Annotated in this window: 63 protein-coding genes and 1 riboswitch (1 of these 64 only partly in view); of the genes, 29 read left to right on the top strand and 34 right to left on the bottom strand. The window is 46.3% G+C overall.

Annotated features, from left to right (window positions below; translation table 11 throughout):
• The first annotated feature begins 139 nt into the window (after positions 1–139).
• Positions 140–1099 carry a D-2-hydroxyacid dehydrogenase gene (locus AC3WTJ_RS21890; protein WP_492523622.1) on the top strand — a complete coding sequence of 320 codons (960 nt, stop codon included), beginning with the start codon at positions 140–142 and terminating at the stop codon, positions 1097–1099.
• A gap of 59 nt (positions 1100–1158) precedes the next feature.
• Here AC3WTJ_RS21890 and serS read toward each other — a convergent pair whose 3' ends face one another.
• The 5 genes from serS to AC3WTJ_RS21865 all read right to left on the bottom strand — a co-directional run bounded on the left by serS (position 1159) and on the right by AC3WTJ_RS21865 (position 5796).
• Entirely contained in the window at positions 1159–2442 is a 1284-nt protein-coding gene (gene serS / locus AC3WTJ_RS21885; protein WP_492523621.1) for a serine--tRNA ligase, read from the bottom strand.
• 315 nt (positions 2443–2757) lie between these two features.
• Complete coding sequence (gene pfkA, locus AC3WTJ_RS21880; protein ID WP_127454602.1) at positions 2758–3726, bottom strand: 6-phosphofructokinase; 969 nt, start codon at positions 3724–3726, stop codon at positions 2758–2760.
• A 35-nt stretch (positions 3727–3761) separates the two neighbouring features.
• Positions 3762–4787: a tetraprenyl-beta-curcumene synthase family protein gene (locus AC3WTJ_RS21875; protein ID WP_492523681.1), complete on the bottom strand. Its 1026-nt coding sequence runs from the start codon at positions 4785–4787 to the stop codon at positions 3762–3764.
• Between the two features lie 31 nt (positions 4788–4818).
• On the bottom strand, positions 4819–5451 hold the full coding sequence (locus AC3WTJ_RS21870; protein WP_492523620.1) for a hypothetical protein: 633 nt from the start codon (positions 5449–5451) through the stop codon (positions 4819–4821).
• Positions 5452–5481: 30 nt separating this feature from the next.
• Positions 5482–5796 (bottom strand): hypothetical protein, encoded by a 315-nt coding sequence (locus AC3WTJ_RS21865; RefSeq protein ID WP_492523619.1) that lies wholly within the window; start codon positions 5794–5796, stop codon positions 5482–5484.
• 182 nt (positions 5797–5978) lie between these two features.
• Between AC3WTJ_RS21865 and AC3WTJ_RS21860 the strand changes: the two genes are divergently transcribed.
• The 12 genes from AC3WTJ_RS21860 (at position 5979) to AC3WTJ_RS21805 (ending at position 19060) form a co-directional block, all read left to right on the top strand.
• Positions 5979–7313, top strand: coding sequence for a multi antimicrobial extrusion protein MatE (locus tag AC3WTJ_RS21860; RefSeq protein ID WP_492523618.1), 1335 nt, complete (start codon positions 5979–5981; stop codon positions 7311–7313).
• Positions 7314–7335: 22 nt separating this feature from the next.
• Positions 7336–8514 (top strand): MFS transporter, encoded by a 1179-nt coding sequence (locus tag AC3WTJ_RS21855; protein WP_492523617.1) that lies wholly within the window; start codon positions 7336–7338, stop codon positions 8512–8514.
• A 25-nt stretch (positions 8515–8539) separates the two neighbouring features.
• Positions 8540–9232, top strand: a complete 693-nt coding sequence (locus tag AC3WTJ_RS21850; RefSeq protein WP_181646688.1) for an ABC transporter ATP-binding protein — start codon at positions 8540–8542, stop codon at positions 9230–9232.
• Positions 9229–10578: an ABC transporter permease gene (locus AC3WTJ_RS21845; protein WP_492523616.1), complete on the top strand. Its 1350-nt coding sequence runs from the start codon at positions 9229–9231 to the stop codon at positions 10576–10578. Before AC3WTJ_RS21850 ends, AC3WTJ_RS21845 begins: the two co-directional genes overlap by 4 nt.
• A 13-nt stretch (positions 10579–10591) precedes the next feature.
• On the top strand, positions 10592–11695 hold the full coding sequence (locus AC3WTJ_RS21840) for an efflux RND transporter periplasmic adaptor subunit (protein ID WP_492523615.1): 1104 nt from the start codon (positions 10592–10594) through the stop codon (positions 11693–11695).
• Between the two features lie 80 nt (positions 11696–11775).
• Complete coding sequence (locus AC3WTJ_RS21835) at positions 11776–12423, top strand: nitroreductase family protein (protein WP_492523614.1); 648 nt, start codon at positions 11776–11778, stop codon at positions 12421–12423.
• A gap of 557 nt (positions 12424–12980) precedes the next feature.
• Positions 12981–14081, top strand: coding sequence for an amidohydrolase/deacetylase family metallohydrolase (locus tag AC3WTJ_RS21830; protein WP_492523613.1), 1101 nt, complete (start codon positions 12981–12983; stop codon positions 14079–14081).
• Complete coding sequence (locus AC3WTJ_RS21825) at positions 14059–15162, top strand: DgaE family pyridoxal phosphate-dependent ammonia lyase (protein WP_492523612.1); 1104 nt, start codon at positions 14059–14061, stop codon at positions 15160–15162. The genes AC3WTJ_RS21830 and AC3WTJ_RS21825 overlap by 23 nt, the downstream gene beginning before the upstream one ends.
• Before the next feature lies 1 nt (position 15163).
• The gene (gene dagF, locus AC3WTJ_RS21820; RefSeq protein ID WP_315954190.1) at positions 15164–15919 is read left to right on the top strand and encodes a 2-dehydro-3-deoxy-phosphogluconate aldolase; all 756 of its coding nucleotides are present in this window, start codon (positions 15164–15166) and stop codon (positions 15917–15919) included.
• Positions 15912–16928, top strand: coding sequence for a sugar kinase (locus AC3WTJ_RS21815; protein ID WP_492523611.1), 1017 nt, complete (start codon positions 15912–15914; stop codon positions 16926–16928). Before dagF ends, AC3WTJ_RS21815 begins: the two co-directional genes overlap by 8 nt.
• 11 nt (positions 16929–16939) lie before the next feature.
• On the top strand, positions 16940–17653 hold the full coding sequence (locus AC3WTJ_RS21810; protein WP_492523610.1) for a GntR family transcriptional regulator: 714 nt from the start codon (positions 16940–16942) through the stop codon (positions 17651–17653).
• Positions 17654–17734: 81 nt separating this feature from the next.
• Positions 17735–19060 (top strand): GntP family permease, encoded by a 1326-nt coding sequence (locus AC3WTJ_RS21805; RefSeq protein WP_492523609.1) that lies wholly within the window; start codon positions 17735–17737, stop codon positions 19058–19060.
• A gap of 133 nt (positions 19061–19193) precedes the next feature.
• Here the strand turns inward: AC3WTJ_RS21805 and AC3WTJ_RS21800 are convergent, their stop codons facing one another.
• Positions 19194–19391, bottom strand: a complete 198-nt coding sequence (locus tag AC3WTJ_RS21800; protein WP_028556542.1) for a cold shock domain-containing protein — start codon at positions 19389–19391, stop codon at positions 19194–19196.
• 127 nt (positions 19392–19518) lie between these two features.
• Complete coding sequence (locus AC3WTJ_RS21795) at positions 19519–20235, bottom strand: class I SAM-dependent methyltransferase (RefSeq protein ID WP_492523608.1); 717 nt, start codon at positions 20233–20235, stop codon at positions 19519–19521.
• Positions 20236–20489: 254 nt separating this feature from the next.
• Between AC3WTJ_RS21795 and AC3WTJ_RS21790 the strand changes: the two genes are divergently transcribed.
• The 5 genes from AC3WTJ_RS21790 (at position 20490) to AC3WTJ_RS21770 (ending at position 24473) form a co-directional block, all read left to right on the top strand.
• Entirely contained in the window at positions 20490–20681 is a 192-nt protein-coding gene (locus AC3WTJ_RS21790) for a hypothetical protein (RefSeq protein WP_492523680.1), read from the top strand.
• Between the two features lie 272 nt (positions 20682–20953).
• Positions 20954–21790, top strand: coding sequence for a YjbE family putative metal transport protein (locus tag AC3WTJ_RS21785; RefSeq protein ID WP_492523607.1), 837 nt, complete (start codon positions 20954–20956; stop codon positions 21788–21790).
• Between the two features lie 88 nt (positions 21791–21878).
• On the top strand, positions 21879–22061 hold the full coding sequence (locus AC3WTJ_RS21780; protein WP_127454635.1) for a hypothetical protein: 183 nt from the start codon (positions 21879–21881) through the stop codon (positions 22059–22061).
• 248 nt (positions 22062–22309) lie between these two features.
• Positions 22310–24100, top strand: coding sequence for an oligoendopeptidase F (pepF, locus tag AC3WTJ_RS21775; RefSeq protein ID WP_492523606.1), 1791 nt, complete (start codon positions 22310–22312; stop codon positions 24098–24100).
• A gap of 64 nt (positions 24101–24164) precedes the next feature.
• The gene (locus tag AC3WTJ_RS21770; protein ID WP_315954197.1) at positions 24165–24473 is read left to right on the top strand and encodes a LapA family protein; all 309 of its coding nucleotides are present in this window, start codon (positions 24165–24167) and stop codon (positions 24471–24473) included.
• A gap of 60 nt (positions 24474–24533) precedes the next feature.
• On the opposite strand, the gene AC3WTJ_RS21765 is transcribed toward AC3WTJ_RS21770, so the two are convergent.
• The gene (locus tag AC3WTJ_RS21765) at positions 24534–25352 is read right to left on the bottom strand and encodes a DUF92 domain-containing protein (protein WP_492523605.1); all 819 of its coding nucleotides are present in this window, start codon (positions 25350–25352) and stop codon (positions 24534–24536) included.
• 175 nt (positions 25353–25527) lie between these two features.
• Between AC3WTJ_RS21765 and AC3WTJ_RS21760 the strand changes: the two genes are divergently transcribed.
• Complete coding sequence (locus tag AC3WTJ_RS21760; RefSeq protein ID WP_492523604.1) at positions 25528–26718, top strand: HD domain-containing phosphohydrolase; 1191 nt, start codon at positions 25528–25530, stop codon at positions 26716–26718.
• 52 nt (positions 26719–26770) lie between these two features.
• Here AC3WTJ_RS21760 and AC3WTJ_RS21755 read toward each other — a convergent pair whose 3' ends face one another.
• Together AC3WTJ_RS21755 and AC3WTJ_RS21750 are read right to left on the bottom strand one after the other, a co-directional pair.
• Complete coding sequence (locus tag AC3WTJ_RS21755) at positions 26771–27394, bottom strand: fumarylacetoacetate hydrolase family protein (protein ID WP_492523603.1); 624 nt, start codon at positions 27392–27394, stop codon at positions 26771–26773.
• A gap of 17 nt (positions 27395–27411) precedes the next feature.
• Complete coding sequence (locus AC3WTJ_RS21750) at positions 27412–28659, bottom strand: CapA family protein (RefSeq protein ID WP_492523602.1); 1248 nt, start codon at positions 28657–28659, stop codon at positions 27412–27414.
• Positions 28660–28812: 153 nt separating this feature from the next.
• Between AC3WTJ_RS21750 and AC3WTJ_RS21745 the strand changes: the two genes are divergently transcribed.
• Positions 28813–29586: a metallophosphoesterase family protein gene (locus AC3WTJ_RS21745; RefSeq protein ID WP_492523601.1), complete on the top strand. Its 774-nt coding sequence runs from the start codon at positions 28813–28815 to the stop codon at positions 29584–29586.
• 82 nt (positions 29587–29668) lie between these two features.
• On the top strand, positions 29669–29887 hold the full coding sequence (locus AC3WTJ_RS21740; RefSeq protein WP_492523600.1) for a hypothetical protein: 219 nt from the start codon (positions 29669–29671) through the stop codon (positions 29885–29887).
• A 79-nt stretch (positions 29888–29966) separates the two neighbouring features.
• On the opposite strand, the gene AC3WTJ_RS21735 is transcribed toward AC3WTJ_RS21740, so the two are convergent.
• Positions 29967–30602 carry an O-methyltransferase gene (locus tag AC3WTJ_RS21735; protein WP_492523599.1) on the bottom strand — a complete coding sequence of 212 codons (636 nt, stop codon included), beginning with the start codon at positions 30600–30602 and terminating at the stop codon, positions 29967–29969.
• A gap of 115 nt (positions 30603–30717) precedes the next feature.
• Between AC3WTJ_RS21735 and AC3WTJ_RS21730 the strand changes: the two genes are divergently transcribed.
• Entirely contained in the window at positions 30718–31857 is a 1140-nt protein-coding gene (locus AC3WTJ_RS21730) for a THUMP domain-containing class I SAM-dependent RNA methyltransferase (protein WP_127454649.1), read from the top strand.
• A 306-nt stretch (positions 31858–32163) separates the two neighbouring features.
• Here the strand turns inward: AC3WTJ_RS21730 and AC3WTJ_RS21725 are convergent, their stop codons facing one another.
• The 13 genes from AC3WTJ_RS21725 to AC3WTJ_RS21665 all read right to left on the bottom strand — a co-directional run bounded on the left by AC3WTJ_RS21725 (position 32164) and on the right by AC3WTJ_RS21665 (position 42778).
• Positions 32164–32940, bottom strand: coding sequence for a metallophosphoesterase (locus tag AC3WTJ_RS21725; protein ID WP_492523598.1), 777 nt, complete (start codon positions 32938–32940; stop codon positions 32164–32166).
• 110 nt (positions 32941–33050) lie between these two features.
• Entirely contained in the window at positions 33051–33290 is a 240-nt protein-coding gene (locus AC3WTJ_RS21720; RefSeq protein WP_492523679.1) for a lysozyme inhibitor LprI family protein, read from the bottom strand.
• 305 nt (positions 33291–33595) lie between these two features.
• Positions 33596–33994: an SMU1112c/YaeR family gloxylase I-like metalloprotein gene (gene gloA2, locus AC3WTJ_RS21715; protein ID WP_492523597.1), complete on the bottom strand. Its 399-nt coding sequence runs from the start codon at positions 33992–33994 to the stop codon at positions 33596–33598.
• 70 nt (positions 33995–34064) lie between these two features.
• On the bottom strand, positions 34065–34979 hold the full coding sequence (locus AC3WTJ_RS21710) for an exopolyphosphatase (RefSeq protein WP_492523596.1): 915 nt from the start codon (positions 34977–34979) through the stop codon (positions 34065–34067).
• A 132-nt stretch (positions 34980–35111) separates the two neighbouring features.
• A complete protein-coding gene (locus tag AC3WTJ_RS21705; RefSeq protein ID WP_157322706.1) occupies positions 35112–35411 on the bottom strand; it encodes a hypothetical protein in 300 nt (99 codons plus the stop codon).
• A gap of 103 nt (positions 35412–35514) precedes the next feature.
• Positions 35515–35607, bottom strand: a riboswitch (cyclic di-GMP riboswitch).
• Positions 35608–35707: 100 nt separating this feature from the next.
• Positions 35708–36934 (bottom strand): MDR family MFS transporter, encoded by a 1227-nt coding sequence (locus tag AC3WTJ_RS21700; RefSeq protein ID WP_492523595.1) that lies wholly within the window; start codon positions 36932–36934, stop codon positions 35708–35710.
• A gap of 188 nt (positions 36935–37122) precedes the next feature.
• Entirely contained in the window at positions 37123–37812 is a 690-nt protein-coding gene (locus AC3WTJ_RS21695; RefSeq protein WP_492523594.1) for a carboxymuconolactone decarboxylase family protein, read from the bottom strand.
• A gap of 232 nt (positions 37813–38044) precedes the next feature.
• A complete protein-coding gene (locus tag AC3WTJ_RS21690; protein ID WP_492523593.1) occupies positions 38045–38473 on the bottom strand; it encodes a MarR family winged helix-turn-helix transcriptional regulator in 429 nt (142 codons plus the stop codon).
• An 86-nt stretch (positions 38474–38559) separates the two neighbouring features.
• Positions 38560–38691: a hypothetical protein gene (locus AC3WTJ_RS21685; protein WP_492523592.1), complete on the bottom strand. Its 132-nt coding sequence runs from the start codon at positions 38689–38691 to the stop codon at positions 38560–38562.
• Positions 38692–38825: 134 nt separating this feature from the next.
• Positions 38826–39614 carry an ABC transporter ATP-binding protein gene (locus tag AC3WTJ_RS21680; RefSeq protein WP_492523591.1) on the bottom strand — a complete coding sequence of 263 codons (789 nt, stop codon included), beginning with the start codon at positions 39612–39614 and terminating at the stop codon, positions 38826–38828.
• A gap of 21 nt (positions 39615–39635) precedes the next feature.
• On the bottom strand, positions 39636–40868 hold the full coding sequence (locus AC3WTJ_RS21675) for an MFS transporter (RefSeq protein WP_492523590.1): 1233 nt from the start codon (positions 40866–40868) through the stop codon (positions 39636–39638).
• Positions 40869–40924: 56 nt separating this feature from the next.
• Entirely contained in the window at positions 40925–41626 is a 702-nt protein-coding gene (locus AC3WTJ_RS21670; protein ID WP_492523589.1) for a FadR/GntR family transcriptional regulator, read from the bottom strand.
• Between the two features lie 126 nt (positions 41627–41752).
• Positions 41753–42778: a UCP032817 domain-containing protein gene (locus tag AC3WTJ_RS21665; RefSeq protein WP_492523588.1), complete on the bottom strand. Its 1026-nt coding sequence runs from the start codon at positions 42776–42778 to the stop codon at positions 41753–41755.
• Positions 42779–42911: 133 nt separating this feature from the next.
• Between AC3WTJ_RS21665 and AC3WTJ_RS21660 the strand changes: the two genes are divergently transcribed.
• On the top strand, positions 42912–43802 hold the full coding sequence (locus AC3WTJ_RS21660) for a TIGR01777 family oxidoreductase (protein ID WP_492523587.1): 891 nt from the start codon (positions 42912–42914) through the stop codon (positions 43800–43802).
• A 24-nt stretch (positions 43803–43826) separates the two neighbouring features.
• Positions 43827–44321, top strand: coding sequence for a glutathione peroxidase (locus AC3WTJ_RS21655; protein ID WP_492523586.1), 495 nt, complete (start codon positions 43827–43829; stop codon positions 44319–44321).
• A 45-nt stretch (positions 44322–44366) separates the two neighbouring features.
• On the opposite strand, the gene AC3WTJ_RS21650 is transcribed toward AC3WTJ_RS21655, so the two are convergent.
• Together AC3WTJ_RS21650 and AC3WTJ_RS21645 are read right to left on the bottom strand one after the other, a co-directional pair.
• Positions 44367–44588 (bottom strand): YuzB family protein, encoded by a 222-nt coding sequence (locus AC3WTJ_RS21650; protein ID WP_127454674.1) that lies wholly within the window; start codon positions 44586–44588, stop codon positions 44367–44369.
• The gene (locus tag AC3WTJ_RS21645; RefSeq protein ID WP_127454676.1) at positions 44588–44890 is read right to left on the bottom strand and encodes an iron-sulfur cluster assembly accessory protein; all 303 of its coding nucleotides are present in this window, start codon (positions 44888–44890) and stop codon (positions 44588–44590) included. Before AC3WTJ_RS21645 ends, AC3WTJ_RS21650 begins: the two co-directional genes overlap by 1 nt.
• A 249-nt stretch (positions 44891–45139) precedes the next feature.
• Between AC3WTJ_RS21645 and AC3WTJ_RS21640 the strand changes: the two genes are divergently transcribed.
• From AC3WTJ_RS21640 to ytvI, 3 genes are read left to right on the top strand one after another with little or no spacing between them, the layout of a single operon-like run.
• Positions 45140–45499: a winged helix-turn-helix transcriptional regulator gene (locus AC3WTJ_RS21640; RefSeq protein ID WP_127454678.1), complete on the top strand. Its 360-nt coding sequence runs from the start codon at positions 45140–45142 to the stop codon at positions 45497–45499.
• 32 nt (positions 45500–45531) lie between these two features.
• The gene (gene map / locus AC3WTJ_RS21635; protein ID WP_492523585.1) at positions 45532–46278 is read left to right on the top strand and encodes a type I methionyl aminopeptidase; all 747 of its coding nucleotides are present in this window, start codon (positions 45532–45534) and stop codon (positions 46276–46278) included.
• Positions 46279–46302: 24 nt separating this feature from the next.
• The gene (ytvI, locus tag AC3WTJ_RS21630; RefSeq protein ID WP_492523584.1) at positions 46303–47415 is read left to right on the top strand and encodes a sporulation integral membrane protein YtvI; all 1113 of its coding nucleotides are present in this window, start codon (positions 46303–46305) and stop codon (positions 47413–47415) included.
• Positions 47416–47462: 47 nt separating this feature from the next.
• On the opposite strand, the gene AC3WTJ_RS21625 is transcribed toward ytvI, so the two are convergent.
• Entirely contained in the window at positions 47463–48245 is a 783-nt protein-coding gene (locus AC3WTJ_RS21625; protein ID WP_492523583.1) for a helix-turn-helix domain-containing protein, read from the bottom strand.
• Positions 48246–48366: 121 nt separating this feature from the next.
• Here AC3WTJ_RS21625 and AC3WTJ_RS21620 point away from each other — a divergent pair, with 121 nt between their 5' ends.
• Positions 48367–50613, top strand: coding sequence for an FAD-dependent oxidoreductase (locus AC3WTJ_RS21620; RefSeq protein ID WP_492523582.1), 2247 nt, complete (start codon positions 48367–48369; stop codon positions 50611–50613).
• Between the two features lie 197 nt (positions 50614–50810).
• On the top strand, positions 50811–50990 hold the full coding sequence (locus AC3WTJ_RS21615; RefSeq protein ID WP_127454688.1) for a hypothetical protein: 180 nt from the start codon (positions 50811–50813) through the stop codon (positions 50988–50990).
• A gap of 287 nt (positions 50991–51277) precedes the next feature.
• On the opposite strand, the gene AC3WTJ_RS21610 is transcribed toward AC3WTJ_RS21615, so the two are convergent.
• The 7 genes from AC3WTJ_RS21610 to AC3WTJ_RS21580 form a co-directional block, all read right to left on the bottom strand.
• The gene (locus tag AC3WTJ_RS21610; RefSeq protein WP_127454690.1) at positions 51278–51487 is read right to left on the bottom strand and encodes a hypothetical protein; all 210 of its coding nucleotides are present in this window, start codon (positions 51485–51487) and stop codon (positions 51278–51280) included.
• Positions 51488–51576: 89 nt separating this feature from the next.
• The gene (locus AC3WTJ_RS21605) at positions 51577–52467 is read right to left on the bottom strand and encodes a M14 family metallopeptidase (protein WP_157322745.1); all 891 of its coding nucleotides are present in this window, start codon (positions 52465–52467) and stop codon (positions 51577–51579) included.
• Positions 52468–52596: 129 nt separating this feature from the next.
• Positions 52597–53406: a glutamate racemase gene (gene racE, locus AC3WTJ_RS21600; protein WP_492523581.1), complete on the bottom strand. Its 810-nt coding sequence runs from the start codon at positions 53404–53406 to the stop codon at positions 52597–52599.
• 114 nt (positions 53407–53520) lie between these two features.
• A complete protein-coding gene (locus AC3WTJ_RS21595; protein WP_492523580.1) occupies positions 53521–54516 on the bottom strand; it encodes a polysaccharide deacetylase family protein in 996 nt (331 codons plus the stop codon).
• Positions 54517–54600: 84 nt separating this feature from the next.
• Positions 54601–55020, bottom strand: coding sequence for a disulfide oxidoreductase (locus AC3WTJ_RS21590; RefSeq protein WP_492523579.1), 420 nt, complete (start codon positions 55018–55020; stop codon positions 54601–54603).
• A gap of 113 nt (positions 55021–55133) precedes the next feature.
• Positions 55134–56303: a glucose 1-dehydrogenase gene (locus AC3WTJ_RS21585; protein WP_492523578.1), complete on the bottom strand. Its 1170-nt coding sequence runs from the start codon at positions 56301–56303 to the stop codon at positions 55134–55136.
• Positions 56304–56381, bottom strand: partial view of a glycoside hydrolase family 15 protein gene (locus AC3WTJ_RS21580; protein WP_492523577.1) — the end only. It continues 1959 nt past the right edge of the window; the window shows 78 of its 2037 coding nt (coding positions 1960–2037); the start codon falls outside the window, past its right edge; it ends in the stop codon at positions 56304–56306. It abuts the gene before it with no gap.

Here is a 56381-nt window from a genome sequence, read left to right as displayed (position 1 = left end):
AACACCCCGAGGCTATATACCTCAGGGTGTTTTGTCGTATAATCAAGAATATGTTACCAGATTTGATGCTAAGCTGTACACAAAAAGTTACACAAAAGCGAATAGCACTAACAAGAGATACTCTGAAGGAGTTGAAGTAATGAAAATTGTCGCCGTTACGGATATGGATCTGTCCCTGATGCAAGAGCAGATACCGCAAGATCTAAAGGGCCGCACTGAGTTCCATTGGTTTAGATCTTCAAAAGATGCTCAAGAGCATATTGCTGATGCTGAAGTCATCATCACGGCGGGCCGAATAAATCCGGAATACGCCACCAAAGAAAGAGCCCCTAAACTCAGATGGATGCAAACCTTATCCGCCGGGGTGGACAAGCTGCCACTACAGGAGTTGGCAGAACGCCAAATCCCGCTGACGAACGCGCGCGGAGTACATACGATTCAGATGAGTGAGTTCACGCTCAGTCTTATGCTTCAGTGGGTGCGCAAGTCCAACAAGCTGTATGAATGTCAGCTTCAGAAAGAATGGTATCAACGCATCTCCGTCGGCGAGCTTGCCGGTAAAACGCTAGGCATTGTTGGGGCCGGCGCCATTGGTGAAGCCGTCGCCCGCAAAGCGAAAGCTTTTGATATGTCGGTCATCGGTTTAAATCGTTCAGGTACGCCACAGCCTGGTTATGATCAAACGCTCAACGGCGATGAGGGGCTCCGCAGTCTGCTTGCCCAGAGCGATTTCGTCGTTCTGCTTCTTCCTAGCACTCCGAAAACACGAGGTTTAATTACGAAAGAACATTTAAGCCTAATGAAGGAGAGCGCCTTTCTGATCAATCTTGCTCGAGGCGATGTGATTGATGAAGGCGCATTGACGCTTATGCTGCAGGAAGGCAAGCTCGCCGGAGCAGCGCTCGATGTTTTCGAGCAAGAGCCTTTGCCAGCAACTTCTCCCTTGTGGAGCATGACAAACGTAATCGTCACTCCGCATATTGCAGGTTCATCCTCGCATTATACAGAGCGTGTATCCGCAATCTTTTATCATAATTTGCGGGCGCTCTTGGATGGTGGAGAAATGATGAACTTGGTGAACATTCACGAAGGCTATTAAACCACAAACGCACCTTCATCTAGCGGAATTGCTTCCGGAAGATAAGGTGCGTTTTATCGTTATTTGGCAGTTATCGCTGCCAAACCTCTCATATAGGGACGAAGAGCCGCAGGAAGATAGATCGAGCCATCCGCCTGTTGATGGTTTTCAAGTAGGGGAATCAGAATACGCGGTGTAGCTACAGCTGTATTGTTAAGTGTGTAACAGTAGTGAAGTTCGCCATTCTGATCCCGGTAACGCAGTCCGCTGCGACGTGCTTGAAAATCAAGCAGGCTTGACGACGAGTGCGTCTCGCCATAGGCATTACGGCTTGGCATCCATGTTTCGATATCGTACTGCTTATAGTTTTTGGCCCCCATATCCCCGGCACACACGGCAACGATTCGATATGGCAGCTCCAACAGATCCAGAATGTCTTCCGCATTTCGCGTGATCTGCTCCAACATAAGATTCGCCGTCTCCGGATCATTTTTGCAAATAATGACCTGCTCAACCTTCGCAAATTGATGAACGCGATACAATCCACGCACATCTCTCCCCGCCGAACCAGCCTCCTTACGAAAACAATTCGATACGGCTGCCAGCTGAACAGGGCCTTCCGAGAGATCTACAATTTCATTCGCATAGTACGAAACAAGCGGGCCTTCCGAAGTACCTGCTAACCATTTGTTCTCATCCTGCAGCTCATAGGTCTGATCCTTGCCTGTCGGAAAGAACGCTGCGTTCACCAGCGTTTCTTCACGGACCATCAAAGGTACATCCATGACCGTAAAACCACGATCCGTTAACAAATCGATGGCCAGCTGTTGAACCGCCCGGTGTAAATACAACCCCATACCTTTAAGGTAATAATTGCGGGTTCCTGCTACTTTTACGCCTCTTGGTATATCTAGAATGTCTAGATCTTCCCCGATTTGCAGATGATCGCGAGGCTCGAAAGGAAATGATGCAGGCTCTCTTACGATTTTCACGACGACATTGTCTTGATCCGTAGCGCCCTCAGGTGTGTCAGGCGAAGCAAGATTCGGCACTGCCAGCATGAGCACTTTGAACCTTTCCTCATAATGCGCAAGCTCCTCTTCGTCCGCTGCCAGGCTTACATTCCAGCTTCGAACCTGCTCCTTCAGCTTATCGGCCTCCGCTCGGTTCTTTTCAGCCATTAACGTTGCAATTTGTGCTGTAGCTCGATTACGCGCTGCTCGAAGCAAATCAACACGATGCTGCATCTGCCTCTTCTTCTCTTCTACTTCGAGAAGCTCTTCCAAGGGACATGCCATTCCCTTACGCTTGGCAGCTTCTTTCACCTGATCTTCATTGTTGCGAATCCATTTGATATCCAACATTTTCCGTCACCGCTTCCTTTTCGATTATGAGAAAAAGACAAAGAACGCCCCTGTCCGAATTGGGACGAGGAGCGTTCTGCTCGCGGTGCCACCCAACTTGATGACGGCCATATCTTGCCATCATCCGCTTGGTTCCGCGATAACGGGCGGTGCCGGTTTACTTAGAGAGAGTCGATGCTTATTCAGTCATCAGCCGTTCCGATCATAAACGTCTCCGAGTTGGATGCTCTTCATAGACATAATGTCGCTTTGTACGTTGTTGGCTATTATAGACGAAGTCAATCCTCAGGTCAATAGGCTCTCTGCTTACCGAGCTTATTGGGATAAACGACTTGCCAATTCATATAACTCTGTGTTGAATTCACGTTTCGTATTAACAACTAAGTCGATATCCGTAGCGACTAACTCGCCTTTGATAACGCCGCAAGCTTTGGAAGAATCGCCTTCCATCAGTCTGCGAACGGCAAAATCCCCAAGACGGCTTGCCAAGATACGATCGTTATGCGTTGGTGTTCCACCACGTTGGATGTGACCAAGAACCGTAACACGCGGCTCAATACCGACTACCTCATTGATTTGTTTCGCAACTCCTTCGCCAGTACCTGCTCCTTCAGCGATCAGGATAATACTGTGACGTTTGCCATGAGAGAAGTTGTCTTTCATACGGTTAGCCACTTCGCAGATGTCAACTTCAACCTCTGGAACGATGATGGTTTCCGCACCGCTGGCTAATCCCGCGTAAAGCGCAATTTCTCCGCAATGACGGCCCATAACTTCTACAACGGATGAACGCTCGTGGGAGGTCATGGTGTCGCGAAGCTTATTAATCGCGTCCACGACGATACTTACCGCTGTATCGAAACCGATCGTAAAGTCTGTAAACGGAATGTCATTGTCGATTGTCCCTGGCAGACCCATCGTTTTGATACCCAGTTTACTTAGTTTGTTGGCCCCTTGGTAGGACCCGTCCCCACCGATAACAACCAAGCCGTCAATCCCACGTTTACGCAGGTTATCCGCCCCGATTTGTTGGCCTTCCGGAGTCAAAAATTCTTTGCAACGTGCTGTCTGCAGGATCGTTCCGCCACGTTGAATGATATCTCCAACGCTTCTAAGATCCATTTTGCGAATATCATCGTTGATTAAACCATGATAGCCACGTTGCACGGCATAAACTTCAAGTCCATGGAACAATGCGCTTCTGACAACCGCACGAACCGCTGCATTCATTCCCTGGGAGTCTCCACCGCTTGTTAAAACTGCAATTGATTTTACTGCTGACATTTCAATTTCCTCCTTCAAATTCTTGTGAATGACATTCATGATGTCGTACGGATATACATGCTATTTAGCCAGAAAAACAACCGGGTTAACGGACTATTTTTCATAAGACGCTTGGATATGTTTTTTACTTGCTGTTGTCCATTCACTTTAGGGTCTGACAAGTAGAGCGCGAGCAAACCTTCGATTATCATACGATGAAATCGCGGATGTTCCAAGAACAAAATTTTGCTGCGCGCTTCCTGCACGATAAATGCAATCCTCTCAACCGTGTCCTCCATAGAGCTATAATAGCTGCAGAAGTTCAGGTCTCCACCGAGAACATCTTCTTCCTGATCAATTAAATAATCAAGCAAGATATGCAGCCCACAAACGTAAGGAAAATACGCCTCACGAATCGCCTCCACCTGCTTGTCATTCAACTGCGTATCGCATGCCGCCAAGAACAGCATAAACATCCCTAAAGTCGACCCCGTAGCTGCCGCAAATTCATTCCAATCAATCTGGCGATAACGATGATGGTGAAGTTTCCACCACTGTTGAAGCTCGGGTTCTCGCATATCTTTGCGGATATGCTTGTACACTTGCAAATCGCAGTATAAACCAACGAAATCCCGTACCTGATCCGCGACTTGTCCATAAGACGGCAGCAAATCGATACAGGATTGGCACTTCAAAACAAGATCCCTCAAATAATTGCCGTCCTCTTTCTCCTGTCTATACGCGTAATAATCATGCAAAGGTTTGGAAGGATCTACGGCATCAAGCATCGATTGATGCAATTGTCGGAAATCTTGAGGATCTAGGGAAGTGCTGCGATCGCATAAATTATCTAGATAATCACTTATCGTCTGAAAAGCAACGATTAGCGGTATTAGTACATGACGCATCGACAAATTGGCAGCCGCATAGACGGCGCCGCCCTGACAATGAAACTTCTTCGTTGCTATGCTGGCTAAAGCTTGCGTACGCAGTTCAGTATCTGGAATGTTCTCCGCTCTTGTTTTCCAAATGGAAAGCTGTTCGCCTACATCCGGTAAAATGTACCGATATACCCTGAGCATTAACCGGAGTGGACCTTGCGGAACCTTCGTACTACTTCTGTCCAATTGCTTCAAGCAGACTTCCTCCACAACTTTGTTCATAGCAATATTGCAGCAGCAGCTGCATTTCATAACGTTGGATATGTCTCAGCCAGCTATCGACTGTTGAATTTTGAACCAGGGATACCTGAAGTTCTACCACGTCAATAAAAACACATGGGTTCCATACAGGCGAAGTAATCAATACTTCCAGCTTCTGGCGCAACGCCTCATTGTCTAGATCCGCCAAGTCTTTCACACTTAAATAATCTCTCACGCAGGCAATTAAATTTGAAAAAATAGGATGATGACCGACGTCATTAAACCAATATTTCGCATTGCTATAATCGCCTTCCATCCGGTGCATAAGAGCATGCCAATAGCTGCCTGTCGCATTTGTAATTTCCTGGGCAATATCGTGCGACTTGTCGAGACTTTCATTCAGTAAATAAAGACCCGCTTTGATAGCCAATCCATACATCTCTTGCTCTGGATTCCCTTGGCTCATAGTAACAGGTAACATCGCTTCAATGTTCGCATCCATGGCTAAATCCCATTCTACAATTGGATATAAGGCAGGCAGATGCTCCAAGAGCGGCTTCGCAATAGCTTCCAGCCAGTCTGTACCATCTTTATTGCTATGCATGCCAGTCACTCTCCCTTTCATTAGACGAACTTAATGGTGGGTCTTCGCTTCCAAATCCTGATTAATCCGGAACCAAAGGTGAAGATCATTTATAATCGATGCCAAATCAGCAATTTCGGAATTCAAACGACAGGAAGTTATAAAATCATCTTCTTGATCCAACTGGTTTTGTTTACGAATAATGACGCTTTCCAACTTCATGATTCGATCGGGGATGACTCCTCGAATTTGTTCCCATTGAAACAGAATTTCAACACGAACATCAGAGGGGTAAGAATCCCAATCTTGTTCTAAAGCCGGCGTCTCGATACCAAGTCTGGCATTGTATTGAAAATAGCAGCTCATTCTTCTGAATTACCTCCTTGCAGTAAAAACATGCTGCAATAGTTCAAGAAACATTCTACCTTTAAATGTATCACTTCAAACCTTTGGTTTCCAGTTAAAATTGTATGTCAACAATATTTCATTTTCTGGTATACTTAAATAACGTTTTTAGAAGGGACAAATTGGTTAGGAGAGATACAGAAATGACCGCTTCAGCTGTGAAAAGAACGATCTCATGGAATCAGCTTATCTCCTTTTTTCTCCCCCTCGGTCTTTCCGCAACTTTAGTTACCCTCTCGCACGTTATCATTAACAGCACACTTGCCAGGGCTGATAATCCCGAATTGGTCATTGCCAGCTATGCGCTGCCACTAAGTTTGTTAGGCATAACCGAGAGACCCGCTGTTCTGCTAAGACAAGCTTGTTCTACCCTCGTCAGGGACCGCATCTCGTTTCGAGCCATGGCAGCAGTCAGCTCTTATGTATTTGCTTGTATCATCCTTCTTGGTCTCATTATATGCTACACGCCGGTCGGAGAGTGGGTATTTCTTTACTTCTTTGGCGTCGAACCCGAGTTGTTGGACTCTACGATCAGTGTTTATCGTATTTTAATGTACGTTAGCATTTTTTCCGGACTGCGGTGTTTATTCCATGGCATTATTATTTTTAATATGCGGACCAAATGGTTAACCATCGGCATGGGTGTACGAATTGTCGCTATGTATTTATTATCGTTATATTTTATCACAACCGATAATGTCTCTAGCGGGCGAGTTGGCGCTATTATTTTTCTAATGGGTATGGTCATTGAAGCTTTAGTAGCCATCTGGGAAGGCACCAGCTTGCTAAAAAAAGTTATTCCTGAGAAGGTGCCCAGCCATCCCGTTGAAACCAAGAAGCAAATTTTCAGCTTCTATAAGCCGCTCTTGTACTCATCTATCATCGCCGTCATCATCGGACCCTCTATTAATGCGATCTTAGGAAAAACAACGCACATCCACCTTGCCATATCTTCTTTTGCGATTGCCGGCTCTTTGACGCAGCTGGTTTTAAGTTTTTTCTCTTATATTCATCAAATCGTGTTGAACTTCTATCGCAAAGATGCAAAATCCGTGCTGCGGTTTGTCCTTGTTCTTAGCTTTATTCCCGGAACTCTCATCGCTATTCTTGCTTATACACCTCTAGGTCCCTGGTTTATGTCCCATGTGATGGGCGTTAATGCTGAACTCATGCGAGCCAGCTTGCATGCTATGCGTATCTTTATGATTATGACATTAGTATTCCCTTGGCTGGATTATATGAACGGGATTATCATGCTCAGAGGACAAACGAAAATAATGGTTTTCTCACAATCGGCAAATGCTACGATCACGGTCTTAACCCTTTTCATCTCCATTTGGGCAGTACCCGACTGGAATGGAATGATTGGCGCATTAGCACAATCCATCGGCACGTTGGCCGAGTTGCTGGTCGTGGTTTACGTGCTCAAACGCACAGCCGAAGAACCGCAGCCAACCCTATCTCCAAAAAATTTGTAGCGAAAACGAGTGATAACCATCTATGAGTACGTCTAATCTTATAAAGTCACAACATCGCCTGCTTCGATTGTTCACATTCTCCTTTTTTATGACAATGGGCATCGTCGTCACTTTTTTCCCCCTGTATTTTGATTACAAAGGATATTCCAAGCTTCAAATTGGCTTGCTTTATGCCATTGGACCGCTGATTGGGATCGCAACAAATTTGTTGTGGGGTTTCTTGAGCGACCGTTTTCAAACCGTCAAAAAAATCATGATCATACTGATCATCGGCCAGCTCATCACGGCCATCTTAGTGTTTACTGCGGGATGGTTTTCCCTGCTGTACATTTGTTTAGCGATGTTTTTCTTCTTTCAACAGCCGGTTAATTCGCTCAATGACAGCCAACTCATGTTGAGCATCCGGGCAAGCGGCAAAAGCTACGCCTCTTTTCGTGTGTGGGGCTCCATCGGATTCGCTGTGTCCGCCGGAGGTTTTGGTTTGCTGCTTAGACATTACGGGACAGGCCTCACGCCAATTCTGTGTCTGTTCACGATTACCTGCACGCTAATCCTTGTTTTCTTATTAAAGGACGCGCGTCAAAGCGGCAAAAAAATTGCTTTAGGCGGCATGTTAAGCATTCTTCGTTCGAAGAAGTTTGTGTGGTTCTTAACTTTGATCATCATTATGTCAGTCTCTCACCGTTTTAATGATGGCTTCCTAGCCCTCTATATGCGGCAGCTCGGAGCCCCTGACTCTGTGATTGGTTACGCTTGGATGGCTTCCGCACTAAGTGAAATCCCCATGTTCTTCTTTCTAAGCAAGCATGGGCATCGGTTCAAAGAATTGCCGCTTCTGGCCTTTGCGGGAATTATTTACGCTTTGCGCTTTTTCATTATGGGATCTATCCATAATCCCGTTTGGATCATCGGCGTTCAGTTGCTGCATAGCTTAACATTCGGCGTATTCCTCATAACGGCCAATCGTTATTTGAGCCAAATTATACCCGATGAATACCGCTCGTCCGGGCAAGCGATTTTTGCTGTGGCTTGGTCAAGCATCGCTGGATTAATCAGCGGCATGTTGGGCGGCTGGATCTATGACGCTCTGGGGGGAAGCACGGTTTACGTCATTGCCGGCTGTCTATCCATCGTGGCAGCAATCGGTTTCCTTGCTACGCATCTATTCCAAAACGATGAGCGTTTGCCGGGCAGCAGATAGTTTTTTTATTGAAGGGAATGATTACGTGTTAGCCATTGAACGGTTATCTCACAGTTTCCGCACTGGGCAAGAGGATACCCCCGTTCTGCATGAACTAAGTTTCCGGGTAGAGCAAGGCGAAATGGTCGCTTTGCTCGGGAGCTCAGGCTCCGGGAAATCAACACTGCTAAATTTAATGGCGGGCTTAATGAAGCCCACTCGAGGTAGTATTAGCATCGCAGGACAGGCGATTGAGAAAATGAGCGAAAACCGCTTGGCGGAATTTCGAAGGACGCATATCGGCTTTATTTTCCAATCTTATGAATTAATAGCACATTTAACCGTACGCGAAAACGTTGAGCTGCCCCTCGTCTTTCAAAGTGTAGCCGCCTCAGAACGCAAACAACGAGCCATGGCGCTTCTGCAACAAGTCGGGATCGGTGACAAATCGGATTTATTTCCTTCACAGTTATCCGGCGGACAGCAGCAGCGTGTCAGTATCGCTCGCTCCCTCATTACGAAACCTGCCATCGTTTTTGCTGACGAACCTACTGGTAATCTAGATACGAAGACGGAAGCCGAGATCATTGATTTACTCATTGATTTAAATGAGAATTCGGGCATCACCTTCGTGATCGTTACTCACGAACACGAAGTAGCGCGCCGTACGCGGCGGATTTTACAGCTTCGCGACGGATACTTGCTGGAAGGTAATGAGCAGGACGGTGAGACCGGATGAAGCTTAAAGATTACGTTCGACTTGGCTGGGACCAACTGCAGCGGCGCAAAGTCGTCACAGCCTTATGTACCGTTGGAATCGCCATCGGTTCGGCTTCCATTATGGTGGCGCTCGGCTTCGGAGAATCCATTCAGCATTACAGCCAGAAACAAATGAGCTTTTATCTCAAAACAGATGAAATTACAATTACAGAGCAGAACAATGACCCGAACAGCCAGCCTAAACTAACAACAAGCAAGCTCGAACTCATTCGTACTTTTCCACATGTGAAATCCGTTGCTAGTTTTCAAGACTTAGGACAATTCAGCTTCACGGTTGATGACGGCAAACAAAGTTACCTTCATCTCATTGCCACTGAACTAAGCGCGTTGGAAGATTTCGACTCCAAATTTGGGCAAGGCGGCGCTACGAACCAAGATAACCACATTGTGCTCAATTACGGGGCAACCCTCGGTGTTATGGATTCCAAGACGATAGAGACCAGAAATAAGCTGATGCAGCAAAATCCAACCAAGGAGCAGGCTGAAACTTACCGTCAAATGGGCGCAATTCCTTACCCGCTTTATCAAAAGCAATTGTTGCTCAAAGCAAATAATTACGAAGACCAATCTGGAGGGAATTCGGGTACAAACTTGGCTGAACCAAGAGAAGTGACACTGCGGGTTACTGGCATTCTGAAAAAACCGGATGGTTTGCCTGATTCCATGCTGCAAGGGAACAAAACGGCTTATGTATCCCCGCAAACCGGCCAGAAAATTTTGGAGGCTCTGAACAAGTCGGCTCAAAACGGTCGCGTTCAATATTCGGAAGTGAAAGTGAAAATTGACAATAGCGTCAACGTCAAACAAGTGGATGAATGGATAAAGAAACTCCAGCTCAACACGCAAACTAATTTATATCAAGAGGATCGGATGAAAGGCGAATTCGTTATCGTTCGGTTGCTGCTCACGGGTGTCGGTCTTTTCGTGCTATTCGTAGCTTCGATTTCCATTGTAGTTGCTATGACGATGTCCACGCATCAACGCCGGAGACAGATTGGCATCATGAAGGTGCTGGGTGCGAATTTAAAACAAATCCGCAACATGTTTATCGTGGAATCATCGCTTTTAGGCATGTTAGGCGGCCTTGTAGGTATACTGCTTTCCTATTGGGTTATATGGGGAATCAACCTTATCATTATCCGATTCGGGTCTAATTCCGGAGAGCCCGCTGAAATTTTATTCATTTCCTTCTGGATTCTTCCAGTCGGCATGTTTTTCGCTGTGATGACCGGCGTTCTATCAGGGCTATACCCCGCTATTAAAGCATCGCGCACGGACGCGTTGACAGCTATTAAACGAGAATAGGAGTTTGCCTAGCATGAGGAAAAAGAAAACATGGATGCTGCTAATCACAGCGCTCTTGATCTGCGGAATTAGCGGCTTTTTATACATATCCAGCCATCCCCAAGCCATGAAGAGAGCAAATACGGACAACACCGCCTCTCCCAGCGCATTGCAATTTAAAGTAACCAAAGAGGACCTGGTCAACAGTGTCGAAGTCAAAGGAAAGTCGTCCTACGAGAAGGAAACACGAGTCTATGCGCCGTTTGGCGGTGAAATTAAAGCATGGCAAATTGCTGACGGGGCTCAAGTTAAAAAGGGGCAGCTATTGTTCGAACTTGACGCCACACCGCTGAAAAGTGAAATCGCAGCTCTGCAATCCAATTTGAAAAAGCAGAAGCTCGAGGCTGATCTTGCGAACTTCAAAGCAGCAGGACCGGAAGGAGAAACAACCAGCACTCCTGTTGGCGCTGTTAGCGAGGATGATTCCAGGTCTCGATTTGCTGCTTCCGAAGGACGCAGAATCCAGGAGCAGTTGAATCAGGTCAACGATGAGTCCATTCAATTGCAGCTGGCAAAAAAGCAAGAGAAAGTGGAGCAGGCCGCTTTTGTTTCACCTGAAGACGGCATCTTCTTATTCGAGGATTCCGCCAAAATCCCCAAGTCTGTCGAGGAAAGCGTACGAATCGGTAAAATCGTGGATTTGACAAAACTGCAGCTCGTTTGTACGGTAGGCGAGTTTGACGTTTTCCGGATTAAGCCGGGGATGTCCGTCCAAGTCAAAGTTGAAGCCCTGAAACAGAAAAAGCTGCAAGGAAAGGTTGAGAAGGTTTCCAAATTTGCCAAAACCGGCACTGATCAAGGTTCGGCTTCCGCACAATTCGAGGTCACGATTTCGCTAGAACCGGATGAACAGCTTATCGCAGGACTCAGTCTTTCCGGCACAATTGAGACAGAGAAAAAAAGTGGAACAACGGTCGTTCCCACGCTTGCTGTGAATCATGAGAAAGATATTTACTACGTCATGTTGCAGACACCGCAAGGCACAGAACGCCGTGAAATTGAGATCGGCTTGGAAACACCTGAGAAAACGGAGGTCCTCAAGGGGCTCCAAGAGGGAGATACGGTTGTGCTGCAGTGACAACTGTTTTATACTATACTCTTAGTACCAAGTAATCATGATGACGAAAATGATGCAGCAAAGGCAGGTAATTGTTTTATATGAATTATGAGGATTTTAAATCTATTGTGTTAGAGCGCCGCAGCGTTCGTAATTTTACAGAGCAGGAAGTCGCGACCGAAGATATTCGTGAAATTATCGACTGTGCCCGCTATGCGCCAAGCGATACGAACTCCCAGACATGGAAGTTTATTGCGATACGAAATACGGAAAAGATTAAACATATCGAACAACTAACCTGGGATCAGCTTCATCTCAGGGCGTCTGAAGCCGAGCAGAAAGGTCTTTCGCGAGAAGCACGCCTTCTTGTAAAGTCGTTCGGACCTTATGCTACTGCGTTTTCCAACGCTCCCGTGCTGATCATTTGCTTAGCAACACCGTACGAGTCGAAGTTCCGTGAGCGGATTTTTGATCCGATTGAGCTTGTTGAAGATGCGGTATGGGCAGAAGAAGGCATCAAGAGCTCCTGCTTAGCCTCGCAGAATCTGATGCTTGCCGCGCACGCCAGAGGTCTCGCGACATGTCCGATGACAGGCCCCGTTTTGCTGGCCCAAGATCAAATTCGCGAATATCTGAACATTCCGGAAGAATGTCAGATCAATATGGTCATTTCCCTTGGCCATCCGATGGATCGCCCGGGCAAATTGGCCCGCAAAGAAATTGATGATATTCTTCAAATCATCGACTAAGATGAGGAGCTGCCGCATTCGCGGACAGCTTCTTTTTTTTATATGCGCGACTTTAAATCCGCAGCTATGCGAGCATATGATTGGTTAGTTGGTAGTGGCACATGGTGAACGGTTGAACCGGAACTACGGACCGCTATTTTGCTGCAAACCAACCATTTGACGCATTGGAGGGAACTACGGTCCGCTATTCGAACAATTTTGGAGTAAATACATCCATTTGTGAGCAAATAAGGCCCTACAGTTCCGTCTATCCAGGAATATCTCCATTTTAGCTTAAATAGCGCCCTGTCGTTCTCTTACTATATGTAACCCAGATTTGTCAGCGTAAACAACAACTTACTCCTCGCACTCCCTTCTTCTCCCGCGCTAACATGCCAAAATTACCACCACAAACATTATAACGTTATATTTACTTAAAGAATTCTATGTGCTATTCTAACATTATAACGTTATATTCAATTATACAATTTACAACCTTCTCCTACATATTAGGAGAGCTTAGAAGGAAGACTTAGTGAAAGCGTTCATAATTCGAGTTATGGAAAAAGGTGACAGGCATGCAGGAGCGGTTCGTCCTACACAATGTTAAGCAAGTAAACGGAGAATTTCTGGATATTGTAATTGAAGGCGGAAAAATTACGGAGTTGACGAGTCCCGGACAAGGACAAGGAAAACAGATCGTTGACTATTCAGGTGCCTATGTTTCAAGCGGCTGGATTGATATGCACGTTCATGCCTTCCCTGCCTTTGATCCCTATGGCGATGAAATCGATGAAATCGGCGTCAAGCAAGGTGTCACAACAATTGTTGATGCCGGAAGCTGCGGTGCAGATCGTATCGCCGAACTAGCAGCAAGCAGACAAAACGCGCTGACGAACTTGTTTGCTTTTTTGAACATTTCGCACATCGGGTTACAAAGGATCGACGAATTATCCGATATGTCATGGATTAACCAAGAGAAGGTTGTTGAAGCAGTCAGGAACTATGGGGACTTCATCGTCGGTTTGAAGGCAAGAATTAGCAAAAGTGTTGTTCGCGATTCCGGCATTGAGCCTTTGCGTGCTGCACGTGCGCTTTCAGCAGCAACGGGTCTTTCTTTAATGGTTCATATCGGTTCTGGACCTCCGAGCATTGAAGAAGTTGTTTCGCTTTTGGAAAAGAATGATATCATTACTCATTATTTGAATGGGAAGGCTAATAATCTTTTTGATGACAACGGCAAACCTCTGCAAGTCCTTACGAAAGCGATTGAAAGAGGCGTTCATCTGGACGTCGGCCACGGTACAGCCAGTTTTTCATTCAAAGTTGCTGAAGCCGCGAAAAAGCATCACATCGGTTTGGACACGATCTCAACGGATATTTATCGTGGGAATCGTTTGAAAGGGCCTGTTTTTAGTATGTCCAATGTGCTGACGAAATTTCTGTATCTGGGCTATACGCTTGAGGAAATCATTGCTGCTGTGACTACGCATGCTGCAAATTGGCTGAACAAACCGGAGCTTGGCCGCATTCAAGTTGGAGATACAGCAAATCTCACTCTGTTTACCGTTCAGAATGAAAAGACTCAAATCACGGACTCTGAAGGAGACACACGCACGGCGGAACAAACAATTCAATCTAAAGGAGTAGTTGCAAATGGCGCTCTCATTAAATGCTAAATACGGTCTTAAACGTGTCATCAATGCCAGTGGACGTATGAGTATTCTCGGGGTATCCGCTCCGACCGACACCGTTATGGAAGCCATGAAACATGGTGGTCAAAATTACGTTGAAATTGCAGATCTTGTAGATAAAGCCGGCGACTACATCGCCAAAATTCTTGGTTCCGAAGCTGCCGTTGTCGTTAACTCGGCCTCCAGCGGCATCGCGCTTTCCGTGGCAGCCGTAGTAACCCAAGGGAATCGTCGAGCAAGCGAGCGGCTGCATCAGGACCCTATTGCCAAACGTGATATCATCATTCTCAAAGGTCACAACGTGCAATACGGCGCTCCTGTTGAAACCATGGTTTACCTTGGTGGCGGCAGACTCGTAGAAGTTGGCTATGCCAATGAAGGGAAAGCCGAGCATATTGAAGACGCGATTAACGAAAGTACGGCCGCTATTCTTTATGTGAAATCTCATCATGCCGTCCAAAAAAACATGATTTCAGTTGAAGAAGCCTGGGATATTGCGCAGCGAAATAACGTACCGCTCATTGTAGATGCGGCTGCGGAAGAAGATATTCAAAAGTATGTAAAATACTCCGATCTGGCGATTTACAGCGGTTCCAAAGCCATCGAAGGTCCTACATCAGGTATTGTCGGAGGCAAACGCACCTATATTGAGTGGCTTAAAGTTCAACTGCACGGCATTGGCCGGAGCATGAAAGTCGGCAAGGAAACTTCCTTCGGCTTGCTTCAAGCACTTGATGAGTATGGCGTTAAAGCAGACAAAAGCGAGCAAGAAAAAGCAGCTTTGCAAGTGCTAATGCCGCTTAGCGAATTAAAAGGCATTAAAGTGACGATTGTTCAAGACGAAGCAGGCCGTGCCATTTTCCGCGGACGCATTCAAATTGATCCGGAGCAAGCCGGGACGACAGCGAAAGAAGTCGTAAATGGGCTTCGCGAAGGTGACATCGCCATCTATACACGCGATTATGGCGTGAGACAAGGCTATTTTGATATCGATCCACGTCCGCTTCAAGGCGATGACATTGAGGTTATCGCTGCTCAAATACGCAAATTAGCAGGAGGTCAATAATATGTCCAACATGGCAAAAAGATTGTATAAAGGCCGCGCAGCGCTAAACGTGCTCGCTAACTCCGTTGAAAACGCAAAAGAAGTTTTCGAAGCAGCTGAAGGTTACGTGCTTGTCGGCGTTCTTTCGAAAGACTACCCAACCGTTGAGACAGCCGTTGCCGCAATGAAAGAATACGGCAAAGCGATTGACGAAGCCGTATCCATCGGACTAGGCGCAGGCGACAATCGCCAAGCCGCTGTCGTTGCTGCGATTGCCAAGCATTACCCGGGCACTCACATCAACCAGGTGTTCCCTGCCGTTGGGGCAACACGCGCCAATCTTGGCGAGCAAGACAGCTGGATCAACAGCTTGGTCTCTCCTACTGGCCGCGTCGGCTATGTCAATATCTCAACAGGTCCAGTAAGCGCGGCTCAACCAGAGCACGCCATCGTACCTGTTAAAACCGCTATCGCGCTTGTTCGCGACATGGGAGGGAATGCACTCAAGTACTTCCCGATGAACGGCTTGAGCCGTGAAGACGAGCTTCGTGCCGTTGCACAAGCTTGCGGCGAAGAAGGTTTTGCTCTTGAGCCAACTGGCGGCATCGACATGGAAAACTTTGAAACCATCCTGCGCATCGCGCTTGAAGCGAAAGTTCCACAAGTTATCCCTCACGTGTACTCATCAATTATTGATAAAGCTACAGGAAAAACGAATACATCCGATGTACGCGAACTGCTCAGTATCATGAAGAAGCTGGTTGATCAACATGGCTAAGCGAATTGCTGCTTTTGGAGAGGTTATGATGCGCCTGCAGGTGCCAGGTTATGAACTCTTGTCCCAAGCCAACTCGCTTAACTACACGTTCTCCGGTACAGGGGTGAATATCAGCTCCGCGCTTGCTCGCTTCGGGCATTCCGGGTTCCTGATCTCCAGATTGCCGTCCAACCCAGTAGGAGATGCTGCAGAAGCTTACTTACGTAAACTAGGCATCAACTCCTCGATGATTACTCGCGGCGGCAACTATGTCGGCATGTATTTTTTAGAAAATGGTTTCGGTGCGCGGCCCAGCCGCGTCACGTATTCCAACCGGCAGGAAAGCAGTTTCAACACGGCCCCGGAAAGCACTTATAATTTTGCTGAAATTGCTAAAAATATCGATATGATCCATTTCTGCGGGATTACTCTCGCCATGAATGATAACGTGCGCCAGCATATGAAGGCCTTGGCCAAACAAGTCAAAGCTAACGGCGGCACGGTTGTTTTCGATTGCAATTATCGTCCGGCCCATTGGGGAGAAGGCGGTTACGCGAAAGCAAAACCCCATTACGAGGACATGCTGCAACTTGCTGACATTGTCATGATGAATGAGAAAGATGCCATTTATATCCTAGGCATGCATACCGATCAAACCGAACGTCAAGATCAGCTGATGGAACTGATTCCAGCGGTTGCAGACAAATATCAGATCGCTGTCATTGCAGGAACGCATCGTCATATCAACAGTGACAACACCCATTCTCTACGTGGATTTATTTATAAAAATCAGTCGTTCACTTTTTCTAATCTACTCACATTTTCTATCTATGATAGAATTGGTGCTGGAGATGCCTACACAAGCGGTATCGTACATGGGGAAATCCAAGGATTTTCACCTGACAAGACAGTCGGGTTTGCAGCTGCCGCCGGCATGCTCGCGCATACCATTGTTGGCGATACGCCTATGTCATCGGAAAGCGATATTCTGCGTGCGATGACGGAAGTTGTGGGCGATGTAGAAAGGTAGTGAACGTTTAGGTGAACTTATCCCGTAATAAACGCCCTTTATATTTACAAATTATGAATATCCTAAAGGATCGCATCTTGCATGGTGTGTATCCTTTGGGTACCAATATTCCATCTGAACCCCAGTTGGAGCTGGAATTCAATGTTAGCAAGATCACCGTTCGAAATGCCATCAAAGAGCTGGCACAAGAGGGTTATTTGGAAAAAGGCAGCGGCAAAGGAACCAAAGTCATTCGCAATGCTTCCCTGTCCAAGCTGTCCAAATGGAAACGGTTCACAGAAGTGCTGGTTGAAGAAGGCCACCAAATCCACAAGCAATTGCTGCGCGCTGAAATTGTTTCGAATACACCTGGGACTTTGCCTTTTCAGCTGTTTGGAGAGCGGTGTTTCTATATCGAACGCCTATATCACTTAGATGACAGGCCCTATATTCACTATTCCCACTATCTCTCCCTGCAAATGTCCACGATCGAACTCACGGACTTGAACGAACAATCCTTGTACGAGCTCCTTGAGGATCACGGCATTGCCTTAGAGAAATATCGGGATGAATTTGCTGCTGTCACCGCTTCTTCCCATGTGGAGAATATGCTGCAGGTGAAACCAGGCACGCCCTTACTGAACAGATTGCGATATTCCTATGATGAACAAGGCACTCTGATCGAATTCAGCGCAGGGCATTACAGCACCGAAATGCACAATTATGTAGTTAATTACGATACTTAGGAATACTGGCTTCAGCCTTGTTTCCTTTTCTCGTCGACACCTTGATAACGCTTACTAACATCTTGAGAAGAGGGATTCCACATGAATATGTATCTACTGATCGTTACCCTGCTTGCTATTGTCATTGTTATTCTCGGCGTAGCCTGGTGGAAATGGCATGCCTTTATTTCTTTAACCGTTGCGAGCTTGTTCCTGGCGCTTATGGCGGGTCTTTCTATGGATAAAATCGTTGGCGCATACGAAACCGGCGTCGGCGCTGTGCTAGGGCATTTAGTCGGCATTTTGGCATTAGGTACAATTTTGGGTAAAATGATGTCCGATTCCGGGGCAGGCACCCAAGTCGCCAATTTCTTTATTCGCGTGTTTGGTGAAAAACGTTTGCCTTGGGCCATGCTGCTATCCGGTTTTATTATCGGGATCCCTGTATTTTTTGACGTCGGAATCGTTATGCTCCTGCCGCTTGTGATCTCCATTCACAAATCAACGAAACAAAATATATTGCTCATCGGATTACCGGTCATTGCCGGATTGTCCATTGTTCACGGTCTAGTGCCACCGCATCCTGGCGCTATGACAGCCATCGGTATTTATAAAGCAGACATCGGCAAAGTGCTCATTTACTCGCTGATCATTGCGATTCCAGCTGCGATCATTGCAGGCCCCCTGTTTGCCAAGTGGGTAAACAAACGGGTTGTTCCTCAGAATGAACCTGAGCTTCTGGATGCAAGCACTGAGCCTGATAAATTGCCAGGCGCCGGCATTTCCTTTTTCATTATTTTGCTGCCTGTTTTATTGATGGTTTTGTCTGTCATTGCACCTTACCTGCCGATTCCAAGCGGATTCATGAAATTCCTTACTTTTATCGGGAATTCCGTGATCGCGCTGCTCATTTCTTGTTTCGCTGCCTTCTACTTCCTGGGCATTCGCCAAGGTATGAGTAAAAGTTATATCAGCAAACTGTCGCACGATTGCCTGCTCCCTGTTGCTTCGATTATTTTGATTATCGGTGCCGGCGGCGGATTCAAACAAATCCTTATCGCCAGCGGCGTAGGGACCTCTATTGCGCAAATGGCTGAAAATATTTCTCTTTCTCCTATCGTACTTGCTTTCATGGTAGCCGGATTAATTCGTGTCGCAACCGGTTCTGCGACGGTCGCTTTAACGACAGCCGCGGGTATCGTTTCTCCCATTGTTGAACATATGTCCGGTGTTAATTTGGAGCTTCTTGTTATTGCCACAGGCGCAGGCTCACTGATGCTTTCCCACGTCAATGATGCAGGCTTCTGGATGGTTAAGGAATACCTCGGATTAACCGTCAAAGAAACGTTCAAAACGTGGACTGTCCTAGAAACACTCCTTTCCTTCATTGCATTCGGAACCGTGCTGATTATCGATATCTTCGTTTAAATATAAAAGCCTGTGCACCTCCCTCCCAGGATGTGTACAGGCCTTAAAAACAGCAAAAAAGACAGCCCCACAGGGGACTGTCTCTGTTGTTTGTGCTATGACACTCTATTTATAAGTGGGGACTCCCTATTTCTTATAATTTTGTGACGTTAGCTGCTTGAGGACCACGGTTGCCTTGAGTAATGTCGAACTCAACGGATTGGCCTTCTTCTAATGTTTTGAATCCTTCGCCCTGAATTGCGGAGAAGTGAACGAATACATCGTCGCCTCCATCAACAGAAATGAAACCGTAGCCTTTTTCTGCGTTGAACCATTTAACTGTACCTTTCAAGTGAACAACCTCCTAAAAATATCGCCATCTATGACGAATAAGGAAATTATACCATCTCATCTGGGATAAATCAACGCATAAAAAGCTCTGGACATGCTAAAATTTGTTGATGTACCAACGTTTTCCTCTATGCGAAGCCCCTCTTAATTATGCTTAAATATTGATGAGAATTTGGTAAAAAAGGTAGGCTTGCCTCTCTTTTTTCTACCAAATGCCCCTCGTTTGTCAATTCATTTATTAAATCAGGCAGTCTGCCATATTCCTCTGTTCGAAAACTCAGCAGCGGATATATCTTCACTTCACCACCAGGCTTCGCGACGCGAAGCAGCTCCCTCACCGCCTTCAGATGGAAGGCATAGTCGAACTGCTCCTCATACAGAAACAGAAAGTGACTGCACAGCACAAGATCAAAGGAATCTTGTTCAAAAGACAGCACCGGAAGACAAGCCACATGATACCTTACCATGCCTTCACGGCTTGAGAAGTCCTCTACGAACCTTTCTAGGCCCTTTATACGCCCTGCCGTATGATTTTGAAGCGAACCATAAAACGACCAGTCATAGACGTCCTGGAGCTTCTCCATCTTGGCCGCAACAAGCCCGATTTCTTGCCTGCCGTGTTGATCTATCTCCCCCGATGATTTCTCATACAGCGGGTCAACCGCCTCTGCGAGGATACCAAGCTGCCTTGCTTCTACCGTGAAGGAAGACGCACCGCCGGCCACATCCAGAACCCTTTTGCCTTGCAATTGTTCCAACTGCAGCATAAACATTTTCTCATACTCTGCATACGATCTTGAGGTCATCGCGACCCCGACTTGCTCATAAATCCGCTTTTGCTCCATGCTCATCTCTCCTCAGCTCATCTTCTCAGGGCAACAACCCGTCTCATAACCCATTTCCCTCTGGAAAGGATTAGGAGAATATTACCATGGGCAACGGTCTATGGCAATAGGATTTTCTTTGATGTCCTGTTTGGAAATCAAGCCTATTTATGATACGATTGCATATATCTTTAAGCTTACTACAGAAACGAGGAACAACCGTGTCAAAACAACCTTTCAAGAAACATACCATCTACAAAAAAGATAAATGGAACATGCTGAATGTGGAAGTCCAAGGAACCAAAATTGTGCTGACGGAGATCTCCGACCAGTGGGGTGAAGAGTGTCACACGTTCATCGGGCGGCCAGCGATGCTGCACTGGGCTAATGAGCGATTTGCTAAGGATCAGTTCGATGGTACGGAAGAAGAATGGCAAGCGATTATGGACGCATTCAAAGAAGTATAAACGGATTAGACCAAATGCCTTGACTTTCATTCTCTATCTTTTTATAATCAAGGTATAAGTTCATACGTAATACTCCAAAGGGGAGTAGCTGATACAGTAAAGTCGTCAATTCGGATCCTCATCAGATCCCGGCTTTATTGGCAACGACTATCGTTGTTAGCAAGACCTTTGCCAAATTTTTGGTGAAGGTCTTTTTTGATGAATTAGAGCCTTCACCGGTCGTCGGTGCTGGGCTCTATTTTTTTCAAAAAATTGCTAAAGGAGTGGTCGTTGTGGAATGGTTATCAGCAGGCTTTTTCGTTTCATTACTCAGCATTATCCTCATTGATTTGGTACTTGCAGGAGATAACGCGATCGTTATCGGTATGGCGGCACGTAATTTGAAAAAGGAAACACAAAAGAAAGTCATCCTTTGGGGAACCGTAGGCGCCATCGTTATTCGGGCACTTGCGACCCTGATCGTGGTCACGCTTTTGAAAATTCCTGGTCTTCTCTTAGCGGGAGGCATATTGCTCCTCTGGATCTCGTATAAGCTGCTCAGCGAGAAGAAAAATCACGAACAAGTTGAAGCGAAAAGCAGCATGTGGGCTGCCATTCGCACGATTATTATTGCCGACGCCGTAATGGGTCTGGATAACGTCATTGCAGTCGCTGGCGCCGCTCATGGAAATTTCCTGCTCGTCATCATCGGTTTGCTCGTCAGCGTCCCTATCGTAGTTTGGGGCAGCACCTTGTTCATCAAATGGATTGAAACTTATCCATGGATCATGTATATCGGCGCAGGCGTGCTCGCATTGACGGCAGGTAAAATGATTACCGGCGAGAAGTTCCTCTCCCCTTATTTCGCTTCAAATCCGCTGGGCAAATGGCTGCTTATCGGACTGCTCGTCATCATCGTGCTTGCCGCAGGCAAATGGTCCAAAATGGTCGGCTACCTCGTAGAAGTCGGAGACCGCGGACAGTTAAAACTGCCTAAAGAATTAAGCGATGAAGCTCAAATTGCTCCGGAAGATCGTTTTACAGTCAAGATGGATTCCCGAGGCAAGTTAATTCTGGTAAAGACAGAAGAGGATGAAAATCCAGATGAAACGATGCAGCATGCCGGATGAAAAAGGAGTTTGCCTGCAAGCAGCGAAAGTTACTATCATGCAGTAATTAGCAAGTGTCATATTCTATAGGGATAAGGATGATTCACCAATGACCGAATCCGGTTCCATACTCACATTTATTCTCGTATCCTTCTGCCTAGCCATCATTTTGATTATGAAAAAAGACAGCCTTCCCGCCCAAATGAAACGATATCTCGCATTATTGGCAATCGTCATGGTCTCGTTTTCGTTTGTACTCATCTTGATCAGCTTCTTTGGCGCCGGAAAGTAAATTTACTTCCTTCCAGCTTTTTCTTATAATCATAATTGAGTGGGTTAACGGTCATACTAGGTGAAAACCATGAAGTGGGTTTAGATCAAAATTCCCCCACATGGGTATAAGCCGGGAGCGTGACCGTAATGCGCTGGATCTATGTAACTGCAGCAATGGGACTTCTACTTAGCTCTGTCCCAGCAGCTGATTTGCATGCGAAGGAAAACCGTTTACCCCAAACTCAAAACAAGGACAGGAGGGCTCCCATGGCTCAACTATTGGAACGCAAACAAGTACCTGCCGAGCACCGTTGGAATCTGGAAGATTTATTTGCCGATGCGAAGGCTTGGGAAAAAGAATTTCAAGATGTTAAAAGCTCGATCAGCAAAATCAGCGCCTTCCAAGGAAAACTTAACGACGCCGCTGCCGTCAAGCAATGTTTCCAGTTGGAAGATGAGGTTTCTCTGAAGACAGAAAGACTTTATGTGTATGCCAACATGAAACATCATGAAGATACAGCAGAGCCTACTTACCAGGCCTTATCCGATAAATCGAAAAAAATCAGCGTCGAAGTGGGCGAAGCACTCTCCTTCATTTCGCCGGAAATTTTAAGTTTATCCGATGAAAAACTGCAACAGCTAGTCAATGATCCTTCTTTATCTTTTTATAAAGACACGCTCGAAGAAATGATTCGCCAAAAGCCGCACACGCTTTCCAAAGACCAAGAAGCTCTTTTGGCTCAAGCAGGCAATATGGCTGGAGCGCCGAGCACGATCTTCGGCATGCTGAACAACGCCGATTTGAAGTTCCCTAAAGTGAAAAACGAAAAAGGCGAGGAAGTTGAGCTCACGCACGGAAGCTACATTCAATTCCTGGAGAGCCGCGATCCGGAAGTTCGAAAAAATGCCTTCCATGCCGTTTACGAAACTTACCGCAACAACAAGAACACGATCGGCGCTACGCTCAGCGCGAATATTAATAAAAATATTTTTTATGCCAAAGCGCGTCACTATCCTTCCGTTCTGGAATCGACCCTTTTCGGCGATAACATCAAGAAGGAAGTCTACACGAACTTAATTTCAACCATTCACGACTCTCTGCCTGAGCTGCAGCGTTATTTGAAGCTTCGTAAAAAGCTGCTGAAAGTCGATGAATTACATATGTATGACCTCTTTGCCCCGCTGGTTGAAGAGTTCAAAATGGATATCACCTACCAGCAAGCCAAAGAAGAAATCAAGAAAAGCCTGGCTCCGCTTGGCAAAAATTACTTGAAAATTCTTCAAGACGGTTTCGACAACCACTGGATCGACGTTTATGAGAACAAAAATAAGCGTAATGGTGCTTACAGCTGGGGTGCCTACGGCACACATCCTTATGTGCTGCTCAACCATAAAGACAATTTAAACAGCATGTTCACGCTGACGCACGAAATGGGTCATGCCATCCATTCCTATTTGTCCGATGAAAATCAAGAATACCGCTATGCGCAGTATACGATTTTCCTTGCAGAGGTCGCTTCTACCTTGAACGAGGCGCTCCTCATGGACTATTTATTGAAACGCGTGACGGATCCAAAAGAGAAGCTTTATCTGCTGACTTATTATGCGGATCAATTCCGTACTACGGTATTCCGTCAAACGATGTTTGCCGAGTTCGAAATGATTACCCATGAGAAATCGGAACAAGGCGAGTCGCTTACGCCTCAAGAGTTCAGCGAAATCTACTACGGCTTGAATAAGCTGTACCATGGCAATGACATGGTTGTGGATCAGGATATTGAGATGGAATGGGCGCGTATTCCTCACTTCTATAACAGTTTTTATGTCTACAAATATGCAACAGGCTTCTCGGCAGCAACTAGCTTCGCGAAGCAAATCTTGGATGAAGGCCAGCCGGCCGTTGACCGTTACTTGGGCTTCCTGAAAAGCGGTGGCAGCGACTACTCCTTGAATATCCTGAAAAAAGCCGGCGTTGACATGTCGACACCGGAGCCGATCAAGCAAGCCATGAGCGTCTTCAGCTCTTTGCTCGATCAGATGGAAGAGCTTACGAAGTAAGTGAACGAGTGAGGTTGGAGGCCCGAGCCTTCAACCTTTTCTCCATGGAAAGGATGAATGTTGGATGAAGATGCAATGGATTCTGATCTGCGCATTAATATTCGCCCTCATTACAGCCGTATTTGCGGTTGTGAATGTCGAACCGGTGCAAGTAAATTTCATATTCGCCCAAACATCCACACCACTCATTCTCGTTATTTTAACCTCTACTTTATTGGGCGGTCTAATTGTCGGCCTCTTCGGAATGGTTCGTCAGTACAAGCTGAATCGTAAAGTCAAGCACTTGGAAAAGCAGCTGCAAGACGCTGTCTTGCCCCCAGCCGCACAGCCTGTGAAGGAAACAGCTGGTGAGGCTTCGCCTACCGTGCATTAGAGTAAAAAAAGTGCAGCAAATCTATTGAATTCGAAAATTCATAAATTTGCTGCACTTTTTTTATATTTGCGTCGATATAAGTAGTAATACGTAGCACACTACGCCTCCAACCAGCGAGGAGAGTGCATTTACCCGGTCATTGGTCATGAAGCGGAATCCACGTATTTGCTTCGCATTCTGACCACAGTGGACTTCTTTCTCGATTGTTTTCCCGCAAACCGTGCACTGATACATCACCTGCCAGGTAGCCCCCAACCATGAATCAGCTAAAGAACCAAGCAAACCCGAGAGGGCACCGAATAGTATTGAAAAAGGAATTGCGACTGTTTCATAGCCCATATCACCGATCGTGCTGAACCAACCGCTGAGCCATCCAATGAAAGCTCCTCCCACCACAGAAGCAAGCACGCCAATCGTGCTAATGCCACCTGATGTTCCCGCAGGAACACGCTTGCCATTAAGAATCGATCTCGGTTCAGATGAGCTCATGCCGCCAATTTCCGTTGCCCACGTATCCGCTGTGACGGTTGCCATCACGCCAACGAACAACATCCACCAAACAGGATCAGGCCAAATCGCATTGCCTATACATAGCAATAAACCCAAACCGCCGTTAGCCGCAACTTGTCCGGCATCGCGCCTTCCGCCTTTGGCATAACCGCTTTCCGCAGCGGCTTTGCGCTGATGCTTAAGCTTCGACAACACGCTCGAAGAAATAAAAAAGGCGATCAGCATCCCAAACCAAGCTAAACTGCCAAATACAAACATCAAGGTCCCAAGAATAACCGCAGAAATCAAACCTGATACAGAGAGGGATCCTCTCCAGTAGGCAGCGCCTGCAATAAGCAAACTGCCGGCTAAACCCCAAATCCATTCCATTTGAACACCTCAATTTCCAACTATTATTGTAGCATAGCACAGTATTGGGAATCATCCCGAGTTAACTCTGCTATTTTTCGACAAAATCAATCATTTCTCGTAAGATTCTAGCAGGAAGTTAACCTTTTTACGAGAATAATATGGTAAGATAATTTCCGAAAGCTAGGAGGCTGCCATGGATAACGACCAGATCACATCTAGATCCCAGATAAAAAATGACTTGGATCCGCAAGAAATGCTGCGCGTTATTTTTGATTATGCAGCCAAAATTGCCAATGAACGAGTACTCGAGAATGTCCTTATGTTGATGGCGGATATGGGCCGGGAAATGATTGTCTCGGATCGCTGCACGGTTTGGCTGCTGGATAAGAGCAAGAACGAGCTCTGGTCCAAAGTGGCTCATGGGCTCGATGAGATTCGTATCCCAAGCACGGCAGGACTTGTCGGTTATGCGGTCACGCATGATAAAGCTGTATTTATTGATGACGCCTACACGAATGAAGAATATAAAACTTACTTGCTTAATGGCGCACTGCATACGGATCAGCAAACAGGCTACCGCACGAAAGCCTTGATGGTTATTCCGTTCCGCGACAGCCAGGGCGAAATCATGGGCGCTTACCAGGCCATTAATAAACTAACGGAATGCCGGCAATTTTCGGATAAAGATATGGAGTATTTAACACTCGCCTCCTCTTATGCGGGCAAATCTCTAGAATCGGCGCTGCTCACCAATGAGATCGAAGCAACCCAGAAGGAAATTATTTTCCGCATGGGCGAAATTGGTGAGAGCCGGTCCAAAGAAACCGGGAACCACGTTAAGCGTGTAGCCGAGTATTCCTATATCCTTGCACGTGGATTAGGCATGAGTAAGGAAGAATCGGAACTTCTCAAAATTGCTTCACCCATGCATGATATCGGCAAGGTAGCGATTCCCGACAGTGTGCTCAATAAACCGGGCAAATTAACCGATGATGAGTTCAAATTAATGCAAAATCACACCGTAATCGGCTATAACCTGCTCAAAAACTCCAACCGTCACATTCTCAAAACGGCGGCGGTGGTCGCCTATGAGCATCACGAGAAATGGAATGGTCGCGGATATCCCAGAGGAATCAAAGGTCAAGACATTCACATCTACGGGCGTATTACGGCGATTGCTGACGTTTTCGATGCGCTTGGCAGTGAGCGTGTCTACAAAAAAGCGTGGGACTTAGATCGCATCTTACAGCTTTTCACCGAAGAGCGGGGCGAGCATTTTGACCCACAAATCGTTGATGTCTTTTTTGAACAATTACCGGCGATCCTTCACGCGCGTGAACAATATGCCGATAGTGCGTTAGAGAACTCGGCAGATGGACAATAAAAAGGGCAAATCTCTCGGTCAACGATGACCGTAAGAGACTGCCCTTTTTGTTTTATACGCGAATGGTTACTGCCCCGAAGACCTCTTCACCCCGCGTTAATTCCAAGAGATCGCCATTATTAACAGGTCCAACGCCCTCAGGAGTTCCCGTGTAAATGATATCGCCCACGCCCAGCCCATAATGCTTAGCGATGAAATCGACGATCGTTTGCAAATCAAAAATCATATTGCTGATGTTGCCGTTTTGAACGACTTGTCCATTCTGGCGAAGCTGGAAGTTCTCTTCCGTCAGTTTGGAAGCCCCCGGAAACGGGCGGAATTCCGTCAGTGGCGCTGACTTCAGGAATCCTTTGGCCGGCAGCCAAGGTTGTCCTTTTTTCTTAATAACAGACTGTACGTCTCTTAGCGTAAAATCGATGCCAAGCGCATACTTATCAACAATTTCATCAACCTGAATGCCTTCGCGATAAGGCTTCGCGATATGCAGCACCAATTCAGCTTCATAGTGAATTTCGCCTTGATCGCCTGGAAGCTTCAGCTCCCCGCCACTCATATCCGCCAAGGCATGCGTTGGTTTCGTAAAAATCATAGGCTGATCCGGAACATCATTCCCCAGCTCGGCAGCGTGTGCCCGGTAATTGCGTCCTACACAATAAATATTGCGAATATCTGTCATGTCGTTATCTCCTCACATTATTTCTTGCTAACATTACCTTCGGCATCAACTTTGGAACCAATCGAAATTTGGCTTAATCGCTGGAACAGTTTGGAGCCATCTTCCGAATTCATAGGTGTAGGAAGTGCGAATTTGCTTAAAATAGGGACAAGATGAATATTGCACGCTTTATCTTTCGAGCAGGAAGCTTCCAAGATAACCGTTTCCCATGTCTTTGAAACATCGTTTGTTGTAAATATAAAATTGCCTAAACTATACGCGATCCACTTGCCTTTGTACTGCTCAAAACCTTGTAACACATGTGGATGGCCGCCAACAACCAAATCTGCGCCGGCATCAATATAACGGTGTGCCAAATCCGTCTGATACTTATCTGGATTGTCGCTTCGTTCAACGCCCCAATGTGCAACAACAACGACAAGATCAGCACTTTCTTTTGCTTTTTGAATGGCTTCGACTGGCGGCTTGTAATTGTAAGTTTCCGCTACCCCGATGCGTCCGGGACCTGCTTTCCAAGAGGCCTCCGGAACAACACGGCTAAAGCCGAAAAAGGCAATTTTCATGCCGTTTTTTTCCATTATGACAGGCTGATACGCTTCATTCAAATCATTGCCCGCTCCCATGCGCTTAATACCCTCTTGGTCCAGCGCATTCATCGTATCCTGCAAACCATCAGGGCCATAATCCATGACATGGTTATTCGCTAAATTAACAAGATCAATGCCAGCATCCTTAAGCGGAGGTAAAGCCAAAGGCGATGAGCGGTAAACGTAATCCTTTTTCTGTTCCGTACCTTTAGTTGTTATCGGTGTTTCCAAATTCGCGATGGTGAAATCCGGTTTGGTCAAATAGTCTTTTACATTCGTATAAGGATAATCATAGCCTTTTTGTTTCAGAATATCTTCTACCTTAGAGGCTAGCATCACATCGCCAACAAAAGTGAGATTCACTTGTCCGCTACTGCCTGCTTGCTTGTCCGAAACTTCCGGTGATGACGACGGTACGATTGCGTTTGCTGTAGCTGTAGGACTTGGCTGGCTACTTGCTGCATTCGTCGGTTGAGGCGAGTTTACGGACACCAATGGTAAAGATGCCTCTTGTTCTTCGGTAGTTTTGCTATTCGACGTCCAATAGGATGCACCAATTCCAATCGCGAAACAAGCAGCGGCAGCCAAAGTGAGTCCTCCGATCATTTTCAGCGGAGTTTTCTTCTGAGGCGCGCGCACTACCTTCACTTTACGGTGACGCTCTACTCTGGATTCCATTCAAAACCTTCCCCTTTCCCCCCACAAATTATAGCAGAAGTATCTAGCATTGGGTAATAGTCAAGGACACTCATTTTCAGAATGGAATCCGTATGATATAACAGAAGCAATGAGATTTACACTTGAGACCAGCACGGAAAGGAATTCATCGTTTTGGAAAAAATAGCGATTATTTCAGATATCCATGGAAATTTGCCTGCTCTTGAAGCCGTATTTGCTGATATCAAATTGCGAGGCATTAAGCGAATCTATTGCTTAGGCGATCTCGTTGGCAAAGGACCTGATTCGGCAGCCGTTGTTGACACGATACAAAGAAACTGCGAGGTTGTTATACAGGGAAATTGGGACTTAGGCATTAATAGGCCGCAAGACCAACCGGCAGGCATTTGGCAGCAGCAGCAGTTAGGGCCTGAAAGGCTTGCTTATTTGGCAGAACTGCCATTCTCCGTTGATTTTCACCTTAGCGGCAAACTGTTCCGTTTATTTCATGCTTCCTCACAAAGCGTTTACCATCGTGTTAAACGTAAATCTTCCAAAAAAGAACGTCTGGCACTGTTTCAAAATACAGAAATGACCGGTGCGGCTCCTAACGGAAAGCTGCCCGATATTGTTGGCTACGGGGATATTCACATCCCTTTTTTGATTACGATGAAAAACCCTTCAGAAAAAAGCGTTGCAACGCTTTCCGACAGCGGTCTAATGCTCTTTAACGTGGGCAGTGTAGGCATTCCCTATGATGGCATTCCACAAGCCTGTTACTGTGTTCTGGAGGGCAATATGAATAGTCAGCAGCAAGCAGGATTTTCCCTACAATATGTACGCGTACCGTATGATATCGACTATGCCATCAGCAGAGCTCATGCTGTGCATATGCCAGAGACTGAGCGCTATGCGCTTGAGATTTCAACGGGGCTGGTGCACAAGTAGGGGATTGAACAAAAATTTATTATGGAAATTAATTCCACTACATGCTAATATAGGTTCATCATTGAAAGCGAGGATGCCCTCCATGAAGCTGAACTGGCCCAAAATTGCTTTTATCGTTATATGTGCGGAGATTTTGCTTATTTACTGGAATGGGATGAGCGCTACACCTTTCAAGAAGCAGCAAAATGTACATCCTATATCCACACTGCAACCCGCTCAGCCTGTTACACAGGTAGAAGAGAAAGCACCTTGGCAAATGAACGAATTTAAATTTTTTCAAGTGCATCAGTTAACTTCTTAAGATAAACCATCTACTCAAAGGGAAAAGGGCTACCCGGAATGTCTTTTCAGACAATCAGGTAGCCCTTCCTATGTACACCTTATTTCACCCGAGCCAGTGCTAGACCGTCATAGGCCGGTAGAATTGTGCTCTCCAAACGCGGGTCCTCAGCAATGAGCTTGTTGAAGCTGCGCATCGCTTGCACGGAGGTTTTGGTTTGGCCTGGGTCAACCACTTTGCCCCTCATCAGCGTGTTATCGCCTGCAATGATGGCCCCTGGATTCGCTAATTGAATGGCAAGCTCCAAATAGTTTGGATAGTTCACTTTGTCCGCATCGATAAAAAAGAAATCAAAACGCTCCCCTTGCGTAAGCAGCTCGTTAAGATGCGTCAACGCTTCGCCAATACGATACTCGACGAATTGGCCCAGACCTGCGTCGGCCACATTTTGTTTGGCTACATCAGCGAATTCCTGTTTCAACTCAAGCGAGATCAGTTTACCGCCTTCTTGCAGACCTCTAGCAAGGCAAATCCCGCTATAGCCTCCTAATGCTCCTATTTCCAGTACTTTTTTTGCGCCAATCATCGTCACTAGCATCGTAAGCAGTCTGCCGTAGCCCGGGGCGATTGAGATTTCTGGCATATTATTGGTTCGTATAACTTCCTTCACCCGCTCAAGCACGGGATCATCCGCATATAAACCTTCCATATAGCTTTCAGCTGTTAGGGTTTCCATGTTATTCCTCCTAAGAGTTTGCCGTTTCGTTTGTAAGTATATCTTATTTGTCCTATACTTGTTAATTGTATGAGTTTTATGAACGAAGCACAACCCGGATGGAAGGAATCTAAACATGCCACAATCTATTGAACTAATTGCAACTTGCCCAATGGGACTTGAAGCTATCGTTGCTCGCGAAGTCCGCGACCTCGGTTATACCGAGGTTACCGTTGAGAACGGCCGCGTACGCTTTATGGGAGACGAGCTGGCCATCTGCCGAGCCAATCTATGGTTACGGACAGCAGACCGGATTCTCGTGCTTATGGGCCAGTTTAAAGCTCTGACCTTTGATGAGCTTTTTGAAGGCACCAAAGCGCTCGCTTGGCCCGACTGGATTCCGAACGATGCCGAGTTCCCTGTGCAAGGGCGTTCCCATAAGTCACAACTTTCCAGCGTCCCTGCCTGCCAAGGCATCGTAAAAAAAGCCGTCGTTGAGAAATTGAAACTTCAATACGGCACCGAATGGTTCCCCGAGAACGGGGCGCGTTACGTAATCGAAGTAGCGCTTCTGAACGATATCGCGACACTCACGATCGACACGACAGGCCCAAGCTTGCACAAGCGCGGGTATCGCAAGCTCGTGACCGAAGCGCCGCTGAAGGAGACCATGGCCGCCGCCATGATCCTGCTCAGCCGCTGGAGCGTCGATCGGCCGCTCTACGACCCGTTCTGCGGGTCGGGAACCATCCCGATCGAGGCCGCGATGATCGGCTGGAATATCGCGCCAGGCCTGCGGCGCAGCTTCCCCAGCGAGGCGTGGGGCAATGTGCCGCGCAAGCTCTGGGACAAAGCGCGCGACGAAGCGTTCGACGCGGTCCGCGATAATGTGCCGCTGCACATCATCGGCAGCGATATTGACCCGTCTGCCATCGCAGTGGCAGAAGCCGCCGCGAAGTCGGCCGGGCTGACGAAACAGTTCCAGCTTCGCGTGGAACCGGTGGCCAAAGCCCGCCCGCGCGGCGACTATGGCTGTTTGATCACCAATCCGCCATATGGAGAGCGGCTTGGTGAAGCCAAAGATGTCGAGGTCGCGCTGCGCGAGCTCGGGGCTCTTACAGCTCCAATGCCTTCGTGGAGCATGTTTATTCTCAGCCCGAGCACACAGCTCGAGCATTATATGAACCGCCGCGCTGATAAGAAGCGCAAGTTGTTTAACGGACGGATTGAGTGCAACCTTTATCAGTACCTTGGGCCTTTTCCTCCGCGGAGATAGGAACGTAGGTTGCACTAAAAAGAGGCAGCTGAGACTTTACGTCTTAGCTGCCATTGTTTTTAGATGGCTCTTATGGGTGGTCCATAAACTCCTGTTAAAATCTAAGCCCGAGCTGTCTCACCAGCGATTACCCTAACCGACACAGGAGCCTTTATTCGGCCTGAAATCGCCGATTCAGAATTCTAACGGACACCAGCGCTGCTATTCGCATACTTTGGAGTCAATTAGGCCGCGAAATGGGCAAATAAGAGCGCTGAATGAAACAGAGGTAGCTGAGACCCTTACATCTCAGCTACCTCTATCTTTTTACAAATAATGCATGGTTACTTCGCTTCTAACAAACAATCTCGCATTGACGCCAGTTTGCCCAATACCTTTAGATATGTAATAAGCCCCATATTGCTGTTTATGTAAGCCTTTATAAATGCCCATTCTAGGCAGCTTACCTGCGTTTTTGATATGAAAGAAATATGGAATATTAAACTGTTTACCGTGGAGATGTCCAGCCATTAAATAATCGAATTCTTTATTCAAGTGTAGCACGATGTTAGGATCATGGGTAATAATGAGTTTCGTTCTGCGATCATCAACAGCTCGAAAAGCAGCCTTAATATCACTTTTATCAGAATCGAAATCATCAATGCCAATTAGTTCAAATTGTTCTAAATGGAGCGACTCATTCCTTAACAATTTAAGCCCATATTTTCTTAAAAGCTTGATAAGATCTTTGACATTTTTCTGCTGATAATCATGGTTTCCAAGAACGCAATAAATAGGTACGTTACAAATCGCGATTGCTCTTAGGTACTCTTCAAGTCTAGGAAGCATTTTTCGGTATTTGGTGAAATCACCTGTAATAAATATATAATCCGGTTTTTCATCATGAATAATAGCGGCTATTCTGGCTGGACGTATTCTTAATCTTTCAACATGCATGTCACTAATTTGCAGGATTCTCACATTTAGATTAAGAGGATATCTTATCCGCTCAATTTTTAGCCATTGTGTCGGCAAGATAAAGATTATGTAGCAAATAAATAGAACTAAGAATACATAAAGGCCGTTTAATAAAATTCCTTCCAAGCGCATCCTCCTCACCAAAAATGGGACCTAATAGCTGCTGAAATCAATAAGGTTTATATACTAAGTTTTATTATAGGGTTAATACATTAATGCCACATGAGTACAAGAGTTCAATTTTGTTCTACATAATCCTGAGTACCTAACAAAGGTCCTTTCTCGTCTGACAAGTTAATGAAGTGTTCTGAAAACTCTATTTCATTTGTTTGATACTGTACCCAGCCTCTTTGTGCTTTGATTAAGGATTCTTTGTCCTCTGCATTTAACTTGGTTAGAAGTTTTTCATAAATGTTGTTTAATTCTTGATCCCAGATCCGGGTATATTTCGCTTCTAACTCAACCCAATTGGACATATTAAAGTTCATTGAATTTTGAAATTCATTATTTTCTTTTACATAATCCTTATCTATGGGGTTATCTCTGATAACTTATTAGACGAGTTACCTTATATTTCGTTTATTTACCCAATGTTTTATCGCGTGAACCAACAAAAAAATCCCCCAACCGCTAATCCGACCCTGTTCAGTCGAGCGTTTGAGGGATTTATTTTTTCATCAAAAGCCAAATGATTATGGCCCAAAGCGGAATAGACAGCAGAAAACTCCACATGCATCCTATAGCAAAGCCTAATTTTGCTTTTTGTTCATTGTTTGATAAATCATCGTTCGGCATGTTCCACCAGCTCTAACGGGAGTCCATCTGGGTCCGCAAAAAACGTATACCGATCACCTGTAATGGGATCAATCCGTACCGGTTCAACCGCAATTCCCTTGCTCTCTAGTTCTTTGACGCTTTCGTCCATATTTCCAACGACAAAAGCCAAGTGCCGAAGTCCTCGCGCTTCCGGTCTATCCACTCTTAAAGGAGGATTAGGGAACGAAAACAATTCAATCTGCTGCTCTGTTTCTCCTATGCGCAAATCCAGTTTGTAGGAATCACGTTCTGCCCGGTACAACTCATTTACGATCGTCATTCCTAATAAATCAACATAGAAATGCTTCGACTGTTCGTAATTCGAGCTAATAATGGCCACATGATGCATGCGATCGATTTTCACTAACACGCCTCCCCACTCCGTAAATAAACCGCAATCCGGGAATTCCCCATCCTGCGGCTCGTTTCTTATTTTATCCGTCTGCTCTCATCGTTTCAACAATTTTCTTCAAAATATTCTCGGCTTGCGCATATTCTACCTGACACGTACCTGCTGCGTGGTGACCGCCTCCGCCATTTTGGAGCATCAAAGTCCCGATGTCCGTTTGGGAGGTGCGATTCACAATGCTGTGTCCGCAGGCAAATACACAATTTTGTTTGTTACGTCCGTCCACGATCCAAATGGATACATTTTGCTCCGGATAAAGAGCGTAAACCATGAAACGGTTGCCAGGATAGATGGTTTCCACGTCCCGAAGATCCGTAATAATCACATTTCCTTCTGTATACGTATGTTTTGCAAGCATTTCACGGTATAGGGCATCCAATTCATAATACCGTTCTACCCGCTCCTTAACGTCAGGAAGCTCCATAATTTGATCGACCGTCATCACCGCGCAGTGATCCACAAGCTCTTCCATTAGCTGATAATTGCTAATTCGATAGTCCCGGTAACGTCCTAAACCCGTACGGGCATCCATGATGAACGATAATAAATCCCAACCCGTTGGATTCAAAATATCTTCTTTACTGAATTGTGCCGCATCCGCTTTATCTACGCCTTGCATAATATCGTCAATATCACCAAATGTTTCTTGCCCACCATAATAATCATAAACGACGCGTGCTGCGCTTGGTGCGATACGGGTTTCCCCTTTGAAAGCTACCTTCTCACCCATCCGCTCAAGTTCACTGGAATGATGGTCAAACCATAATCCGCAACCTGGAACATAAGGCACATTCGCCAAAATATCGTTCTCGGTAACCTCGATCAGACCATCCTGCATATCTTTGGGATGAACGAATTTCATTTCATCGACCATGTTTAGCTTTTTGAAAAGCATTGCGCATACTAAACCGTCAAAATCCGAACGCGTAATTAATCGCATAGCGCAAATCCCCCTACGAAGTTAGTACTTAAGAACTATGTATGAATATGTGTATCATTATATCAGCACCTGTCGATTTGTGACAATCATTTTGTCATTAGAGCTTTTGGGATAAAAAAAAGAACAGTTCGCCTAGATGGGCTGAACCGTTCTTAATTTGGACGTCAAAATTTGGTAGAGTCTAGTCATAAATGCTTCAATTTGTGGCATCGGAGGCATTTTCACAGAAAGCTTAACTTCGCCTTTCCAGTAGAAAATTAAAATGCTGTTGCTTCTCCCCTGAAACATTTCAACATCCCAACACGTCTCATTAAGTGCGTACTCTTCTAAATTAATCATTAGCTTCGGTCCATCCGAGGATGGCACCAAACGGGCAACATGATTGCCGCAAAGTGATGTTACTTTTTGCTCTTCATGTAAATCAGACTGCATGCTGCTTGGTCCTCCTTTTATCCATAGTTTATGAAAGTTATGACAGAGAAAAACCCCACCATAGTGTACCGATCGGAGGGGATCTAAGTTGAATACCCAATCGTTCGGCAGCTGGCTGGCAACGAGTTCGTTTATGAACAAGGTAGCCCCTTTAGCTTTGCGTCACTGACTTTCGTCAGTTTTGCCATTGTCGAGATGTGTTGTGAATTCTTGTACAAGAAATAACTACACTCTCAAGAATAAGGGATGTTGTTTTGAAATCGTATAGTTCGCAAGAACTATTTTTGCAATATCTATCAAAAAACTTCTTTTTTCGACCTATTTTTGGGCAGTGCTTGTAGATTATTGGCGCCCTTCCAGTAAAAGAGAGATCCCGCAAGGGTTACAAAAGCGATAACCAGATAAAGTGCAGTGCCCCCGTACGCTACGAGCAGAAAGCCGCCAACCCATGGTCCCATAAAATGACCTATATTGGTTAACGTTTGTGCTCCAAAATAAGTACCGCGCATATGCTCCGGCGCCAGTTTATCAATCAGCATGTTGGCCGCGGGGTAATTTAATATTTCGCCTAGTGTAAAAATCGCCATGGAAATAATCATGGGTACTAACGAATGCGAGAATGCAAAACCGATATCGCCTAAAGCAAACATCAAATTGCCAAAAATAATCGCTACAAGCGGCGAGTATTTATCAGAAATACGCGTAAGCGGTATTTGCATCGCAATAACCACAATGGCATTGACACTCATGAGGACTGCAAACATTTTCACACCTTCAGTGAAATTCTGCTCCAAATATTGCGATAGTGTCACCATGACTTGCGAGTAGCCGATAGCCCCTATAATTCCGCCAAGAATATAATAGCGAAACGTGACATCACGTTGAATGACCCGCAATGCGGAGACAAACGTAACAGGTTGTTTTTTCTCCCCTTCTATTTGCTTAATGCCAAAAACGATAAGGAGAACGTAGAGGGTAACCGCATAGATAAAATATACGATTCCAGTGAGTAGAAACGGCAATGCTCCATCCATCGTTGCAAAAAAAGCACCTAATAAAGGTCCAACAGCAACACCAACATTGATGGCCATGTATCTCATTGAAAACACACTGAGTCGCTTTGCCGGTTCGGTTAAATCCGCCATCAAGGCTTGCGAAACCGGTTCGTAGAAGGATCGGCACAAGCCGTTCAACATGTTCAGCATCATGAACAGTACCGGTAATTTCACGATACTAAAACCTACAAACACAACCGCCCATCCAAAAAGTGCAGCAAGCATGATGATGCGTCGGCCAAATCGGTCCGATAAATTGCCGCCGATAAAACCTCCGACTGTTCCTGCCAAAGCTCCCATTCCAATAACGACCCCGATCATTACCGCACTCATTGACGTATGTTTAGCCAAGTAAATCGCCAGAAAAGGCAGACTCATGGAAGACGCCGCTCTGGCCATGACCGTTCCTAAAATCAACGTATGTACAATCGGATGATACGAGCCAAGAAAACTACGTAATCGATTCATCTGTCAGAACTCCTCTCGCTGCTAATTTACCAAAGGTTAAGAAATGAGATCAAGAACTCATTATACACGAAAAACGGTAGTTCGTGTCCTTAATTATATTTTTTTGTCGAATAAAAAAAGGACTCCCCGAAGTCGAGCGGGGGCCCAGTTTTAACCATGTTTTGAGGCCTAGAATTTGAAGTTAACTTCTAATTCTGGGCTACTGTACCCGAATGATAATCAAAGGCATTGAGGGCGTTAATTCCATGAGTCAGGACGTAGCCTGCATTTGCAACACCGCCAACCAGCAGTCCTTCCATCAGTTCCTCCGCTGTCCCGCCTAACTCCTTGAATTTTCGCGTATGGTTGTCAATACTATAAGCACACCCATTCACATGTGCGATGACAACAGCGATCAACTGTTTCGTTTTGGCATCGATAGCGCCATCCGCCATGGCTTTAGACTGGAATTGTTCGAAAGCCGCAAATGTCTCCGGACGTGTTTCCTTAACCTGCGGTAGCTTGCTCGCGTTGCTCGTTGCATACAGCTCGTTAGAAACGAGATCATGCATGGTATTCCATGCGTTCACGCTATGAAATAACACCGTTTCGGCGTTCACAGCCCCTGCCACAAGAATTGCTTCCACTACCTCTTCTATAGAACCTTCCAACTTTTTGAATTTGCCCGTGTGAACATCAATACAGTAAGGACATCCCGTAACATGCGTGACAGCGACAGCAATCAATTCTTTCGTTCTCGACGTAATGGCGCTTTCTCCAAAAGCCTCACCCATAAACTTAAAAAATGCTTTGGATCCTTGTGGCACAATTTCTTGCAGTTCCGCTACTCTTCTCAAATTGCTGCGTTCGTACAGTGAATTAGAATTTTTATAATCCATTTCCAATTTCCACCATTTCTTTGATTTGAATATTATGATATCTAACTTATTTTTAACTGTAAACAATTAAATATTTCGACTTTTAATGTTAAAATTTCATTTTTATCTATAAAATAAGCCTGAAATCCGTTATAATGGTTCCAATTATCAAATCAACGAATTTTAAAATAAATTAGATATCTAACTATATATCCAAAAAAAGACTGCCATATAACCCCTTTTGCCAGTCCGCTCACCCATGAAAATTACTGTCAACACGTTTCATCCAATGCAGCATCAAGGCGATTTCCTGATCGGAAAATCCTTGGCGAATTATCTTCTCTCCCTCTTCGACAATAGCTAAACAAGCCTCTTTAATGGAGGAGCCCTTATCCGTCAAATAAATACGATTAATACGGGTATCCAACTTGTCTGGTACACGATTGATCATCCCTCTCTCTTCTAACCCGCGAAGAAGAAAGGTCATGGAAGCCGGTTGAATGCCTAAAATGTGCACCATTTCTTTTTGGGTGCGTCCCTCTTCTTCCCATAGAATCATAAGGACACCTAGCTGAGAGTTCGTGACACCTTGTTCTTCCAGCCTCTGATCCAAATAGTTACAGGCATTGCGATAATTCTTCTTTAACCAGAATCCAATTGATCCATGTAGTGTAGCGTTCATGTTGGTTCTCCCTTTACAAGATGTTTGCGTTATATTGCCATTATATACGATCACCTCTCTGATGAACATATTCCAAACTGTTATACTTAATAATGGCCTTTGGACATTCTTCTCTTCGCAATCCAGTAAGAAATCCAACCGGCCGTATAACAGATGAGACAGCCAAAAAACTTCGGCTTCAGAATTGATTTTTGAGGATTAATCGGGCACGATTTCATTCTGCAACCTCCTTCCCCGCCAATTAGTTAGATATCTAAATATATAGTATGATACCGAAAACAGAATGTCAATAATTGCCACAAAATAAAAAGCACTTCCATATAGAAAGTGCCTATAGAACGTACACGGCCTACTAACCACTGGCAGGAATTGAAAGCCAAGGGCGTTCACGCTGCCATTTCACTTCAACCTCCGTCTCAAAGAAAGAGGATAAACCATCGCTCGTCAAAACATGGCGCGACAGCCCTTTTGCGAATACCTCGCCGCGACGAATCAATAAGGTTTGATTAAAAACAGGTAAAATTTCTTCAATATGGTGAGTCACGAATATTAGTGTGGGAGCATCCGGTTCCTTGGCTAATTCTTGAATGCTGGAAAGCAAAGCTTCCCGAGAAAGGAAGTCTAACCCGTTCGTTGCTTCATCGAGAATCAGCAGCTTGGGCGAGGCCATTAATGCGCGTGCAATTAATATTTTTTGCTTTTCACCCTGAGAGCACGATTGATAAGTCCGGTCGTATAAATGCATACAATTCAGCCGCTGCATATGCGCTTTGGCCTGCTCAAAGTCTTCCGTACTCGGTTTCTCATATAGCCCGATTGAAGCATGTTTACCGCTTATTACAACATTTTGCGTTTTATCGGAAGCATACAACTTCTCCTGGAGGGATGAGCTTACCCAACCAATCATTTTACGCAAATCTCTTAAATCTACCGTTCCAAACGGATGCCCGAGTACAGCCATTTGTCCTTGGCTCGGCCAGATATAACCATTGATCATATTCAATATAGTCGTCTTGCCTGAACCATTCAGCCCCAGTACGGCCCAATGTTCATTTTTGGATACCTGCCAATTCACTTCATTCAGAATCGTTTTGTTATCTCTATACCAGGAGACGTTATTCATTTCAATAATCGATGGCATTCGGTTTCACCTCGTGATCAATTAAGCTTTAACAACATTTTGTGGTAGTTCAATTTGTGTCATATTCAATTTTTTATCCGATGGCAGAAAAGCGGCCAATAGTCCGATTAGCGGCAAGAATGCGCAAATTTTAATGACAAACGAGATGCTTGTTGCATCCGCAAGTGTACCAAGCACAGCTGATCCGATCCCGCCTAGTCCGAAAGCCAAGCCAAAGAATAAACCGGATACCGTGCCGACTTTGCCTGGCAGAAGTTCCTGCGCATAAACGACAATGACGGAGAAGCCGGATAGCAAAATGAATCCAATGCATGCACACAACACGCCCGCCCAAAATAAGTTGGCATATGGTAAAAGCAGTGAAAACGGCGCCGTTCCCAGAATGGAAAACCAGATCATGTTCCGTCTGCCGAAACGATCCGCCAGCGGGCCGCCCATGAACGTACCGACTGCTCCGGCAGCAAGCAAAGTGAAAATGAATAGCTGCGCTTTTTCAACGGAAAGTTGATTGTGTTCGATTAAGTAAAAAGCGTAAAAACCCGTCATGCTTGCCACATAAACAAACTTGGAAAACAAGAGCATGATCAAAATCGAAATGGCATAGGTAACTGTCTTACGCGGCAGAGGCTTTTTACTGACAGAAGCTTTACTCGAAGCTGCAGAGCGGCTGCTGCCCGCTTTACCATACCATTTGGCCACGAAAAACTGAACAACAATCGCTGCAGCAGCAACAAACGAAAACCAAATAATGCCGAATTGGCCGAATGGAACGAAAATCAGCGCTGTAAAAATAGGAGCAAGCGCCTGCCCGATATTACCGCCTGTTTGGAAAATCGACTGCGCCAAGCCTCGGCGAGGTCCGGCAGCCAAGTAGGCAACGCGCGATGCTTCGGGATGAAGCACAGAAGATCCTAGACCAACAAGCACAACAGCACCAAGCACCTGGACAAACGAAGACGCAACAGCAAGCAAAATCACGCCTAATAACGAGAAAAATACGCCTGTTGGCAGCAAAAACGGCTTCGGCTTTGAATCTGTGTACCAACCGATTAAAGGTTGAAACAAAGAAGCTGTTACGTTTAGCGTAAAAGCGATCCAACCGATTTGGCTAAAGCTCAAGTGCAGCGAATTATGAAGAATCGGGAAAACGGCAGGTATAACGGATTGAATGGCGTCATTCAATAAGTGGACCAGGGAGATCGAGAATAAAATCGCATAAACTGTATGATTGCGTACTGAACTTGAATCTGACACGGTTACTAACCCCTTTCATCATATCATCTGATGTTTAAAGACATAGGAGAGTCAAGCTACTCCTGGTTTACAAACTGTTTAAGCTGTGTGACCGTTTCATCCAGGTTTTTCATGGTCCAATACTCCGCTTCCGCGACATTCTTGTCTTTGATCGCTTTGTACATATTCTCATGAAACAGATGATGAGGATCTTGCAACGTCACGATCAATTTTTGTGATGCCTCCAAAAGTGCCGATGTGAAAGATCGGTACAGGTCGATGACAACACTGTTTTTGCTGGCAACAGCGATGGATAGATGAAATTTCACATCTTCACGCAAATACGTGTCTGTATCACCTTTCTCCAATGCTTCATAACGTTGATCCAACGCACTCCGCATTTGCTCGAGGTCGTTCTCGTCGCGGCGCTCAGCAGCCAATCTGGAGATTTCTAACTCAAGCATCCTTCTGACCTCGTAAACCTCCAGAATCTGCGCTCTACGGAGCCTGTGATCCAGCGGTTCCTGCATGGCCGACTGCGCCTTCAGAAAAGTACCGAAGCCCTGTTTCTTCTCAAGCAGGCCAGCGTGCACAAGGACACGGACCGCTTCGCGGATCGTTGAACGTCCCACGGCGAACTGCTGCATTAATTCCGGTTCCGTAGGAATCTTATCCCCAGGTTTTATTTCTCCTTCTGAAATCTTCTTTTGCAGTTGATTCACTACATCGTCTACCAACTTTGGGCGATTCAGCGGTTGGAAAGACATTTTAGAATTCATCTGATCATCTCCTGTTTGAACATGAGTATAGCATAGGGTGTATGAATTTTTCCAGTCTAAATTTTAGCATGCCCTTGCATACGAAAAACACTTCCCAGAATTTTTCGAGGAAAGTGTTTTCAACCTCTAACTGGAACCGCAGCTGGAACTTGAACAGGAGGAACTTGAGCATGAGGAGCTTGAGGAACCTGAGGAGTCTGATGAACAAGAAGAACTGGACGAGCAGGAACTGCCTCCCCCTTGATCTCCAGAGTTATCGCAACTTCCTGCAGAGCTTCCGCAACCCGAAGAAGAACAGCCGCTATGTTTGTCACGCTGAGATTCCGGGGAATTCTCCGGGAAATTCGTATTCATCTCATCGGCATAGCTTTGTGGGCTTTGGATGGAGAAGAACATCATAGCGCCTGCCAGATAGAGCATGGAGTTTGGGTTAGTTGTGGAATAATCCCACCCCGTATCCTCGAGACGGCGGCTTTCGGCAGCCTTGTTAGCTTCCAGAATGGCTTGCTCAACCAAGATACGAATCGTTTGTGCAACCTCGGGATATCGACCGGCCTGCTCCATATTGAAAAAGCTTCGAGCAATCGCATCCACATTGCCATCACGAAGCAGTTCTGTACGGTCATGATCCAAGGCATTGCGGAAAAATCCGTTCCAGCAGCGCTTGCTGCTCGGCGCAAATTCGAACAAATGAGCATACACCCAATCAAACCAAGCACGTTCTCCAGGCATCAACTTCGGTTCACGTTCGGGAGAGTGATGGATAACACCGCCTGCAAACTGTTCTCCAAAACGCTGATATTCCCTTGTGAACATTAACATTTCGTGCCACAAGTCATCGATTTCACTGCTAAACATCGGAGTTGATTTCATTACGAGACTCATGACAAAATAACGTTTTAATTCAAACCATTTGCAAGCATATTCATCTTCTGTCATACGTGGATGTTCGGCTTTTACCCGATATTGAATTCTTTCCGCATAGTCAGCAGGAATTGAACTGTTTAACTTCGTGACAATACGATCTAACGGAATACCTTCAAGCAGTCCCAGACCATTAGGCAGTTCTGACGCCCGATAAACGGGCTTAGCTTTACCAAGTCGGCTGCGTTTTGGCGGTTTAGATGATTTTCCAAATAAAAAACGAAACATAGGCATCCCTCCTTTTCCCAATATACCATTTGCTTCCTAATCCATGTCAATGAAGATATTGGCATTCGGCAGCCTGCTTAGATGACATGCAAATTTTGTAAATGATATAATAACTAGGAGGAGGTGTTCATCGATGAAAATAGCGGTAACCGGTGGAAGCGGCTTTATTGGCAGACGTTTAATCGCCTATCTGCAACAGCGCGGCCATGAAATGATCACGATTTCCCGCTCATCCCAGGCCGTCGTACAAGGTGCGCGCACGGTCACATGGGCAGAATTGCAAGATGCCCCTGAGAAGCTTGAAGGACTGGACGCCATCGTAAATTTGGCCGGCGAATCGATTAATCAGCGCTGGACGGCTGCGGCTAAACAACGCATCTTGCAGTCCCGCATTAAGGCAGCACAGCAAGTGGCGCAGCTTCTGGAACGTATGGACAAGAAACCTAAGGTCGTCGTCAATGCTTCCGGTATGTCTATTTATGGCACGTCTGAGACGGCAACTTTCGATGAGCGCAGCCCGCACCATACGATGGATTTCTTATCGAGTGTCGTGGACAAATGGGAACAAGCCGCAGATCAAATCAAAGGCCCGCGAATCGTCAAAGTTCGCGTTGGACTTGTGCTCGACGGGAAAGAGGGCGCATTTCCAAAGATGGCTTTCCCTTATAAACTTGGCGTTGGCGGCCCTATCGGCAGCGGCAAACAATGGCTGTCTTGGATTCACATTGAAGACATGGTAAGATTGATCGATTTCTGCATACAAAACGAAGAAATCAGCGGACCTGTCAATGCGACAGCGCCAAATCCTGTCACAAACAAGCAGTTCGGGGCGCAGCTAGCCCAAGCACTTCATAGACCGAATCTGTTTCCTCTCCCTGCTTTTGTCATGAAGCTTGCTTTCGGCGAATTATCCACACTGCTTCTTGAAGGCCAGAAGGTGCTGCCGCATGTACTACTCCAACATGGCTTTAGCTTTACATATCGTACCGTTGACAAAGCGCTGGCGGATATCGTGAACAACTAAAATAACTGTGAAAAGGTGATTCTTTTGACCGTTCATCAATTTTCAGCCCGGACGATCCGCGGTGAAGATAAGTCGCTTGCCGACTACAAAGGACAAGTGCTGCTCATTGTTAATACCGCAACCAAGTGCGGATTTGCCCCTCAATTTACGGGACTGCAGGAGCTTCATGATACATATAAAGATCAGGGGTTTAGCGTACTGGGCTTTCCATGCAACCAATTCAGAGATCAAGAGCCCGGAAACGATACAGAGGTTGAGCAGGCGTGCCAAATCAATTTTGGCGTGAACTTCCCTTTGTTCTCCAAGATTGATGTCAACGGCGCTGACACCCATCCACTTTACCGCTACTTGAAGCAGCAGGCTTCCGGTTTGCTCGGCTCCAGCATCAAATGGAATTTCACCAAATTTCTCGTGGATCAAAACGGCAACGTCATTAAAAGATTCTCACCAACGACAACGCCGCGTAAAATTGAAAGCCAAATTCGCCAACTGCTCGCAAATGCCTCCACTCATGTTTAAAACATAGAAAAAACCGTCAGGGCTTTGATCCCCGGACGGTTCTTTTTATTTGACGTATTTTTTAGCCTTTTCAATTGCTTCGTCTTCTGTTGCTCCTGTCACGTAGCGGCCATTAATGAATATAAAAGCAAAACGAGAACAAGGACCGCAATACGATTTGCAGGCAACTTTGACTTCAGCATCAGGTGCAATGACTTTAATTTTTGAAAGTGCAGATTTCACTTTCATATGTTTGCATTTATCACAAATGCGAATATCATTGCGCATTAGTGATCTCCGTTGTTCCCCTTGCTTGGGTTCGTAATCATAAAACCTTCTTCTGGCGTGTAGAAGTAGTCAATACGGATTCCGTCAAGCAATGGTTCGTTTCCATCCAGCAAAACATCAATGCCTTTGTCTGTGCTGACAACGACATCATTTGCAGATTTATCGTCAAGACCCAAGCCATAGTGAGCGTGGTCGCCATGTTTATGAGTCACTTGTACTCGAACCAATAGACCTTTGTTTTCTTCTTTATCAAGCTCCAATTGAAGTACTTTCGCTGCATTACGAGAAATTTTGACGTTCATATGTACACATCTCCTGAAACAATAATTTTATTTCTTATTGTAAAGAATCTAAGGCACGAAATCAACCTTTGACAGCATCCGACTTAAAAAGCGATTTACAAATGCCCCAATCGGGCTGCTATTGCTAATTGCCTTCACGAACTTTAAAATACATAGTAGTGGAACTATTTTATCCTAAATTCAAGCTGGTAACTTACTTACTTCATGGATAGTTATGTACATTCCAAAATGGAAAGGACGCGTTTCTGAATGTCAACTCTTGAAAATGAAAAAGTCGCCCCGCTCAGCAACTATGTTCCTAAAGTACCGAAAGTCATTGAATGCTCCATTGAACGTACACTTGAAGTCATCGGTGGCAAATGGGCCTTCCTCGTGCTCCGGGAACTGTTTTGCGGTACGAAGCGTTTCGGCGAACTCCAGCGTCAAGTAACTGGAATCAGCCCCAAATCTCTAACCGATATTCTCCGTCATCTGGAGGATCACGGTGTTTTAGAGCGGACGGCATATCCCACTGTCCCTGTTACCGTTGAGTATACCTTGACACCGAAAGGCCAGGATTTGCATCAAATATTAAAAGAGATGAAGCTATGGTCCGCAAAATGGACATAATGATTGAATAACAGCTGAGGAGTTGGACTTACGTGATTACCATTAAAACAAAAGAACAAATTGAAAAAATGGGCAGAGCTGGACGCATTCTAGCCGATTGTCATAAAGAAATTGCCAAAATGATTCGCCCTGGCATCACGTCCTGGGAAATCGACCAATTCGTCGAGGGCTGGTTGGCGAAGCACGGCGCTACACCGGAACAAAAGGGCTATCACGGTTATCCTTACGCTACTTGCGCATCGGTTAACGATGTGATTTGCCACGGGTTCCCGAAGAAAGAGGCTTTGAATGACGGCGATATCGTCACCATCGATATGGTTGTTCGGATTGATGGCTGGTTGGCGGACTCCGCTTGGTCCTACGCCGTTGGGAACATCTCTCCGATTGCGGAGAAATTGCTTCAAGTAACCAAAGAGTCGCTGTACAAAGGCATTGAGCAAGCGATTCCAGGCAACCGCATCGGCGATGTTTCTCACGCGATTCAAGTGTATGCGGAATCACAAGGCTTCTCCGTCGTCAGAGATTTTATCGGACACGGCATCGGCTCCGAAATGCATGAAGAACCGCAAGTTCCACATTACGGACCAGCAGGCAAAGGGCCGCGCATTAAAGAAGGCATGGTGTTCACGATTGAACCGATGCTGAATGTCGGCAAATATCATTCCAAAGTAGATAGCGACGGTTGGACAGCAAGAACTTACGACGGCAGTCTGTCTGCACAATATGAACACACGATTGCGATTACGAACCAAGGTCCGGTTATTTTGACGGAACAATAAACATTTAAGCCCGGAGGAACATGCATGATTTCTTTTTACAAGAAATATTGGAGAACTGCTTTTGACATTGCTCTCATTGTTCTAACCGTCTACCTCTTCATGCTGTTGTTCAGCTATTTGTATCGCATCGCGACACCTATCTTTCTGGCTCTGATCATTTTCATGATGATCGAGCCTTTTGCTAGGTTTCTGAACCGGAAAGGGATGCGAAAGTCGATTGCATCAGCGATCTCGACGCTCCTCTTCGTCCTGATCATCTTAGGCGCGCTGGCGGGCGCCGCCGTTATTTTCACAAGCCAGATCATGAGCCTTGTCGATAAAGTAGACGATTATCAAGCCGTTTTCAACGACCAAATCATACATAAAATTAGCGAATTAAATAATCGCTTCCAAACATTGCCCCCTGATGTCATTGTGAAAATTAAAGAATATGCCGGACAATTTGCAGGTAATGCCTCAAAATTCATTATTTCTTTCTTATCCGGACTAGTAGCCTCGCTGACTTCCTTTTCCACCTTCATGTTCAACTTCATTGTCGGAATCATTTTGGCCTACTTCCTCAGCATAGAAATCGACTCTTGGAAACGCCTTGCCAGTGAGAAAACACCAAGAACGTTTAAATCGGTATTTTTCTTTCTAAAGGAAAATGTCGTGAAGGGGATTGTCTCATACGTAAAAGCTCAATTTAAGCTGATTTCCCTAACGTTTATCGTCGTTTTCGTCGCTTTGCTTCTGCTCGACGTGAATAATGCTTTCTCTATCTCCCTGCTCTCGGCCATTTTCGATGTTTTGCCGCTGCTGGGTGTCTCCACTTTGTTCATTCCATGGATCATTTATTTGTTTATCGTGGGTCAGACAACACTTGCGATCTGGTTAAGCGCGCTGCTGCTTGTCGTTATCCTTGTCAGACAAATCATGGAACCCAAAATTACAGGGGAATCCCTGGGCGTATCGGCCTTCACGACGTTAGCCTTTATGATCGTGTCGCTTTCATTGTTTGGCGTTGCGGGAGTCATCCTGTCGCCTGTTTTAATCATTTTGCTCAAAGCTCTGTATACACAAGGCTATTTCCATCGTTGGATACGCCAGCCTGAGGACGAATATGCACAGAGCAATCTTCCTACAAGTGGTCCATAAACTTAAAAGCCCATCCTTCCTTTCTGGAAAGATGAGCTTTTTTCGTATTATACGCGATACATACTGCGGTACACCGATGGAGCCATCCCCATTTTTTGTGTAAACACGCGACTCAAATAAAAACCGTTTTCAAAACCGCATTTTCCTGCGATAGCATCTAACGTCAAAGTTGACCCTTCCAGCAAATGGCGCGCTCTGGTTAAACGCAATTCATTCAGAAATTCAGATGGCGTTTGCGAGAAAGCTTTGCGGAACCTTCGCGTAAGCTGCACGGGAGTTAGCCCCAGGCTCTCTGCCAAATCCGACATGGATAAACTTCCGTACGCATGATCCGTTACATATTTACGTGCCTTTTCCATCAGATTATCTGTTTCTGTAGTATGGTCCTCTTTGAGCTCTCGTTCAATTGCGATTAATCGAAACATATCGCTGAGCATGTGCTGCTTATGCAATGTACTCTCTTCATCCCACCCCGGAAGCTCCTTCAAATAATGATAATTCGAGGCTAATCTCTCGATATCCTTAATGACGAGCTTGCCTCTCCAACTGGTTGCTTCCTCTGAACTTGGTTCCGACAGCCAAACAAACTGCAGAAAATGAAACGACAACGCCTCCAGCGTCCTCCTTCGAAAACCAACATGGGGCGGGCAAATAACAAAATCGCCAAATCCCGCTTCCCCTTTGTGCTCTCCGATTCCATAAACAAATCTGCCTTCTTCCACAGCAAATAACGTCCAGCAAGGATACGTGTCCTCGTTATACATAAACTCATCTTTACGATGCCAGTAAACATGCGAAACAAGTTTCACCGCCACATCACGAAAAGCCATACCCGCACCCTCTTTTAGTGAAATAAAGTATATGCTCATTGTAACTGACTGTATGTTCAATAGGAATAGAATCTTTTACAATGAAATCAAAGATATTCTATCAACTAGTGAGGTGCTGGTCATGAAACACGAAATCGTTACATCCGACATCACCGTTGTCGGCGGAGGTTTAGCCGGCGTGTGTGCCGCGATCGCTGCAGCCAGATTAGGTCAAACCGTTTCCCTTGTTCAAAATCGCCCTGTTCTTGGTGGTAATTCCAGTAGTGAAGTACGCGTGTGGGTTTGCGGAGCTACTTCCCACGGGCTTCATCGGTATGCGCGTGAAACCGGTATCATGGGGGAGATGTTCGTTGAGAATCAATACCGCAATATCGATGGAAATCCCTATCTATGGGATCTGATTGTACTCGAAAAAGTTAAAGCCGAGAAAAATATTACTCTTTTCTTGAATACGGATGTTCATGAAGTTGATGCAGACGGAGACGAAACTTCCCGGACCATCCGATCCGTTACAGGGTGGATGATGGGGTCGGAACGCCGTATCCGCTTCGACAGCCGTGTCTATCTCGACTGCACAGGCGACGGGCTCGTCGGTTTTCTGGCAGGCGCAAAATTCCGTATTGGCCGTGAAGCGCAGGAGGAGTTCAATGAAGAATGGGCACCTCTCGTCCCGGATGATATTACCTTAGGCAGCACTCTGCTCTTCTATACCAAAGATGCTGGCCGACCTGTGAAGTACATCCCACCAAGTTTCGCCAAAGACATTACGCAGACCACAATTCCGATGAAACGGGTTATTCGCAGCGGCGATAATGGTTGCGCTTACTGGTGGATTGAGTGGGGCGGTGAACTGGATACGGTTCATGATAACGAAAGAATCCGTGATGAACTGTCTTCCGTGATTTACGGGATTTGGGATTATATCAAAAATTCCGGTAAATTCGAAGCGGATAACCTTACGCTCGAATGGATCGGTTCGGTTCCGGGCAAACGGGAATACCGTCGTTTCGTAGGGGACTACGTACTGAATCAAAACGATGTCATCGCACAGGAACTGTTCGAAGACCGCGTCGCCTTCGGCGGCTGGTCGATTGACCTGCATCCGCCGCAAGGCATGTACGCCACGGCGAAGGGCTCCAAACATATGCATGTGGACGGCAGCTACCACATACCGTTCCGTTCCCTCTATTCGGTCAATACGACGAATATGCTTATGGCTGGGCGCAATATCAGCGCGTCCCACGTCGCTTTCGGCACGACACGCGTCATGGCGACTTGTGCCGTCATCGGCGAAGCCGCAGGAACGGGCGCAGCCCTTTGCGCAGCGAAAGGCATTTCCCCTCGCGAGCTGCACCGCAGCCATCTGAGCGAGCTGCAGCAAACGCTGCTGCGGCAGGATGCCTCCGTGCTCGGGATCAAAAACGCCGACGCAGCCGACCTTGTGCTTGGCGCGACCTTAACAGCGTCCAGCACCTTGAGCCAGCTGGCGGTAGAGAAATCCGCGTCGGTGTTCCCGCTTGCGGATAGTGTGGCGCTTCTCGTGCCTGTAGATCCGCATATTGAGGGCTTGGAGCTGCTGCTTGACGCCTCGGAGGATACAGAACTATCCGTGGAGTTGTGGAGCACAGGGAAGCCGCAGAACTACGTTCCGCACAAACAAGTAACAGCCGTTCAAATAGCAGTCCCGCAAGGTTCTGGGCAGTGGATCCATGTTCCCTTAAGCTGGCATCCGGATACCGCTCAAAATGCGTTTATTATTCTGCGCAGCAATCCTGCACTGTCGGTCCATAAGTCCGACCAGCTGCAGTCCGGCGTCCTTGGGCTCAAGCATAAAGATAATAGCAATGCCGCAGATTATGGCGACACAACACCGAACCAGCCAGTCGTTGATTGGACACCTGGCGAGTTCAACCGCAAGCCGATCTGCTTCCGGCTGCTCTCACCTACTTCGGCTTACTCGCCGAATAAAGCGGCTAATGGCTTTAAACGGCCATACGGCGGCCCGAACATGTGGTCTTCAGCCCATCTGCAAGCCGGTAAGCCGGAGTGGCTTGAAGTCAGCTGGCCGAATGCCGTGCCAATCAACAGCGTACAACTGACTTTGAATGATGATGTCCATGAGGATTTAATTAATTTGCATCATCATCGGACAGCATTCGAGATTATTCCTGAGTTGGTTAAAGACTACAAACTCCAGGCCTTTGTTGGAGGGGAATGGAAAACTGTCGCTGAAGAATTTAATAATCACACTCGCCTTCATACTCATACATTCCCAGAGACTGTTGTAACCAGCCGCTTACGCTTGCTAGTGGAATCAACAAACGGAGCTGAGCGAGCCGAAATCGTAGAAATTCGCTGCTACAGTTAGTCTCATAAGCACGCTTAATGGCCTAGCAAATGCTGCCGTTTCGCGTGCTTTTTTCTTTGGTGGCCGACATCGTTTCCGACATTCTTTTTCTATAAATAGGTCTTAATAACCCTTGTTTAACCTTACATGATATGTTATATTAAAAGTGCGACAAATCAAGGTTTCCTCTTCAAAAAGTTGACATAGGAGTGATGGAAATGGAACAAAATTCTATTCAAATTCGTCAAGGTGAAGAGATTATTTATGTAGAAATGACTGTTAAGGAAGCGCTTGCATTAACGGGTGCGAAGTTCAACTTAAACCACAAATTAGAGCGAGATGCCATCAAGAAGGTAAAACAACGCCTCGAAGATAAACTGCTTCCTCCTAACCATTAATTGCACTCTACCATCTTCGCATACAGCCCAACGAACGATCACCATCGTGCGTTGGGTTTTTATTTTCCTCTTGGAGCCGTATCAAAATCAACCAACTGCTTATAATAATCACGCGCTTCTCAACAACGATATTCAAGGAGGACCGGCCATGTCAGCAGATCATAAACAGCAAGGACAATCCCGCAAAAATACAACGACGAAAACGCAGGATCAGAAAAGCAATAAAGGGCACAAGTAAATAAAGAAAAGTCCATGCCTCTCTTGCTTTAGGCGTGGACTTTTTTTCGTTAATTGATTTTTCTTCTTGTTAAAATACAGGGAACCCCTCTGCCTACAGCCCCAGGTTGAGCCATATGCTCCAAATAACGAAGTCCTCTTGTACATTGTGTTTTACAAACCGCACACGTAGACGACTCCACTATTCTCATCGTGTACTGCTCTCTGGAAGATACTATTTTCTTCTTAGCAACTTTGCCTTTGCCTTTAGGTGGTGCCATAACCTCGCCTCCCAACCGTCTACTTACTCCAGTATATGAAGTCTGGACAGAACGGTTCTTGAGAGACAAAGTTATGTTCCTGATCTTGTCTACCGGTTAACGGTTTGTAAATCGAGCGCAGTCAGCAGAATCGGGACGATCTCTCCATACAATTCGGCGAACGCTTCCACGGGCAGCGGATTAACACCGTAACCCAACTCAACTGTAAATCCAGGCCTGCGGAATTGTTGGATAAACCAATCTTTATACCCTGCATCGCTATCGGTTAATTTCACGGCCTCATAACCGCTGACAACCGCTAATTGGTCGGCAAATGACTCGGATTCCGGAGGTTCATACCCCCGGTAATTCCAATAGATCTCTCTTCCTTGCGTGTGCAGGGCAACAACAAGCTCAAACGGGTGGCATTCTGTAAAGCGCGCGAGCGCGGCAGTCTCCGGCTCCGAAAGCGGCGTCTCGCCGCCATAATCCCGCGGCCCCGGCCCCAACTGCCCCCTGCGCTCAGCCTCTTCTTCCCAATGGGCAGGGAACTGGTCATTAAGGTCTACGCCCCTTATATTCGCTTTCCAGCTGCTAAAATCAGGCTGATCTCCGTTCAATTCCAGCAGATTGGCTTGGTAGGGATGATCAGGTCCGATGCCATTAAGCACAAGTTCTACACCGTCAGGATTCACCATCGGAACAACCCATAAGGAGTACTCGGAAAGCAGGCGTCTGGTGTTTCTGCCCTGCCAAGCTGTTCCTCTGGCATAGGAACAAGCGAGATCCTCTACGAACTGCATAACAAGCGGGGTCGTAATCCATTCATTTGCATGGATTGCTGCGTTGACATGTAGCTCTCTGGCCCCCTGGCCGATGCGCAGCGCAGGTATGCCTTTTCCCATCACACTTTCTCCTATAACTTCGACATGCAGGAAAGGATAAATCCTGCCCAGCCGATTCAATTCATCACACAAGGTTCCATACCCGTAACCCAACATACGACCACCTCACAGCTCTTTGATCTCCTACGTAGGTTATGAATATGCCTGCTCCATTAGAAACATGCGGCGTAACAAAGTTAAGTTATTGCACACTTTCCGCAAAAAAATAGACCCCTGAGGGTCTATTCAGAAAATAGTTGGTACCTGCCAAACGACAGGTGTAATGGCTATCTGATCTTTGAGCCAACTTTCCGTTATGCGCTTAAATAACGTAGGTTCTCCGCTGCAAAAAAATTGGTGAATCGGCAATATCCCCGATGTTTCCATCCGATCGCGATGGTACAAAATCGTGCTGATTTCTCTTGCCGTTTCGTCGGCAGATGAAATCAAGATGACGTCCGGCCCCATCACCCTGGAGATCGGCTCCATCAAAAATGGATAATGGGTACATCCCAATATCAAACAATCAATGGGCTTGTCGACCAACGGCTGAAGCGATTGCTCCACAATTTCCTGCTCTTGCTCTCTTCCAAAAAGTCCCTTTTCCACGAAAGGCGCCAAAAGCGGGCAGGGCAAGCTGTACACCTGTATGCCCGGCGAGATTAACCTTAAGGCATGTTCGTAGGCCTTGCTTTTGATCGTACCTTCCGTGCCGATCACACCGACAATCCCGGTTCGCGTGTGCTTGATTGCGGCTCGCGCGCCTGGCGAGATAACCCCCAACACTGGAATAGAGACGCGCTCTCGAATATCTTCTATGGCAACCGCGGTTGCCGTATTGCATGCAATCACAATCATTTTAGGGTTAAATTGAATTAAATAATCCACAATTTGCCGTGTAAATGTACGTACTTCTACAGCTGATCGCGGTCCATAAGGACTTCGAGCCGTATCACCGAAATAGATGACTTTTTCCTGCGGCAGCTGCCTCATGAGTTCTTTTACTACAGTTAATCCTCCGACTCCGGAGTCCAGTACGGCTATCGCTTGCTGCACACCTATCCGCTTCCTTTGCCGGTTAATGAGTTTCAAAGGCTACATGGATAGAATATGAACGTACAAGCTGAAAGGTACCTAGGCTTACAACACTGATTCTTGGCGGTCTGTTACCTATTTTTTTGGCTGCAAATCGTTCACAAGTGCGAATTCGTAGCCCTTCTTCTTGATTTCTTTGCAGATGCGCGCGAGCGCCTGCATGTTCTCCAAAGATCCCTGATGCATCAAAATAACATTGCCATCATGCAAATTATTCATGATATCGTTGTACGGATCCTCGGCCCCATTCTCCCGCGGTTCCCAATCACGCATAGCCGTCGACCAAAAGACAGACGTATACCCCATGCTCGAAACTAAACTTAAGTTATGCATATTGTAGTGACCGTAAGGGAAGCGAAAGTATTTCTCGACCTCTTTACCGGTTATCTTCTTATATAAGGCTTCAAAATCCGTAATTTCCTTGCGAATTTGGTCATCGCTCAGCTCATTGAAATCTTTGTGCGTCATCGTATGATTGGCTACGAAATGGCCGTCTGCCACGACTCTTTTCAAATAATCCGGGTTTGACTTGATATTGTTCCCTGAGATGAAAAAGTTCGCTTTCACTCCGTTTTCCTTCAAGGATTTTAGCATTAAATCCACTTCAATCAGCGGGCCTCCCGCATCAATCGTTAGATAAACCTTTTTCCCGGTCCCAACCCAAACGGCTTTCTGGTCAGCGGTAAATGATTTCGTTTCTTTCGGAAAATCAGGAACCTGCCCGGTTTTCTTCTTCATGTAATACCAGGAGTAGGGGGTCTTATCCCCTGCGACTGGCTTTGTTTTGGTGGCGTCAGTTGCCGGCTTTGCGGATGCTGAAGGGCTAGGGGCAGTCGTAGGATGCGGCGTTGCGCTCGGAACTACGGTCTGTTTGGGAGTAGCTATGGGCTTTGCTGTTGGTTTAGGAGTTGGAATTGAAGTTGGCGTAGGCTCCGCTGCTTTGGTGGTTGCTTGCGGACTTGGTGCCGTTACAGCTTCGGCAGCAGGAGAGAACAGGCTTTTGTCTGCACAACCGACCAATGTTGCGCTTAAAAGGATCAGCAGTGCAGCACTTTTGATAATAGATGTCATTGTAGCACCTCGCATGATGGAATACGTTCAGTACTCCTTTCGACAGCGCCAGACAAATTACCTGCCTATTTTTGGAACGTGGGGTTATTTTGTAGCTCGGTATGTCAAATATTGGAGAATAGTGATCAAAATAAAAGCCGTTCCGGCAAGCATAGGGATCGTGATAAAACCAAGCCAGTTCAAGTAATCCACATCACATGGAATTGGCCCGCAACCCGTCGCGGATTCGTGAAAAACTCCGGATTGAAGCAAAACGTGATAAATGGAAATACAGGCTCCCCAAATCGTGAGCGGTAATACATAAATCGTCAGCTTGTAGTCTCTGCGCACAGCAGCGATCCCCAGAATGATGGCCAGCGGATACATGAGAATACGTTGATACCAACATAGTTTGCAAGGTATAAAATGCATAATTTCCGAGAAATACAGGCTCCCTAATGTGGCGATTAAGGCAATCAGCCATGATAGGTGCATACCGTTTTCTCTTAAAAATTTTTTTGACATTTATGCTCGTCCTCCCTTTCCCCATATTATAGAAAAATATAGGAGGGAAGTCTAACATTTTGGGAGGTTGCAAAAAAACCAAGCAGGCACCTTCCCAACCCGCTTGGCTCTAATCATACTGAGAAGCTGTACTCAACTTCGTTCGTTTGTTTCACCAAACCGCGCCACTGCTCCACCGGAACGATGTCGACGACCGCTTTGATCGGGATGCTCGCAAAGTCCAGCTTCGGCACGGCCTCCAGCTTCATCCGGTTGGTGACCAGCCTGTCAAGCCAACCGGGGTACACCCGCTCCATCTGCTGCAGCCGATAGATGGCGGTCTCAAAATCCTTGCGTGCCGCGTTCACCGAACCGATCACGCATTTGTTCTCCAGCACCATGCTCTGATTGAGCATGTCGGAGGAAATCTCCAGCTTGCGGTCAGCTGGCGTAACCCCGAGCAGCGCCAGCACGCCATTCGGCGCTAGCACAGCCATAGCCTCGAAGGCCAGCGGGCTGAAGCCCGTGCATTCGAGCACAAAATCTATCGGCTTGCCGAGTCCCTCCGCGTAAGCCGTCAAACCGCCGTCTTCGTCCGCCGTTTGATACACGCCCCCGCAGTCCTTAACAAGCTGCGCTTGCAGACTGTCCTGCGAGGATCTCGACCAAACGTAAACGTCCAAGCCGAGCAGCCTGCACGTTATAGCAGCAAGCAGCCCTAAAGGGCCCGAGCCAAGGACGAGCGCTGTCTTCGGCTCCCAGATCAGCCGCTGTTGTACGCGCAGCACCTGATCCCACACTTTCTCTACAATGCTCTGCGGCTCAACCAGTACGCCGTGCTCGAGCAGATCAGTAGGAACTTGCACGAGATAACGGCCGTCTTCTCTGTAATATTCGGAGAGAAAACCGTGGGCGCCTTTGATACCACGCTCCACAAATTCCCCGGTTTGGCAGAAGTCTGAGTGACCGTTCCGGCAATTGACACAACTTTGATTCCGGCAAGGCCGCCGGACAATGGCGGTCACGAGATCTCCTGCTTGGAATCCGCTCTCTGCACCAGCTTCAGCAACAACTCCTAAAGATTCATGGCCTGTCGTCAGGTCGTCCTCCCCTTGCGGGGGAACACCGTATTTTTCCTGCAAAATTTCCTTATCCGTGCCGTCCAAACCTACCGCCAATACCTTGACAATAACCTCCTGCGGATGAGAAATCACGGGATCGTCCACGGTTTCCAGCGCAATCGAAGGGTTACCTTGCCGCAGTTGTTTGACGCGAATCGCTTTCATCTCATCATCTCCTCCCAACTATTGAACAATCGGCTCCAACACTTTGTCTTCACTGGCATCCGCCGCTTGTTTGGTTCCTGTCGAGGTCATTTTTTT

It is taken from the genome of Paenibacillus sp. FW101-FHT12H11 (genome assembly GCF_058790355.1).
Note: the sequence above shows the minus strand (reverse complement) of the source record. Positions and strands in the feature narration are given on the sequence as shown.

What these genes read in the sequence shown, in the direction of transcription:
- AC3WTJ_RS21830 (WP_492523613.1), top strand. Translation starts at nt 12,981, where the DNA reads ATGCAGGAGCGGTTCGTCCTACACAATGTTAAGCAAGTAAACGGAGAA.
- AC3WTJ_RS21680 (WP_492523591.1), bottom strand. Translation starts at nt 39,614, where the DNA reads ATGCCATCGATTATTGAAATGAATAACGTCTCCTGGTATAGAGATAAC.
- AC3WTJ_RS21610 (WP_127454690.1), bottom strand. Translation starts at nt 51,487, where the DNA reads ATGGCACCACCTAAAGGCAAAGGCAAAGTTGCTAAGAAGAAAATAGTA.
- AC3WTJ_RS21890 (WP_492523622.1), top strand. Translation starts at nt 140, where the DNA reads ATGAAAATTGTCGCCGTTACGGATATGGATCTGTCCCTGATGCAAGAG.
- AC3WTJ_RS21705 (WP_157322706.1), bottom strand. Translation starts at nt 35,411, where the DNA reads ATGCAGTCTGATTTACATGAAGAGCAAAAAGTAACATCACTTTGCGGC.
- AC3WTJ_RS21670 (WP_492523589.1), bottom strand. Translation starts at nt 41,626, where the DNA reads ATGAATTCTAAAATGTCTTTCCAACCGCTGAATCGCCCAAAGTTGGTA.
- AC3WTJ_RS21835 (WP_492523614.1), top strand. Translation starts at nt 11,776, where the DNA reads ATGAATTATGAGGATTTTAAATCTATTGTGTTAGAGCGCCGCAGCGTT.
- AC3WTJ_RS21710 (WP_492523596.1), bottom strand. Translation starts at nt 34,979, where the DNA reads ATGCGATTAATTACGCGTTCGGATTTTGACGGTTTAGTATGCGCAATG.
- AC3WTJ_RS21720 (WP_492523679.1), bottom strand. Translation starts at nt 33,290, where the DNA reads ATGTCCAATTGGGTTGAGTTAGAAGCGAAATATACCCGGATCTGGGAT.
- AC3WTJ_RS21875 (WP_492523681.1), bottom strand. Translation starts at nt 4,787, where the DNA reads ATGCTCAGGGTATATCGGTACATTTTACCGGATGTAGGCGAACAGCTT.
- AC3WTJ_RS21865 (WP_492523619.1), bottom strand. Translation starts at nt 5,796, where the DNA reads ATGAGCTGCTATTTTCAATACAATGCCAGACTTGGTATCGAGACGCCG.
- AC3WTJ_RS21730 (WP_127454649.1), top strand. Translation starts at nt 30,718, where the DNA reads ATGCCACAATCTATTGAACTAATTGCAACTTGCCCAATGGGACTTGAA.
- AC3WTJ_RS21645 (WP_127454676.1), bottom strand. Translation starts at nt 44,890, where the DNA reads ATGAACGTCAAAATTTCTCGTAATGCAGCGAAAGTACTTCAATTGGAG.
- AC3WTJ_RS21755 (WP_492523603.1), bottom strand. Translation starts at nt 27,394, where the DNA reads ATGACAGATATTCGCAATATTTATTGTGTAGGACGCAATTACCGGGCA.
- AC3WTJ_RS21685 (WP_492523592.1), bottom strand. Translation starts at nt 38,691, where the DNA reads ATGAAATCGTGCCCGATTAATCCTCAAAAATCAATTCTGAAGCCGAAG.
- AC3WTJ_RS21605 (WP_157322745.1), bottom strand. Translation starts at nt 52,467, where the DNA reads ATGTTGGGTTACGGGTATGGAACCTTGTGTGATGAATTGAATCGGCTG.
- AC3WTJ_RS21620 (WP_492523582.1), top strand. Translation starts at nt 48,367, where the DNA reads ATGAAACACGAAATCGTTACATCCGACATCACCGTTGTCGGCGGAGGT.
- AC3WTJ_RS21760 (WP_492523604.1), top strand. Translation starts at nt 25,528, where the DNA reads ATGGATAACGACCAGATCACATCTAGATCCCAGATAAAAAATGACTTG.
- AC3WTJ_RS21660 (WP_492523587.1), top strand. Translation starts at nt 42,912, where the DNA reads ATGAAAATAGCGGTAACCGGTGGAAGCGGCTTTATTGGCAGACGTTTA.
- AC3WTJ_RS21665 (WP_492523588.1), bottom strand. Translation starts at nt 42,778, where the DNA reads ATGTTTCGTTTTTTATTTGGAAAATCATCTAAACCGCCAAAACGCAGC.
- pepF (WP_492523606.1), top strand. Translation starts at nt 22,310, where the DNA reads ATGGCTCAACTATTGGAACGCAAACAAGTACCTGCCGAGCACCGTTGG.
- AC3WTJ_RS21650 (WP_127454674.1), bottom strand. Translation starts at nt 44,588, where the DNA reads ATGCGCAATGATATTCGCATTTGTGATAAATGCAAACATATGAAAGTG.
- AC3WTJ_RS21615 (WP_127454688.1), top strand. Translation starts at nt 50,811, where the DNA reads ATGGAACAAAATTCTATTCAAATTCGTCAAGGTGAAGAGATTATTTAT.
- AC3WTJ_RS21855 (WP_492523617.1), top strand. Translation starts at nt 7,336, where the DNA reads ATGAGTACGTCTAATCTTATAAAGTCACAACATCGCCTGCTTCGATTG.
- AC3WTJ_RS21825 (WP_492523612.1), top strand. Translation starts at nt 14,059, where the DNA reads ATGGCGCTCTCATTAAATGCTAAATACGGTCTTAAACGTGTCATCAAT.
- AC3WTJ_RS21595 (WP_492523580.1), bottom strand. Translation starts at nt 54,516, where the DNA reads ATGACATCTATTATCAAAAGTGCTGCACTGCTGATCCTTTTAAGCGCA.
- AC3WTJ_RS21695 (WP_492523594.1), bottom strand. Translation starts at nt 37,812, where the DNA reads ATGGATTATAAAAATTCTAATTCACTGTACGAACGCAGCAATTTGAGA.
- AC3WTJ_RS21860 (WP_492523618.1), top strand. Translation starts at nt 5,979, where the DNA reads ATGACCGCTTCAGCTGTGAAAAGAACGATCTCATGGAATCAGCTTATC.
- AC3WTJ_RS21795 (WP_492523608.1), bottom strand. Translation starts at nt 20,235, where the DNA reads ATGGAGCAAAAGCGGATTTATGAGCAAGTCGGGGTCGCGATGACCTCA.
- AC3WTJ_RS21640 (WP_127454678.1), top strand. Translation starts at nt 45,140, where the DNA reads ATGTCAACTCTTGAAAATGAAAAAGTCGCCCCGCTCAGCAACTATGTT.
- AC3WTJ_RS21815 (WP_492523611.1), top strand. Translation starts at nt 15,912, where the DNA reads ATGGCTAAGCGAATTGCTGCTTTTGGAGAGGTTATGATGCGCCTGCAG.
- AC3WTJ_RS21770 (WP_315954197.1), top strand. Translation starts at nt 24,165, where the DNA reads ATGAAGATGCAATGGATTCTGATCTGCGCATTAATATTCGCCCTCATT.
- serS (WP_492523621.1), bottom strand. Translation starts at nt 2,442, where the DNA reads ATGTTGGATATCAAATGGATTCGCAACAATGAAGATCAGGTGAAAGAA.
- AC3WTJ_RS21740 (WP_492523600.1), top strand. Translation starts at nt 29,669, where the DNA reads ATGAAGCTGAACTGGCCCAAAATTGCTTTTATCGTTATATGTGCGGAG.
- AC3WTJ_RS21735 (WP_492523599.1), bottom strand. Translation starts at nt 30,602, where the DNA reads ATGGAAACCCTAACAGCTGAAAGCTATATGGAAGGTTTATATGCGGAT.
- AC3WTJ_RS21700 (WP_492523595.1), bottom strand. Translation starts at nt 36,934, where the DNA reads ATGAATCGATTACGTAGTTTTCTTGGCTCGTATCATCCGATTGTACAT.
- AC3WTJ_RS21590 (WP_492523579.1), bottom strand. Translation starts at nt 55,020, where the DNA reads ATGTCAAAAAAATTTTTAAGAGAAAACGGTATGCACCTATCATGGCTG.
- AC3WTJ_RS21870 (WP_492523620.1), bottom strand. Translation starts at nt 5,451, where the DNA reads ATGCATAGCAATAAAGATGGTACAGACTGGCTGGAAGCTATTGCGAAG.
- AC3WTJ_RS21790 (WP_492523680.1), top strand. Translation starts at nt 20,490, where the DNA reads ATGCTGAATGTGGAAGTCCAAGGAACCAAAATTGTGCTGACGGAGATC.
- AC3WTJ_RS21780 (WP_127454635.1), top strand. Translation starts at nt 21,879, where the DNA reads ATGACCGAATCCGGTTCCATACTCACATTTATTCTCGTATCCTTCTGC.
- ytvI (WP_492523584.1), top strand. Translation starts at nt 46,303, where the DNA reads ATGATTTCTTTTTACAAGAAATATTGGAGAACTGCTTTTGACATTGCT.
- AC3WTJ_RS21845 (WP_492523616.1), top strand. Translation starts at nt 9,229, where the DNA reads ATGAAGCTTAAAGATTACGTTCGACTTGGCTGGGACCAACTGCAGCGG.
- AC3WTJ_RS21840 (WP_492523615.1), top strand. Translation starts at nt 10,592, where the DNA reads ATGAGGAAAAAGAAAACATGGATGCTGCTAATCACAGCGCTCTTGATC.
- AC3WTJ_RS21690 (WP_492523593.1), bottom strand. Translation starts at nt 38,473, where the DNA reads ATGAACGCTACACTACATGGATCAATTGGATTCTGGTTAAAGAAGAAT.
- pfkA (WP_127454602.1), bottom strand. Translation starts at nt 3,726, where the DNA reads ATGTCAGCAGTAAAATCAATTGCAGTTTTAACAAGCGGTGGAGACTCC.
- AC3WTJ_RS21750 (WP_492523602.1), bottom strand. Translation starts at nt 28,659, where the DNA reads ATGGAATCCAGAGTAGAGCGTCACCGTAAAGTGAAGGTAGTGCGCGCG.
- AC3WTJ_RS21805 (WP_492523609.1), top strand. Translation starts at nt 17,735, where the DNA reads ATGAATATGTATCTACTGATCGTTACCCTGCTTGCTATTGTCATTGTT.
- AC3WTJ_RS21625 (WP_492523583.1), bottom strand. Translation starts at nt 48,245, where the DNA reads ATGGCTTTTCGTGATGTGGCGGTGAAACTTGTTTCGCATGTTTACTGG.
- dagF (WP_315954190.1), top strand. Translation starts at nt 15,164, where the DNA reads ATGTCCAACATGGCAAAAAGATTGTATAAAGGCCGCGCAGCGCTAAAC.
- AC3WTJ_RS21765 (WP_492523605.1), bottom strand. Translation starts at nt 25,352, where the DNA reads ATGGAATGGATTTGGGGTTTAGCCGGCAGTTTGCTTATTGCAGGCGCT.